We start from the raw sequence: 54,927 nt of genomic DNA, 5'->3' as shown, positions 1-54,927 counted from the left end.
GCGGGTGCCCAGCGCCCACCCCTGCACCCAGACGAGGGTGACGTCGTTCGGCTCGTCTCCGAAGACGGTGTCGAGCAGGATGCCGAGGCGCGTCGTCGCGGCATCCGTCACCCGCATCGCGGCCAGCACCGCGGCGAGCTCCTCGGCGACGACAGCGCCGAAAGCCTCAGCCACCAGCACGTCCATCCCGTCGGCGTGGTGCGCGACGAGCCCGGGCGCGACGCCGACCCGGGCGGCGACCGCGCGCAGGGTGACGGCATCGAGACCGTCGGCGAGCGCGATCTCTCGAGCGGCGAGGGCGATCTCTTCGCGACGCTCGGCGGGGCTCTTGCGGGCCCGGCGGGCAGTTGACGCCTGAGACATCGAGTCGGTAGCCTCCCCTTGTTGATCAATTGATCAATAAGGTACCCGAGGATCGAGGAGCCCGCCATGGCCTGGCGCATGCCGAGCGAGACCGCCGCGCACGAGCGAACCTGGATGGCCTTCCCACGCGAGGGCTTCACCCTCGGCGACACCGATTCCGAGCGCGAAGAGGGCTACGCAACCTGGACGGCCGTCGCCGCCGCGGTGGCGCGCTTCGAGCCGGTGACCATGGTCGTCGATCCGACCGAGACGGCCCGCGCGCGCCGCATGCTGCCGGGCGACGTGACCATCGTCGAAGCCCCCGTCGACGAGTTCTGGATGCGGGACCATGGCCCCACCTTCGTCGTCGACGACGAGCGGCCCGGCGCCCTCGGCGCCGTCGACTGGATCTTCAACGGCTGGGGCGCCCCCGACTGGGCCGAATGGCAGAAGTCAGCGGCCCACGCCCGGCTGATCGCCGGCGAGGTCGGTGCCGAGCTGATCCCCTCCGACATCGTCAACGAAGGTGGCGGCGTCCACGTCGACGGCGAGGGCACCGTCCTGCTCACGCAGACCGTGCAGCTCGACCCGCGACGCAACCCCACCGCCGACCGCGCGCGCATCGAAGCCGAGATGGCCCGCACCCTCGGCGCGACCCACGCCGTCTGGCTGAGCCAGGGGCTCACCCGCGACTACGACGACCTTGGCACGAACGGGCACGTCGACATCGTCGCGACGATCCCCTCGCCCGGCCGCATCCTGCTCCACGATCAGCGCGACGCCGCGCACCCCGACCACGCGGTCACCGCGACGCTCCGCGCCGAGCTCGACGGGCAGACGGATGCCGCCGGTCGCCGCTTCGAGATCGTGTCGCTCCCCGCACCCGAGACCCTCACCGACGCGCACGGCCCCGTCGACTGGAGCTACGTCAACCACCTCGTCGTGAACGGCGGCGTCATCGCGTGCGGGTTCGGCGAGGAGCGGGCGGATGCCATCGCGAGGGAGATCCTCGCGATGGCGTACCCGGGCCGCAGGGTCGTCACGGTCGATGCCCGTGGCCTGTTCGCCCGCGGCGGCGGCATCCACTGCATCACGCAGCAGCAGCCGAAGGTGACCCGATGATCGACGTCGTCGAAGCGACGATCGCCGAGCTCCGCGCGGCGCTGGAATCCGGCGAGACCACAGCGGTCGGGCTCGTCGACGCCTACCTCGCACGGATCGACGCGTACGACGGACCCGACACCGAGACGGCGCTGAACGCCGTCGTCGTCCGCAATCCCGACGCACGCTCCGAGGCCGAGGCGTCCGACGCACGCAGGGCCCGCGGCGAGACGCGCGGCCCGCTCGACGGCATCCCGTACACGGCGAAGGACAGCTACCTCGTCCGCGGGCTCACCGCGGCGGCAGGCTCCCCCGCGTTCGCCGAGCTCGTCGCCCAGCGCGACGCGTTCACGATCGGACGGCTCCGCGCCGGCGGGGCGATCTGCCTCGGCCTCACGAACATGCCCCCGATGGCGAACGGCGGTATGCAGCGCGGGGTCTACGGCCGCGCTGAGAGCCCCTACAACGCGGACTGGCTCACCGCTCCCTTCGCGAGCGGCTCGTCGAACGGCTCGGGCACCGCGACGGCCGCGAGCTTCGCCGCGTTCGGCCTGGGTGAAGAGACCTGGTCGTCGGGCCGCGGTCCCGCCTCGAACAACGCGCTCTGCGCCTACACCCCGTCCCGCGGGGTCATCTCGGTGCGCGGCAACTGGCCGCTCGTCCCGACGATGGACGTCGTCGTGCCGCACACGCGCACGATGGCCGACCTGCTCGAGGTGCTCGACGTCGTCGTCGCCGACGATCCCGAGACGCGCGGCGACTTCTGGCGCGTCCAGCCCTGGGTCCAGCTTCCCGCCGCGTCCGCCCTGCGACCCGCGTCGTACCCGGCGCTCGCAGCGGGCGCATCGCTCGAGGGGGTGCGCCTCGGCATCCCGCGCATGTACATCGGTGAGGACCCGGATGCCGGGACCGGCACGGGCATCGGCGGCCCGACCGGTCAGCGGATCGAGCCGCGGGAGTCGGTGCTCGAGCTGTGGCGCGCGGCCCGTGCCGACCTCGAGGCTGCGGGAGCGACCGTCGTCGAGGTCGACTTCCCCGTCGTGAGCGACTACGAGGGAGACCGCGTGGGCGCCAGGACGATCGAGGACCGCCTCCCGGCGGGATACCTGGGCCGCGAGATCGTCGACCTGTCGGCGTGGGCGTGGGAGGACTTCCTCGACGCCAATGGCGACCCAGCGCTCTCGACGCTCGCCGGCGTCGACGGTGCGACGATCTTCCCGCCTCCGCCCGGCGCCCTCCCCGACCGCTACACCGGCTTCGACGACGACATCGCCGAGTACCCCGACTGGGTGCGATCGCACCCCGGCGCGACGCTCGATGACATGCCCGAGCTGGCTGACGGCCTCCGCGCACTCGAAGATGTCCGCCGCACCGACCTGGAGGAATGGATGGATGCCGCCGGCCTCGACGCCGTCATCTTCCCCGCCGTCGCCGACGTCGGCCCCGCCGACATGGACGTGAATGCCGCCTCGGCCGACCTCGGGTGGCGCAACGGCGTCTGGATCGCGAACGGCAACCTCGCGATCCGACACCTCGGCATCCCCACCGTCACCGTCCCGATGGGCACGATGACCGATATCCGGATGCCGGTGGGCCTCACCTTCGTCGGGCGCGCCTACGACGATTCCGCCCTGCTCCGCCTCGGCGTAGCCTTCGAACGTCTGGGTACCCGCCGGACGCCGCCGCCGCGCACACCCGCGCTCCCCCGCACCACCTCGGAGACCCGATGACCCAGCCCGCACGCATGCACGATGTGACCGACGAGACCCGTCAGATCGTCGACCTCGTCCTCGACTATTCGCGGCAGCGGCTGCTCACCGACGACAACCCGCTCGACAAGCCGCTGCCCCCGGCCGAGCTCGCCCGCCTCGCCGGTGTGACGATCAGCGAGCAGGGCATCGGCGCGCGCAAGGCGCTGGGCGTCTTCGAGCATGTCCTAGCACCGGCCTGCATCACGACCGACGACCCGCGGTATCTGTCGTTCATCCCCAGTGCGCCGTCGAAGGCAGCCGCGGCGTTCGACCTCGTCGTCTCGGCGAGCGCGCTCTACGGCGGGTCCTGGCTCGAAGGCGCGGGCGCCGTCCACGCCGAGAACGAGGTGCTCCGCTGGCTCGCGAACGAGTTCGGCCTGCCCGCGACCGCCGGCGGTGTGTTCGTGCAGGGCGGGACGCTCGGCAACCTGTCGGCGCTCGTGGCCGCACGGGAGACCGCCCGGGAACGCGGCATCCGTCCCGACCGCTGGCGCGTGGTCTGCTCGGCCGAGGCGCACTCCTCGATCGCGTCGGCGGCCCGCGTCATGGATGTCGAGGTCGTCCCCGTCGCTCCGGATGCCGGGGGTGTACTGCGCGGAGACGCGGTGCGCGCCGCGCTCGAGGAGCACGGCGACAGCGTGTTCGCCGTGGTCGCGACCGCCGGGTCGACGAACTTCGGCATCGTCGACGACATCGCGTCGGTCGCCGAGGCGACCCGGGAGTTCGGCGTGTGGCTGCACGTCGACGGCGCCTACGGACTCGCGGCAGCGCTGTCGCCCGAGGCCCGGCATTACTTCGCCGGTTTGGAGCACGCCGACTCGCTCATCGTCGACCCGCACAAGTGGCTGTTCGCACCGTTCGACGCGTGCGCCCTGCTCTACCGCGACCCCGAACTCGGCCGTCGCGCGCACACGCAGCACGCCGAGTACCTCGACACCCTCACCGAGACGAGCGACTGGAGCCCGTCGGACTTCGCCGCGCACCTCACGCGCCGAGCACGCGGCCTGCCGCTGTGGTTCTCGCTCGCGACCTATGGCGCCGAGGTCTACCGCGAGGCGATCACGTCATCGATCACGCTGGCCGAACGGATCGCCGCCGAGATCGAGTCGCGCGACGAGTTCGAGCTCGTGCGGCATCCGCAGCTGAGCGTCGTCGTCTTCGAGCGGCGCGGGTGGACCAAGGACGACTACACCGCCTGGTCGAACCGTCTGCTCGACGACCAGCACGCCTTCGTCACGCCGTCGAGCCACGCCGGCCGCACCAACGCCCGTTTCGCGATCCTGAACCCCCGCACGACGTTCGAGGACCTCGTCGGCATCCTGAACACGATGCGCTGAGCGGGTCGCCCCGGCTCAGGCGATGACGTTGCGCCGCGTGAGCTCGGGCTCCCGCGGCGGGACGAGCCAGTTCACGGCGGCGATGCCGACCGGCAGAGCCACAGCGAGCACGGCGAGCAGCCACCACGGAATGTCGGCGAGGCTCATCGGCTCATGAGACGTCTGCGACTGCAGCCAGAAGCCGGTGGGCGGCAGGATGCCGGCCGTGGCGCCCGCGAAGGTCCCGAACCCCGCGATCACGAGACCCTGCCAGAGTCCGATGCGGCGCCGGAGGCCGGGCGTGCCGCCGACCGCGGCGAGCGTCGCGTCGTCGGGCCGCCTCTCGAAACGGGCGAGACCGAGGGCGACGGCGCTCGCGCCGAGGACGAGGACGGCGACGGCGGCTAGGAGGGGGACGAGCCAGATGGACGGGTCGGCGGGACCGGTCTCGCGATAGATCCAGACGCTGTACGTCTCAGTGCTCATCGACTCCGAGAGCGCGTTGAGTCGGTCGCTGGTCGCGACGTCGACGTCACCGGGGAACGCGGCGTAGACGCCGGAGACGGCGACGCGCAGCCCCAACTCCCCGGCGGTGGCCGGCGCGATCGCGACGGCGACCCCCTGCTCACGTGCGTCGACGCCGATCGCGGGGACCTGCCGTCGCCACGACGGCTCGTCCAGGCCCTCCCCCGAGGCCGGTACATAAGCATTGTCCGGGGCGCGACCGGACTGCCAGGCCCGCTCCGGCCAGGATGCGACCTCAATCGCACCGTCGACGATGAGCCGTTCGTCGGCGACGAGAGCGGCGCCGTCGAGGTACGCCGCCCGATCGGATGCGGACAGACTGATCCCCATCACGATCGGGAGGTCATCCGGGGCGATGATCTGAAGGTTGTTGCTCGGGTCGCCGAAGTGAGTCCAGCCGCCCTGCAGGTCGTTCTGCCCGATGAGGAAAGAGTTCGGCGTGACGGCAACGGCTCGCTCGGCGTCCGCGGGGATGTCGTTCTCGTTCTCCGCCCACACCGCCGTCTGTCGTTGGACCAGGGCGGTCTCGGTCGCACCCGATGTGCGGAGCGCGCTCTCGATCTCGTCGGTTGCGGACGCCACCTCATCCGGGGTGAGCGGCGTTTCGGTCGAGGAGGAGATGTCGGCGTAGGCCGTCCCGAGCGGGGCGGTGTAGGAGTAGGTCCGCTCCGATTGACCCGCCGCCATCATTCCAAGGCCGACGGCGAAGACCCCGACGAAGACCGTCGCACCGATCGCCGCGAAGGCCGGCACGGTCCGCGCGCCGTTGGCCACCGCGTCCCTCGCGGCGAGGCGCGCCGCGATCCCGAGACGCGACAGCAGACGCGAGGCGAGCCAGAGCAGCCACCGGCCCGAGATGAGGATGCCGACCTGCGCGAGCACGGGGCCTGCGATGATCCCGATCGTGGGCAGCCAGCGCAACGGCGAGTCCCAGGCCAGACTGATGTCGGTAGCGACCGCTGCGGCAGCCAGGCCGCAGAGCACTGTGACGGCCGCGCCGATGAGGATGAGGAGCGAACCCCAGAGGGGACGAGACGCGCCCACCCGCTGCGGGCGCCGCGCTCCGCGGAGCGCGCTGATCGTGTCGGACCGGCCCACCGAGCGCGCCGGGACGAAGGCGGACGCGGTGCCGACCAGCATCGCGAAGACGAGGATGCCGACCAGCAGGACCCAGGGAACATGGAACCCCCAGAACTGCGTGGCGGAACCGTTGTCGGCGATCCGCATGACCACGGCGGCGAGTCCGATGCCGGCGAACAAGCCGACGAGCCCGCCGACCAGCCCGAGGACCGTGCCTTGGAGCAGGACGACGCTGCGCAGATCACGCGGCTCCGCCCCGACGCTCGCGGCGATCGCAAGCGCACGCTGCTGACGCCGCGCGCTCACCGCGAATGCCGCGCCCGCCAGCATCACGACCATGTATCCCGCCGCGAGGCCGCCCGCAGCGAGCGCACTGGCGAGCGCGAGGAGCCCTTGCGTCTCGCTGGTCTCAGCGGTCCACGGCTCGCTGCCGTCGGGATAGGTGAAGCTCGGCGGATCGAGCACGACCTCGCGCGAGTAGACGCCCAGACCGTCCATGTTGAGCGCCTGGATCTGCGACCACGAGATCGGGGTCTCGGGGAGATACCACTTCGCTTCGTCGTAACGGTCGGCGTCGGCGAACGCCACCGCACTGTCGGCGTCGGGGCGCGTCGCGTCGTCGAACGTTCCGACGATGGTGAACGACGTCGCCGAGTCGACGAGTTCGAGTCGACCGCCCAGCGACACCCCGACCCGCTCGAGTGTCGCGGGGGTGACCATGACCTCGTCCGCCGTCGTCGGCGCCCTGCCGGAGGTCACCTCGAAGCGCCCGGCGAACCGAGGGTCGCCGATGTCGCCCGCCCATGCGGGCACGGCGGCGAGCCCCGTGACCGTCGTGACGCGTTCGCGCCCTTCCGAGACTTTGACGATCTCCGTGCCGGCGGGCAGCGACGAGGGCGGCTCGACGTCGGTGATCTGTTCCTCCCCGGTCGGCCACCCGCTGCCGTATCCGGACGAGTACGGGTCGGTCGGGACCTGCCAGAACCCGGCATCCGCAGCGCCGAGGGGCGCGACCCACGCCTCCATCCGACCGAGGTCGACCGACACACGCTCGGCGGCCGTCGACATCGAACTGTTCACGAACACCGCCACCCCCGCCATCCCGGCGATCGGCAGGGCGATGAGCGACATGATCAGCAGCGACGACACCCACGCGCGGCGCACCTGGCGCCGCGCGATACGCACGGCGACCCGCATCCGCGCCGTGCGCGAGGGCTTCGGTCGCTCGGCGCGACGCCGCGCCCCGGCATCTGCTCGGGGCCGGTCCCGCACGGTCGTCATCGCGCGTCCGACAACAGCGCGTCCGCGCCGCGGCGCTGGGACTCGTCGATGATGCGGCCGTCGCGGAGGAACACGATGCGGTCCGCCCACGCCGCGTGCCGCGCCTCGTGGGTGACGAGGATGCCGGCGGCCCCCTGGTCGACGCGGTGGCGAATCATCTTCATGACCGCTTCACCGGTCACCGAGTCGAGCGCGCCCGTCGGTTCGTCGGCGAGGATCAGCCGGCGCCCGCCGACGACGGCACGGGCGATCGCGACGCGCTGCTGCTGACCTCCTGAGAGGTCGTCGGGGTAGGAGTCGAGCTTGTCCTCGAGTCCGACCGAGGCGAGTGCATCCCGACCCGCACGGCGCGCCACCCGGGCCCGGAAGCCGTCGAGCTCGAGCGGCAGCGTCACGTTCTCGACGGCCGTGAGGGTCGGGATGAGATTGAAGTCCTGGAAGACGAACCCCAGGGAGCGCCGCCGGAGCTGCGCGAGATCGCGACGTGTCGCCGTCGAGAGGTAGGTCCCCTCGACGACGACTTCGCCGCTGGTGGGCTTCTGCAACCCGCCCGCGATCGACAGGAGAGTGGATTTGCCCGAACCGGACGCTCCCATGATCGCGACGAGCTCACCCTTGTCGACCGTCAGATCGACGCCCGACAGTGCTGAGACGCTCGTCTCGCCCTCGCCGTACTGCTGCGTGACCCCCACCAGCTGCAGGACGGCGGCGCTCATCCGACGACCGCCTCGGTGTCGCTCGCCTCGGATTTGGCGGGCCTCCCCCGTTTGGGAGTCTCTGTGGATAGCTCGAGCCCCATCGTGCGGTGCGGATGCCGCGCGAGGCGCTGCTCGGTGTGATCGAGCCATCGGGTCTCGGCCTCTGCCGCGAAGATCATCGAATCCACGACGAGAGACCACGCGAGTTCTTCGGGACCGTCCGGGTTCGAACCGGCGTACTTCGCTCGGTTGAGCTCCTGGAGCTGGCGCAGCGACGCGGAACGCTGTCGCTGGATGACGGCGCCGAGGTCGACGCCCGGCAGGGTCGCGGCGACGGCGAGCTTGATGGCCAGCTCGTCGCGCGTCCCCTGCGTGCGCTCGACGGGAGCGTCGAGCCAGGCCTGCACCTCGGCGGATCCGGCATCCGTGATCTGCCAGTAGACGTGACCCTGCTCGTCGACGTCGCCCTTCTCGACGAGCCCGTCGCGCTCGAGCCTGTCGAGCGTGTTGTAGATCTGACCCACGTTGAGGGGCCAGGTCGACCCGGTGCGGCGGTCGAACTCCGCGCGCAGCTGGTAGCCGTAGCAGGGACCCTGATCCAGGATCGCCAGCAGACTCTGTCGTACCGACATCGGGACTCCTCGCTGCATACCGGGTATGTGTTTTCTGAGTATATGCATACCGGGCAACATCCACACAACGCCCGCCCGTCTTACGCTGGAGGAATGGCCGACGACCGAGCCGCGAACGACGACCCCCGCCTCATTGCGGCGCGCTATCGCGTCGAAAAGGCGGCGCAGGAGAACGGCGAGGAGCCGCCGGCCGAACCGGAGCGTCAAGCCGGGACGCCCACCGGCACGGAGCGCGCGCTGTACGTCGAGACCGCGATCCAGCAGGCCATCCGGCGCGGCGACTTCGACGACCTCCCCGGCGCCGGCAAGCCCCTCGAAGGCCTGGGTGGCTCGCACGATCCGGACTGGTGGATCAAGCGGAAGATCCGCACCGAGCAGCTCTCCGGCCTCGGCCCGCCCGCTCTGCGACTACGGATCGAGCACGCCGAGTTCGAAGACCGCGTCGACGCCTTACACCGCGAAGAGGACGTCCGCGAATACACCGCCGACTTCTCGCGCCGCGTCGTCGAGGCGCGCCGGCAGCTGCAGGGCGGACCACCCGTCGTCACCCCGACCCGCGACCCCGACGCCGAGGTCGCGGCCTGGCGGGAACGGCGCGCGGCGCGGGCCGCGGCATCCGCCCCTCCCGAAGCTCCCGCGAAGCCGCGCCGTCGCTGGTGGCGGCGGTAAGGCTCAGCCGATCGCGGCGCGCCACTCGGCGAGGAGCCGCGCGATGGTGCGGGTCTCGTCCCACGGCACCTCGGGCGCCTCGGTGCGCCCGTCGCGGAGCGCACGGATCGTGGCATCCGCCTCGGCCGCCATCGGCTGCACCGTCGGCACCTCGATCTCCTCACGCGTGCCGCCGGTGCGGATGAGAGTCGCCGCCTCGGTGCTGTCGGTGCGACTCCCCCACACGTTCGGGATCTCGAGCGTCGCCTCCCGCCCGACGATGCGCGTCAGACGCGGCAGGTCGTGCACGATCGCGGTGCGGATGTTCGCCGACGCACCGCCCAGATCGATGGATGCCGCCGCGCTCACATCGACGCCGGTCTCGCCGATCGTGCCCGCCGCCGCCTGGACGGCCAGCCCCGACAGGTCGCGGCCGGCCCAGGCCGCGACACCGACGACGAGCGACAGCGGGTAGCAGCCGACGTCGAGGATCGCGCCGCCGGCCGTGGCGGGATCGAACAGCCTGCCCGTGTGGGAGCCGGCGGCGAAGCCGAGCGACGACTCGATCTCGACGAGGTCGCCCAGGGTGCCGCCGCCGACGATCTCCCGCAGGCGGTCGGCGAAGGGACCGAAGCGGTACTTGAAGGCCTCGACGAGCGGGAGTCCCGCCTCGCGCGCGGCGCGGACCGCGGCATCCGTCTCGTCCGGCGAGACGCCGAGCGGCTTCTCGCAGAGGACGGCCTTGCCCGCGGCGAGGGCGCGGTGGACGAGCTCGGTGTGCGTCGTGTGGACCGTGCCGATGTAGACCGCGTCGATGTCGTCGCGGTCGAGGATCTCGTCGTACGTGCCGACGACGGCTGCGCCGTGGGCCGCGGCGAACTCCTCCGCACGCGACACGTCGCGCGCGCCGACCGCATGGAGGCGTCCGAGCTCCGAGTCGGGGAGCGCCTGGGCGAAGTCGCCGCTGATCGCTCCGGCACCGAGGATGGCCCAACGTGCGTGTGTCATCCGGCCACGCTATCGCCCGCGCCGCGGCCCGGATGCAGGTTCAGCAGCGCATCGGATGCCGGATGGGGCCCGATAGCACGGTTCTCCCTGCACTCGGCACGCGCAGCGCCGCCGCCGCCGTCAGGCCTCGAGCGCCTGCTGGATGTCGGCGAGCAGGTCGTCGATGTCCTCGATGCCGACCGACAGTCGGACGACCTCGACCGGCACGGCCGCCTCGGTGCCGCGCACCGAGGCGTGCGTCATCGCGTCGGGGTAGTTCACGAGCGACTCGACGCCGCCGAGCGACTCGGCCAGCGTGAACAACCGCAGCGACTCGGCGAAGCGCCGCGCCGCCTCGCCCGATTCGAGGGCGAGCGACACGATGCCGCCGAAGCCGGACATCTGCCGCGCCGCGAGCTCGTGCCCCGGGTGCGACGCGAGTCCCGGGTAGTAGACCCGGGCGACGCGGTCGTGTCCGTCGAGGAAGGATGCCACGGCCATGCCGTTCTCACTGTGCCGCTGCATGCGCACCGCGAGCGTCTTGATCCCGCGCGTCGTGAGCCACGCGTCGAGCGGGCCAGACACGGCGCCGACGGCGAACTGGATGAAGCCGACCTTCTCGGCCAGCGCGTCGTCGTTCATGACGAGCGCACCGCCGACGACGTCGGAGTGCCCGCCGAGGTACTTGGTGGTCGAGTGCACGACGACATCGGCGCCGTGCGAGAGGGGGCGCTGCAGCGCGGGCGTCGCGAAGGTGTTGTCGACGACGACCAGCGCATCGACGGAGTGTCCGACCTCGGCGAGGCCGGCGATGTCGGTGATGCGCAGCAGCGGGTTGGACGGCGTCTCGACCCAGAGGATGCGGGGCGCCTTCTCGGCGACGGCGGCGCGGACGGCGTCGAGGTCGCTCATGTCGACGACGCGAAGGGTCACGCCCCAGTCGCCGAGCACACGGGAGATGAGGCGGAAGGTCCCGCCGTACACGTCGTTGCCGAGGAGTACCTCGTCGCCCGGACGCAGCACCGCGCGGAGCAGCGCGTCCTCGGCCGCGAGGCCCGATGCGAACGACAGCGCGTGCGCGCCGCCCTCGATCGCGGCGAGCTGCGTCTGCAGCGCGGTGCGGGTCGGATTGCCGCTGCGGCCGTACTCGTACCCGCCGCGGAGCCCGCCTATGCCGTCCTGGGCGTAGGTGGTCGAGAAGTGGACGGGAGGGATGACGGCGCCGGTCGCCTCGTCGGGCTCCTGACCGGCGTGGACGGCGAGGCTCGCGAAGCCGCGAGCGGAGGACTGTGCACTCATGCGAGGCTCCCGGTGGTCTCGGAATCGGTGGTGACGGAGAAGCCGTGGGCGGTCATCCAGTCGTCGTCGTAGATCTTGCTGAGGTAGCCGCGGCCGTGGTCGGGCAGGAGCACGACCAGGACGGCGTCGGCGGGCAGGTCGCGGGCGACGCGGAGGGCCGCCACCACCGCCATGCCCGACGAACCGCCGACCATGAGCCCTTCTTCGCGGGCCAGCCGACGCGTCATCGCGAACGCCTCGGCATCGCTCACCCGCTCGTAGCCGTCGACGACGGTCGGGTCGAAGGTCGCGGGCATGAAGTCCTCGCCGACGCCTTCGACGAGATAGCCGTGGATGTCGCCGCCGGAGTAGATCGATCCCTCCGGATCGGCGCCCACGACGGTGACACGTCCCGACGACGCCTCTTTGAGGAACCGTCCGGTGCCGCTGATCGTCCCGCCCGTGCCGACACCCGCGACGAAGTGGGTGACGGTTCCGTCGGTGTCGCGCCAGATCTCGGGCCCGGTCGTCTCGTAGTGTCCGCGCGGTCCGTTGAGGTTGGCGAACTGGTTCGGCTTGAACGCGCCGGGGATGGATGCCGCGAGCCGATCCGACACGCTGTAGTACGAGTCGGGGTGCTCGGGCGGCACGCTCGTCGCGGTCATGACGACCTCGGCGCCATAGGCCTTGAGGACCGCGACCTTCTCGCCCGCGAACTTGTCGGGGACGACGAAGATCATCCGGTACCCGCGCTGCTGGGCGATGAGGGCCAGGCCGACCCCGGTGTTGCCACTGGTCGGCTCGACGATCGTGGCGCCGGGCTTGAGGTGGCCGTCGCGCTCCGCCGCGTCGATGATGTTCCGCGCGATGCGGTCCTTGGCGGAGCTGCCCGGATTGAAGTACTCGACCTTGGCGAGGACCGTGGCTTCGATGCCTTCGGTGACCTTGTTCAAGCGGACGAGCGGGGTGTTGCCGACCAGATCGGCGATGGAGGTGGCGTAACGCACGTGTTCTTCCTGACGGGATGCCGCACTCGCAGAGGTGCGGTCGCTGTGTGGGGTCGCGGATGTCGCCGGGGAACCGGCGGTCAGAGACGACAACAGCGAAGGGTCAGCACCCGATCAGAATAGCGGACGCCCGGCATCCGCGGCGGGCGTCATCTGACGCAACAGAACGAAAGCTTCGGACACACGACCCTCGTCCCGCCCGCGCGAACGTAGGTTCGTTGTATGACGTCTCCCGCACACGCCGCATCGGACGACCGGGCCGCCTCCGGATTCACGGAGTCGCTCTCGCCCGAGGAGTTCAAGGCCGTCTTTCGCGGGCATCCCGGCGGCGTCGCCGTCATCACGGCTGATGCGGGGGACGGACCGGTCGCTCTCACGGCGACCTCGGTGTCGTCCGTCAGCGCAGACCCGCCGCTGCTGATCTTCTCGGTGTCGGCGCAGTCGTCGGCCGCTCCCGTCCTGGCCGCCGCGGAGACCGTCGTCGTCCATCTGCTGGACGCCGACGACCTGCGGGTCGCCGAGGTGGGTGCGACGAGTGGGATCGACCGCTTCGCGGAGCTGCCCTGGTCACGTCTGGTCACCGGTGAGCCCGTGTATCACGGGGTTCGCGCGTGGGTCCGGTGCGCCGTCATCGACCGGATGGATGCCGGGGGCTCGACCGTCATCGCCGCGCACGCCGTGCAGGCGAACATCGCCCGCGACTCCGAGGCACCGCTCGTCTATCACAACCGGACTTGGCACCGGTTGGGTCCCGACACCGCCCTCTGAGGGAGCGGCTCGCGCGGGATCAGGAACGTCGCGCGAGGTCGTCCAGTGCGGCAGCGATCCGGCGGATCGTCTCGGCGGTGGTCTTCGCTTCGCCTTCATCCAGGCTGTCGATGACCGACACCACGGCCGCATGGTGCGCACCGTAGACCTCGTCGACGAGATCGTTGGCCGACTCCGTCGGCATCAGATAGTGGGCGCGCCGGTCGGTCGGGTGCTGCTCGCGCGTCACATACCCCTTGCCCACCAGGCGCTCGATCACGTTCGTAACCGTCGCACTCGAGGTGCCGAGCATGACGATCAGGTCCTTAGGGCTGATCTCCCGCTCTTCCCGTCGAGCCTGGACGAGGTACCGGAGAGCGGCGAGGTCGATCCCGCCGAGTCCGGAGATCCGCTGCGAGCGGTCCGCCTGGACCTGCTCGGCATGGCGGAGCTCGAGGATGGCGCTACTGAGTAGGCGTCCGGCCTCGGTGTGGGGCTGCGAGGCATACAGATGCGTGTGCTCATGTCGAACGATGGACTGAGGCATGTCAACTCCTCGGCTCGTGAAGGGTGTCGAACATCATCCGATCGCCGCCCGAGCCTCAGCCGCATCCGGATACTTCCCGACGAACCCTCCGGCGTGATCTCGGGTGATCCAGCCTGCGGGGCTCTGCTCGACGGTTCCGAGGAACCGTCCGTCGGTGTTGCCGACCCAGAAGCCCGCCTCGACCTCGTGCCACGCCGCGATCTTCTCGCTGACGTCCACGGAGCCGTACGAGTCGAGCACCTCCATCGACTTCACCACCTTACATGTCCGAATCTGTGACAGTTCTTGTCCTTCTCGAAATCAATGATAGACATGAGTTGTGAAATCCACTAGATCTATTGTTTAGCTAGTAATCCAGGAACGGACAGATGACACCCTCACCCGCACACCCCATCCCGGCGCCCTTCGCCTCGATCGGTGTCGCTCTCATCCCCGAGCAGCGCACGGGCTGGTGGGCGTCCCTCGTCACATCCCTTTCACGGCCGCGAGCGCACCGCACGACGGCGCAGCCCGCACACCACTGACCACAGCACCCCGAACCCACCAGGAGAACGTCATGGGAAGCCTCTACTACGGGAACGTCGAATCCCCCATCGTCATGCCCGACCGCATCCTCGCCCACCTCGCCGCGATCGCGACGACCAAGTTGCGCCGGAGTGAGAGCTTCGTCGTGTCCTGGAAGGGAACCGGCGACAACGGCGAGGGCCGCACAACGCTCTGGTTCCAGCCGGCCATCCCGCTGCGTTTCGTTTACGAGCAGTCGGCTGCGGTCGCGCTGAACCCTGCGACGCTGCGGGAGATGGCCGACCAGGCCACGTCGAACGGCGGCCTCGTCCTCGACGCGGATCTGGACATCCCCGAGATCGGCGCCGCACGCACCGAGGCGCGTCGGCCGGTGGTCGCCGCGTGAGCCACCCCGATCTCAGCGACGAGGCCGACGCCTACGAGGACGCCCTCGCCGCCGATTTCACCGAGCGCTTCGGGACCCCTCCGCTGTTGGTCTGACCGTTCTCCGAGCACACGAACTCGTGCCGCCCCTCCGCCGTTCCCCCCACGGCGTCGACGGGGCGGCATGTTTCGTTACGGGAGGTGACGCGGGGACCCTCGCGTCAGGCGCTGGGGTCGCCCTCGCCCGCATCTGCAGGCTCCGGAACCAGGTGCAGACCCGCCGGCGAGTTCGCCGCGTACATGAGGGCCTCCGACCACGCGCGGTTGATGCGCGACTGCCGGCTTCCGTAGTACTTGAAGACCAGGGATGCGTGCGGGTGCAGCCACACGGAAGTGCGGCCCTCGCCGATGCTCTTGTCGTCGCGCCACGTGAAATGGAAGGACTCGCCACGACGCAGCTTGTTGCCGATCACCTGCTGCAGGTGTGCCAGCGTGCGGTCCTCGAAGTCCACCTTGATGGAGTCCTCATAGATGAACTTGCCCACGTCAGCCCCTTCGTCGTGTCATCTCGGTATCGAAACGACGTCTCCCATTATGGTGTCCCCATGGGCCTGATCTACTACGGCGGCTCGGCGATGCCCATCCGCATCGAGGACCGCGCACTCGCGCATCTTAAAGTGGTGGTCGCGACCAAGCTCCGCCGTTCGGAGAGCTTCACTGTGTCGTGGCAGCACCCCGACGACTCTCCCCGAGGACGGACGACGATCTGGCTGCATCCCGCGATCCCGCTCAGGTTCGTGTTCGACCACGCGGAACCGCCGACGCTGAACCGCGAATGGATAGAGGAGCTGGCGGCATCCGCCAATTCCTCGGGTGGGATTCAGCTGCCGGCGCGGATGTTCGATGAGGACAGCGGGCCCGACGTCACGGAGTGAAGTGCCCCTCGGCGGCGGCCTCGGGCTCGGACTCGTCCGGGATCGGGATGAGAGCGATGGGGACGCCGGGCGAGATGAGCAGGTGAGCCGGACGAGGAGCGCCCTCGCCGTCGTTCACCACGATCCATCCGTGGCCCGCGTCGAGCGCCGCAGCCACCTGCGCCGAGAAGGTCTCGAAGGACTCCTCGCCGATGCTGTACAGCGTCCCCCCGTAGTGCACGTCGATGCGCTTCACCATGCCACGCTCTCCTGTTCCGCCTCTGCGGGTTCCGGGACGATGTACAGACCGGACGGGGAGTTCGCGACGGCGGCGAGCGCGTCCACCCAAGCGAGGTTCAGCGGCGCGCGCTGACCTCTGTAGAACTTGAAGACGAGCGTGCACCGCGGGTGCAGCCAGATGCTGGTGCGGCCGTCCCCGATCGCGGCGTCGTCCTTCCACGTGAAGTGGAAGGACTCGCCGCGACGGAGCTTCGACATGATGACCACCTGGAGGTGGGCCAGCGCACGGTCGTCGAAGTCGACCTTCAGCGTGCCGTCGTAGATGAACTTCCCCACCGGGCGGTCACCGGGGCGAACGGTTCTCGGCGCTGATCATCCACGCGAACTGCTCGAGGCTCTCGAGGATACTGTGGAGGATGTCGGCGCTCGTCGGGTCCTCGTCGTCGACGTCGTCGTGGACGTCGCGGCAGGTGCCGATGACGGCCTCGAGGCGCTCGGTGACGAGGTCGATGACGTCGGAGGTCAGGACCTCGCCGTGCGGGAACTCTGGAAGCGTCGTGGTCTCGGCCACCGTGTCGCTTCGGCCGTCGGGAACGGCGTGCAGGGCGCGCATGCGCTCCGCAATCGTGTCGCTGAACTCCCGCGCGGCGTCGATGATCTCGTCGAGCTGGAGGTGCGTGTCGCGGAAGTTCTTCCCGACGACGTTCCAGTGCGCCTGCTTGCCCTGGATCGACAGCTCGAGGAGGTCGACGAGAACGGCCTGCAGGTTGTCGCTGAGCTTCTGGGAGGCGGTGAATCCGCGCTCGGCGTTCTGCTCTTCGGTCAGCTGCGCGCCCGACTTGCCGGGGCGGCGCTTGTTGCGGGTGGCGGGCTTCGTCTGAGTGGTCGTCATGGGACGGCTCCCCTTCTGTCGCGGAACGTGGATGCCTCCCACGCTAGGACGAAGGCGACCACGAGGTCATCGGGTTGCGCCGCCCGGGAGGCGGTGATATCCCCGGAGCTCGCGCTCCCGGCTCACTCCTCGATGCGAGCGAGCGCGGCGGCCATCTCGTCGTCGGACAGCGACAGGCCGGCGTCCGTGAGCCGCTGGTCGAGGACGTTCCGCGGATCGACGCCGTCGTGTCCCTGCAGGTCGGCTCGGGTCTGGGCGATGATGCCGTCGAGCTTCTGCCCGGCATCCGCGGGGTTCACCGACATGGCGGGCTCTGCCTGTGCGGCGTCGCCGGCGTGGCCGGCATCCTGTGCATCACTCATGGCGCCAGTGTGCTCGCCTTCGCGGGCGCGATCACCCCCTTGACCGGGCACGTCGACCCGGATAGGTCTCAGGAGTGCGGTGAACGCTCTGGATGGATCGTGGGCCCGCGCCACTTCGGGGAGAAGCCCTCGACCTCGAAATCGTCGTACGCCGCCGCGACGGCTTCGGTGGGAGGGTCCCGTGGTTCGGGCACCGGGATCAGCGCGATGGGGACACCCGGCGTGATGAAGAGGTAGGCGGGGCTCGCGCTTCCGACGCCGTCATTGACGGCCAGCCAATGCTGGCCGTCGCGGGCGCCCTCTTGAATCTCGCGATGGACGTCGTCGAGCGTCCGGTTCGCGACGCTGTACCACTGCCCGCCGTACGAGATGTCGATGCGTCCCATCGGTTCTCCTCGGCTGCGATCGGTCTCGACATCCACCATCTGTCGTGGCGTCGCGCGTGTCACGTCCTTGACATGTTCGGGTGCCGCCGTTTAGAGCGCCGCCAGGGGCGGGCGGTGCGCGATCGGCTTCGGTTTGGCGCGGCGCGGAGCGCAGGCCGCGACGTGTCGGGCTGCACCGATCAGAAGCTGGTCCATGTCCGCGAACCACGCGCTCCCCGAGCCGCCGTGGACCCAGGTCACGTCGAACCCGGCGGGGTCCGCCGCCTCGACGTAGGCGATGACGCTGGCGGCGTCGGAGCTGTCGACGCGGGAGTCGCAGAGGCGCCATGCCGTCGGCGACAGCGGCTGCAGGATCAGCTGATGGACGGGATCGGCACTCATGGCGCACCTCCGAGGTGTGGTGTCCGCGATCGTCGCTGATCGCCGGGGGTGAGGTCTTCACTCGCCCCTCACCCTCACTCGCGCTCGTCGGACGGGTGAGGGGCTTGACACCGAGAGGACCCCAAGTTAGCCGGAGCGGGTAGCAGAACGACGCCTCGCGCGTCAATGCCCCCCTTCCGGAACCGGCACCCCGATTACCGTGATCACCGCAAGGTAAGTAGGCGGATGGTCGAGACGAGAGGTGTTCGGGTCACCGATCCTTTCCCACGCTTATGAGGGGCCCCGGCGATCGGGCTTATCGCCGGGGCCCGACCTTTGCAAGGCCCCCGGCTCGATGGCATCCGCGCCCTACGTTGACACGAACGAGAGGAGCACCCATGACCGAGCACGAGGCCGCCCCCGAATCCGATTCCTCGCTCCCCGGCGGGAATCTGCCGGACGAGGACCCCATCGAGGCCGTATCCAAGGCGGCCCGCAACGACGAGCCGGTTCCCATCGAACAGATCGAGCCCGGGGTGGACCCCGACTCGGCCGATTCCAGTCGATCGCTCAACCGCACGGGCGACTGAGTTCGCCAGCCGGACGCGTCAGCCCAGCTCGACGCGTTGCGCGTACTCGTTGGCGCGGGTGGCGACGTCGTTGATGTATCGCGTCAGCGGGTTGTAGGTGAAGACGGCATCCCGCCAGGCCCTCTCGGTGCCGAGCGGCCCGGACCGGCACAGATACCGGGCAGCGGCGAGGGCCGCGTCGTCGATGTTGTTGGGGTCGCGGACGCCGTCCGCGTCACCGTCCGCGCCCCAGCGATGCCACGTCTCGGGGATGAACTGCAGCGGGCCGACGGCACGGTCCCACTGGTCGTCGCCGTCGAGAGCGCCGCCGTCGGTGTCCTCGATCGCGGCGACGCCGTCACCGGTGAGCCGCGGCCCGAGGATGCGAGGCGCGACGAGGCCGCGCTTGGTCAGCGTCGCCCCGCCGTAGGAACCGTGCCGGGACTCCACCCAGCCGATCCCCGCGAGGGTGTTCCAGGCGATGTCGCACGACGGCTGCTCGTGCGCGACGGTCAGGTCGGCCGCCGCGTAGGCGATGACCGCACGACGCGGGATGCCGGTGGCCGCCGCCACCTCGTCGGCCCACGCTCCGTCCACGAGATCGACGGCGGCAGCCCGTGAGGGGTTCGCGCCGGCCACAGCGACAGCAGGCGGGGGTGCCACTGCCCAGCGGGACGAAACGGGCGGCAGGGGCGGCCCAGCGGGCTCGGCGGCCTGCGGGGGCGTGGAGGGCAGGCAAGCGGCGAGGAGCACCACGACCGCCGCAGGGGCGACGCCCAGCCCGACGGCGAGCGCTGCGGAACGTCGTCGCGCGCGCGCAGCCGGAGCCTTGCGACGTGCCGCCATCTGCGTCCTCCCCCCGTCGACTGCCCGCACCACGCTAACCCGCGCCGGTGGAGATCCGCTGGGGCCGAAGCCGCACCGGACCCGGTGAGGGATGCCGAGGAGCGAGGCGTCGCGTCAGCGACGGGATGCCGGGACGGCCGCCGCGCGCGCGATCCGGAACACGACCACGGCCGCCGCGACCCACGGCCCCACGACCAGGACGGGGTCGAGCCAGGCGTGCTTCACGTCGACGCGGCCTCGTCCGAACCTCGACGCGATCGGATGCCGTCCGCGTTCGCCGAACACCCCCGACTGTGTCACCGGGTCGTCGGGACGCCGCGAGAACAGCGACCTCATGTGCGCGCCGGCCGACTCGACGCGGTCGCCCAGGATCAGCAGCATCCAGTGCGGAGTCTGCCCCTCGCTGTAGCGCGTATAGGCGACCCGCCGGATGAGGCCCGAGAGCCCGTGGAGGGGCTGCGCGGTACCGAACACGGGCGTGAGGCGTTCGTGCTCGATCGATCGCTCGCGACCGGCGCCGTGCGGCTGTTGCTCGGGGACGCGCCAGTGCGCACCGGTGTCGATCCCGGGTTGCTCGCGGGGGAACGCGGGACGATCCGCCGGGTCGAGATCTGCACCCCACCCCGGGATGCGGCGACGCAGGTCGTCGGGATCGGGGGTCTGGCCGGGCTTGTCTGCGGTGTACGGCATGATTCCTCCTCGGATGCGGGTCAGGCGCCGAACGTGATGACGGGCTTGACGATGCCGTCGAGCTTGGATGAGAACACGTGGTAGCCCTCGGCGATGTCGTCGAGGTCGAAGCGGTGGGTGATCAACTCGCGAGGAGCGATGTGTCCCGCTCGGATGTGTTCGAGCAACCGCGGCCACTGACGCTTGACCGGCGCCTGGTTGGCACGGATGGTGAGCCCCTTGTTCATGGCGTTGCCGACCTTGACGGCGCTGAACAGCGGGCCGTACGCACCCATCACCGAGATGGTGCCGCCCTTGCGGACGGCGTCGATCGCCCAGTTGAGGGCGACGGGAGAACCGCCCTGCAGTTTCAGCTTGGCGGCGGTCACGTGCTGCACGACGTGCCCGTCGGCCTCGGCGCCCACGGCATCGATGACCGAGTCGGCGCCGAGTCCGTCGGTCATCTTCTTGAGGGTCAGGACGATGTCATCGACCTGACCGAAGTGCACGGTCTCGGCGAACGCGAAGGCGCGCGCCTTCTCGAGGCGGTAGTCGAGGTGGTCGACGACGATGACGCGTCCGGCACCCATCAGCCAGCACGAGCGAGCGGCGGCGAGGCCGACGGGTCCCGCACCCAGCACCACGACGGTGTCCCCCTCGACGATGTCGGCGAGCTGCGAACCGAAGTAGCCGGTCGAGAAGGCGTCGGTCAGCAGGAGCGCATCCTCGGAGGCGATGTCATCGGGGATCACCTGGGGGCCGACGTCGGCGAAGGGCACCCGGACGAGCTCGGCTTGACCGCCGTCGAATCCGCCGGTCGAGTGGGAGTAGCCGTAGATGCCACCGATCGCCGTGGCGTTCGCGTTGACGTTGTGGCAGTTCGAATACAGCCCGCGCGCACAGAAGAAGCACGAGCCGCAGTAGATGTTGAAAGGGACCATGACCCGGTCGCCCGGCTTCAGGTTCTGTACCGACGACCCGACCTCCTCCACCCGACCGATGAACTCGTGCCCGAAGGTGTGCCCGATCCGCGTGTCGGGCATCATGCCGTGGTACAGGTGCAGGTCGGAACCACAGATCGACGCCAGTTCGACGCGCACGATGGCGTCGTTCGGGTGCGCGATCACGGGATCGGGCTTGCGGTCGACGCGGATCTTGTACGGTCCGCGATAGGTCATCGCCTTCATCGGTCCTCCTCAGGTTCGGGGCGAGCCTGGTCGCCGGGAACGCGAGGAGGGAGGGGGTTGCGCCGCCCGCGCCGACGTGTCAGCCCGCGGCGGGCCCGCCGAGCTCGAAGCGGTACCCCATGCCCGCCTCGGTGAGGATGTGACGCGGATGCGCCGGATCCTCCTCGAGCTTGCGGCGCAGCTGCGACACGTACAGGCGCAGGTACCCTGTGTCGCTCACGTGCTCGCTCCCCCAGATCGAGGTCAGGATCGTCTGGCGGGTGACGAGCTTGCCGGGGTTGCGCAGCAGGATCTCGAGCAGCTGCCATTCGGTCGGGGTGAGCCGCACGCGCTCGGTCTGACCACCGGTGGTCTTCATGACGCTGCGCGCCGCCAGGTCGACGGAGATCGATCCGAACTCCGTCACCGGATCGGGCTCCTGCTGCGGGGCGCGACGGGTCAGGGCCCGGATGCGCGCCAGGAGCTCGTCGATCGAGAACGGCTTCGTGACGTAGTCGTCCGCACCGGCATCGAGCGCGTCGACCTTGTCGGCCGCGCCCGTGCGTCCCGACACGACGAGGATGGGCGCATCGGACCAGCCGCGGATCGCGTGGATCACCTCGATGCCGTCGAGCTCCGGCATCCCGAGGTCGAGCAGGAAGATGTCGGGGTGGTGATCGACGGCCGCCGAGATTGCCTGCGCGCCGTCGGCGGCGGTGAACACCTCGTAGCCGCGCGCCGACAGGGTGATGCGGAGCGCTCGGACGATCTGCGGATCGTCATCGGCGATGAGGATCTTCATGCGGATCCCTCCTCGTCGGCGACCGGCAGCGACACGACCATCGTCAGCCCGCCGCCGGGGGTGTCCTCGGGGGTGAGAGTACCGCCCATGCCCTCGACGAATCCCTTCGACAGCGCGAGGCCGAGACCGAGACCGGTGCTGTTGTCGGTGTCGCCGAGCCGCTGGAACGGCACGAACACGTCGTCGCGGCGCTCGGCGGGGATCCCCGGTCCGTGGTCGATGATCCGGATCTCGGCAACCGCACCGAAACTGCTCGTCGCGACGCGCACCTTGCGCCCCTCGGGCGAATGGCGCAGCGCGTTCGCGAGCAGGTTGACCACCACGCGCTGCAGCAGGACGGGGTCGGCTCGGAGCTCGACATCCGGCTCGAGGTGGATGTCGACGGATGCCGGTCCGGCACCGAGCTCTTCGAGGGCGGGGAGGATGACGTCCGCCGGGTCGATCGTGAGGAGCGAGACCGCGAGGGCCCCGGCCTGCAGCCGGCTGACGTCGAGGAGGTCGGTGACGAGCGCGGCCAGCATACCGAGCGACTCGTCGGCCGTCTGCAGCAGCTCGTTCCGATCGCCCTCGCTGTAGGTGCCGTTGCGGAGCCCGCCCACGGCCGCCGTCGCCGCGGCGAGCGGGCGGCGGAGGTCGTGGCTGAGGGCCGACAGGAGGGCGCTGCGGACCCGATCGGATGCCTTGAGGGGAGCGAGCCCGCTCGCGACCTCGGCGAGGTCCTGCTGCTGCAGGGCGGCATCCATCTGGGCGACGATGGCCGACAGGAGGCGGCGTTCCGAGGCCCGCAGGTCGTGACCGTGGAGCTCGAGGACGGCGCGCTCCCCCACCGGTACGGCGGTGAACCGGCCGCCGCGGAGGGGCTCGCCGCTGGCCGCCAGGATCGTCTCGTCACCGGACGTCCCCCCGCTCGAGGTCGTGCCCGCGACGAGACGCACGCCCGCGAGACGGAACGCCTCGCGGGTCCGTTCGACGAGGGCCTCGACGGCGCCCGCACCGCGGAGCACGCTTCCTGCCACGGTCTGGAGGAGCTCGGACTCCGCCGCCGCCCGTCGGGCCGCACGCGTCTGGCGGGCGGCGCGGTCGACGACGACGCTGACGAGGATCGCGATGACGACGTAGAGGGAGAGGGCCAACAGATGCTGCGGCTCGTGCACATGGACGGTGAACAGCGGCTCGACGAAGAAGAAGTCCAGCGTGATCCCGCTGAGCAGCGCCGCCCAGAGGGCCGGCCAGATGCCGCCGACGAGCGCGACGACGACGACCAGCAGCTGGTAGCTCAGCACGTCGCTCGTGATCGACTCGTCCGTGCGGGTGACGAACAGCAGCCACGTGAGGAGCGGCCCCCCGAGGAAGGCGACCGCGAACCCCGCGAGCCGGCGCTTCATCGAGAGCGCACCGCCCAGCCGCGGCAACGCGAACCTGCCGCCCGCGGCGGAGTGGGTGACGATGTGGACGTCGATGTCGCCGGATTCGCGGATGACGGTGGCGCCGATGCCGGGACCGGCGAAGACCGCGGCGAGCCTGCTGCGACGGCTCACGCCGAGGACGAGCTGCGTCGCGTTCACCGACCGGGCGAACTCGACGAGCGCCGTCGGCACGTCGTCGCCGACGACCTGGTGGAACGTGCCGCCGAGCTTCTCGACGAGCGTCCGCTGCTCCGAGAGCGCTCCGGGATCTCCGCCGCGCAATCCGTCGTTGCTCGTGACGTGGACGGCGAGGAGCTGACCACCGGCCGAGCGGGCGGCGATACGGGCCCCGCGCCGCAGCAGGGTCTCACCCTCGGGCCCACCCGTCAGGGTGACGACGACCCGCTCGCGCGCCTCCCACCGGCTGTCGATGCCGTGCTCGGCGCGGTAGGACGTGAGGGCCTGATCGACCTCGTCCGCCAGCCACAGGAGGGCGAGTTCGCGCAGCGCCGTGAGGTTGCCGAGCCGGAAATAGTTCGACAGGGCGGCATCCACCCGTTCGGCCGGGTACACGAGCCCGCCGGCGAGACGGTCCCGGAGGGCCTGCGGTGCCAGGTCGATGACCTCGACCTGGTCCGCCGTGCGCAGGACCTCATCGGGGACCGTCTCGCGCTGGGGCGCCCCGGTGATCTGGTGGACGACGTCGTTGAGGGACTCGATGTGCTGGATGTTGACGGTCGAGATGACGGAGATCCCGGCATCCAGCAGCTGCCGCACATCCTGCCAGCGCTTCTCGTTCGCCGAACCCGGCGCGTTGGTATGGGCGAGTTCGTCGACGAGGGCGACACCCGGATGCCGTGCGATCACGGCGTCGAGGTCCATCTCGGTGAGCGTGACACCCCGATGGGTGATCTCTCGGCGCGGCACTTCCTCGAGTCCGTCGGTCATACGCAGGGTCGCGGCCCGGCCGTGGGTCTCTACGACCGCGATGACGACGTCCGAGCCCTCGCCTGCCAGGCGCCGACCCTCCTCGAGCATCGCGTACGTCTTGCCCACGCCGGGAGCCGCGCCCAGCAGGACGCGCAACCGTCCGCGTCCCGCCACTGTCAGCCTCCTAGCCGGTCGAGCGCCAGATTGAGTTCCACCACGTTGACGGTCGACCCGCCGAGGTACCCGAGGTCGGGACCCTGGGTGTGCTCGGCGACGAGCGTGCGCACCTCGTCGACCGGGAGGTTCCGGGCCCGGGCGACGCGGTCGACCTGGATCGAAGCGTACGCGGGGCTGATGTGCGGGTCGAGTCCGGAGCCGGAGGCGGTCACCGCATCGGCGGGCACCTCCGACTCGGCGACGCCTTCCCGCTCGGCGATCGTGGTCTTCCGCTCGGTGATCGACGAGATGAGGTCGGTGTTCTCGGGGCCGAGGTTCGAGCCCGACGAGGCGCCGCCGTCGTAGCCGTCGCCCGCAGCGGACGGGCGGGACTGGAAGTACTCGGGGAGTGCGGCACCGTCGGCATCCGTGAAGGACTGGCCGATGAGGGACGAACCGACGACCTCACCCGACGCGTCCCGGACGAGGGAGCCGTTCGCCTGGGCGGGCAGGGCGACCTGTCCGACCAGGGTGATGAGGGCGGTGTACCCGAGGCCGAGGATGAGGGTGAGGAACACCATCGCGCGGATCGAGACGAGGACGATGCGCCCGGTGGCGCGGGACGAGCTGTTCATGACGGGGATGTCCTTCGGATCAGAAGCCGGGGATGAGGCGGACGAGCAGGTCGATCAGCCAGATCCCGATGAAGGGGGCGACGACACCGCCCAGGCCGTAGACGGCGAGGTTGCGGCCGAGGATCGATGAGGCACCGCCCGGCCGGTACCGCACACCGCGGAGGGCCAGCGGGATGAGGGCGATGATGACGAGCGCATTGAACACGATGGCCGACAGGACAGCGGATGCCGGCGAGTGCAGCCCCATGATGTTCAGGGCCCCCAGCTGCGGGAACACGCCCATGAACATCGCCGGGATGATGGCGAAGTACTTGGCGATGTCGTTCGCGATCGAGAACGTCGTGAGCGCGCCGCGCGTGATGAGCAGCTGCTTGCCGATGCGGACGATGTCGATGAGCTTCGTCGGGTCGGAATCGAGGTCGACCATGTTGCCGGCCTCCTTCGCGGCCGACGTTCCCGAGTTCATCGCGACACCCACGTCGGCCTGCGCGAGGGCGGGCGCGTCGTTGGTGCCGTCACCGGTCATCGCGACGAGGTTGCCGCCCTCCTGCTCCTTGCGGATGTAGGCGAGCTTGTCCTCGGGCGTCGCCTCGGCGAGGAAGTCGTCGACGCCCGCTTCCTTGGCGATGGCGGCCGCCGTCAGCGGGTTGTCGCCCGTGATCATGACCGTCCGGATGCCCATCGAGCGGAGCTCGGCGAAGCGTTCGCTGAGGCCGTCCTTCACGACGTCCTTCAGGTGGACGACGCCGAGCACGCGACCGGTGCCGGCGGCATCCTTCGTCGCGACCACCAGCGGAGTCCCGCCGGACTGCGAGATCTCCTCGGTGCGCGCCGTGAGGTCGGTCCGTACATCAGCAGGCAGCGGCGAGCCGTCCTGCTCGAGCCACCCGATGATCGCCGAACCGGCGCCCTTGCGGATGGACGAGCCGTCGGGCAGGTCGAGACCGCTCATGCGGGTCTGCGCCGTGAAGGGCACGATGACGCCCTGGGATTCACCCGTCACGTCGACGCCGCGGCGGACCGCGAGGTCGACGATCGAGCTGCCCTCGGGGGTGGGGTCGGCCAGCGACGACAGCGCGGCGGCGCGGGTGAGCTCGGCCTGCGCCATCCCATCGAGCGGGACGAACTCGGATGCCTGGCGGTTGCCGTACGTGATCGTGCCGGTCTTGTCGAGCAGCAGCGTCGTCACGTCGCCGGCTGCCTCGACGGCACGACCCGACATCGCGAGGACGTTCCGCTGCACGAGGCGGTCCATGCCGGCGATGCCGATGGCCGACAGGAGCGCGCCGATCGTCGTCGGGATGAGGCAGACGAGGAGGGCGACGAGGACGGGGATGCTGACCGGTGCCGCCGCGTACGAGGCGACGGGGTTCAGGATGAGGGCCACCACCACGAAGATGATCGACAGGCTCGCGAGCAGGATGTTGAGCGCGATCTCGTTCGGGGTCCTCTGCCGGGCGGCGCCCTCGACGAGGGCGATCATCCGGTCGACGAAGGTCTCGCCGGGCTTGGACGTGATCCGTACGACGATCCGGTCCGACAGCACGCGGGTACCGCCCGTGACCGCGCTGCGATCACCACCGGACTCGCGGATGACGGGGGCCGATTCGCCCGTGATGGCCGACTCGTCGACCGAGGCGATGCCGTGGACCACGTCGCCGTCGCCGGGGATCAGGTCGCCGGCCGCGACGACGACGACATCGCCGAGTGTGAGGTCGGCCGACGAGACGTCATCGATCGTGACGCGCTCAGCGGCGACATCCGACTGCGCGTCGTAGCCGGCCACGCGGTGCGCCACCGTGCTCGTGCGGGTCTTTCGGAGCGTCTCGGCCTGCGCCTTGCCACGGCCTTCGGCGACCGATTCGGCGACGTTCGCGAAGAGCACCGTCAGCCACAGCCACACCGCGATGACCGCCGTGAACGGGACGGGGACGGGGGTGCCGCCGGAATCCGACGGCCCGCCCGTGAACGGCTCGGCGATGGCGAGGGCGGTGGTCAGCGCGGCGCCGAGCCACACGATGAACATGACGGGGTTGCGCCACTGGGCACGCGGGTCGAGCTTGCGGAACGCGCCGGGCAGGGCGGCCGCGATCGCGGCGCCGTCGATGCCGCGCCGGGTCGCCGACGCGGACGCGGCGGAAGGAGCGGAGGAAGCCGGGGCTTCGGAGCGGAGAGGTGTGGACATGGGTCAGATCAGTCCTTCTGCCAGGGGACCCAGCGCGAGTACGGGGAAGTAGGTGAGAGCGGTCACGATGAGGATCACGCCGACGAGGAGACCGACGAACAGCGGTCGGTGCGTCGGGAGCGTGCCCGCCGTCGCGGGGATCCTGTCCTGCGCGGCGAACGAGCCCGCGAGGGCGAGGACCAGCACGATCGGGACGAAGCGCCCGAGCAGCATCGCGACGGCGAGCGCCGTGTTGAGCCACGGGGTGTTGGCCGTGATACCCGCGAACGCGGAACCGTTGTTGTTGGCGGCCGAGGTGAACGCGTAGAGCACTTCGCTGAAGCCGTGGATGCCGGGGTTCCAGATCGACGTCGTCGTGACGTCGTCGCGGACCGCCGGGATGGCGAAGCTGAGCGCCGTGCCGACGAGTACGAGGATCGGGGTCACCAGGATGTAGATGCTCGCGAGCTTGATCTCGCGGGGACCGATCTTCTTGCCCAGGTACTCGGGCGTCCGCCCGACGAGCAGGCCCGCGATGAACACCGCGATGACCGCCATCACGAGGATGCCGTAGAGGCCCGATCCGACGCCGCCGGGGGCGAGCTCGCCGAGCATCATGTTGAGCATCGGCATCATCCCGCCGAGCGCGGTGAACGAGTCGTGCATCGAGTCGACCGCACCGGTCGAGGTGAGCGTGCTCGTCGACCCGAAGATCGTCGAGCCGACGATGCCGAAGCGCATCTCCTTGCCCTCCATCGCCGCGCCGGCGAGAGCGGGGGCGGTGCCGCGACCGGCGAGCTCGAACGCCGTCAGGGCGAGCGTCGAGGCGAGGAACAGGAAGCCCATCGCGCCGAGGATCGCATAGCCCTGTCGCTTGTCGCCGAGCATCGTGCCGAAGGTGCGCGGCAGCGAGAACGGGATGATCAGCATGAGGACGACCTCGAATAGGTTCGTCCAGCCGGTCGGGTTCTCGAAGGGGTGCGCGGAGTTGGCGTTGAAGAATCCGCCGCCGTTGGTGCCCAGGAGCTTGATCGCCTCCTGGGAGGCGACGGGGCCTCCGGGGATGTTCTGCGCCCCACCGACGACGGTCGCGACGTCGCTGAATCCGGTGACGTTCTGGATGACGCCGCCGGCCAGCAGCACGATCGCCGCGATGACCGCGAGCGGCAGCAGGAGGCGGAACGTCCCGCGGGTCAGGTCGACCCAGAAGTTGCCGATCGTGCCGCTGCGGCGGAAGGCGAGGCCGCGGACGAGGGCGACGGCGACGGCGAGGCCGACGGCCCCCGAGACGAAGTTCTGCACGGCGAGGCCGGCGAACTGCACCGTGTAGCCGAGGGTCAGCTCGGGAGAGTACGACTGCCAGTTGGTGTTCGTCACGAACGAGACGGCCGTGTTGAACGACAGGTGCTCACTGGGCGCGGGGAGACCGAGGGACCAGGGCAGCCACTGCTGGGTGCGCTGCAGCGTGTAGACGATGAGGACGCCGACCGCCGAGAAGGCGAGGACGCTGCGGGCGTACGCCTGCCAGGTCTGGGCGGATGCCGGGTCGACGCCGATCAGCCGGTACAGACCGCGTTCGGCCCGGGCATCCTTCGGCGACGAGTAGACCCAGGCCATGTAGTCGCCGAGGGGCCGGTAGGCGACCCCGAGGATGAGGGCGAGCGTGGCGAGGGTGAGGACAGCGGGAAGCCACGCCATCAGAACTTCTCCGGCTTCACGAGTGCGACGAACAGGTAGACGACGACGGCGACGCCGAGGACGGCGGCGATCAGATCGAAGACGATCACAGTCGGTCCACCGCCTTCGCGAACAGGCCGATGATCACGAACAGAGCGAGGACGCCCAGGACGTAGACGATGTCGAGCACGAGTGAGGCTCCGATTTCGAGGGATGCGGGCCCTGATCGGGCCGGCACGCCGGTGGGGCGCATCCCTGATGGAACACCTCCGCGCGGGCGCCGCCGGGCCTCCTCACGGAATCCATACGCCCGGTGGCGGCGTCCTCACGGGATCCTCACGGGGGCCCTCGTTCCCCCTGCCGACGGGCTCAGTGCAGGTCGGCGTCGGCGGCGCCGCGGCGCCAGGCCGTGAACGGCACGGTGAGCCCGGCGCGACTCGGCGCGCAGACGAACGGCCCCGCCGAGGCATCCAGGTCCGCCGCGAACGGGATGACCCGCACGAGCCGCAGCGGCTCGCCGTCGGCCGCCGCCCGGACGGTCAGCGCGGTGCCCTGCCGACTGATGCGCACGGTGATCCGCCTTGACCGCCAGTGCGGGACGGGGGCGAGGGACCAGTCCGACATGCCGTCCGTGACGACGGCGCCGAGGTTCAGCTCCCCGTCTGCGAACTCGATGCCGGCTTTGACCCACCGCGTCTCGTCGACGCGGACGAAGAGCCCCGCCTGGTCGAACTGCGCCTCGAACGGGATGTCGAACTCGACCTCCATCGCGGCGTCGTCGGGCAGCGGAGCGAGGAGCGCGTGCTCGGTGTCGTGCACGAACCCGTACGAGGTGAGCCGCCAGGCGTCGCTGCCCTCCTCGGCGGTGACCAGCAGCATCCCCTCACGTTCTTCCGTGGCTCGCGGAGGCGTGGTCCAGGTGCCCTCGGACCAGTCGACGGATACCGCGGCTCGGACGGGTTCGCTCACGCCGCCAGGCTAGCGGCAGCATCAGCCCAGGCGGATGCCGGCGGACTCGAGCGCACGCACCGCGGTGTCGAGCACGGCGGCGCTGTGGTCGAGGCGGCGATCGCGCTCGGCGAGGTCCGCCTCGGCGATCATGCGGACGAACGCCCGGAACTCGGCCGTCATGCGGTGCGGGTCGTGGTCGAGGGCGATCCGCTCGTGGGTTCCGTCGCGCAGGCGCAGCTCGACGACGGGGATCTCGTTCGGCGGGCCGTCGAACACCATCGCGCCCTCCGTTCCCTGGATCTTCGTCCGGGAGGGCCCGGGCGAGTCCTTGGCGCACACGCAGACCGCCGTGGCGTCGCCGTAGCCGAGGACGGCGACACCCGACGTGTCGACACCCCGCTCCATCCGCGGCGTGTACGACACCGTCTCGGGGGCGCCCAGCAGACCGACGACGAGATGCAGGGCGTACACGCCGAGGTCCATCAGGGCCCCGCCGCCCGCGGCCGGGTCGAACGCGGGCGGGACCTCGCCGGAGCGGAAGGCGTCGTAGCGGGACGAGTACTGCGAGTACTCGCACTGCACGAGCCGCAGCTCGCCGAGGCGGTGGAGGTTGTCCCGCATCCACGCGACGTTCGCGAGGTACTGGTTGCTGATGGCCTCGACGAGGATCAGGCCTCGATCTTCCGCGAGGACGCGCAGCTCGGCGAGTTCGGCCGTGCGCAGCACGAACGGCTTCTCGCAGACGACGTGCTTTCCGGCGAGAAGGGCGCGGCGGGCGACATCCGCGTGCAGCACGTTCGGCACGGCGACCCACACGGTGTCGACGCGTGGGTCCGCGAGACAGGCGTCGAGATCGGTGTAGACGAACGGGATGCCGTGGGCCGCCGCCAGGGCGTCGGCCTTGTCGCGGCTGGCCGCCCGTCCGACGATGGCCGCGATGGTGAGCCCGGGGACCTCGTGGGCGTGCGGGAGGAACTCGGCGACGATCTTGCCCGCGCCGACGACGGCGAGCTTCACCTCAGAGGGCCAGCCCGATCGCGAGCAGGATCACGCCGACGAGCGGAGCGGTGAGCTGGATGAGCGCCGCTCGCGCCTTCGAGCGGTCCGAGAGCAGCAGCACGAGCCCTGCCGCGACCATCGACCCGGCTCCGACGAACACGAGCGTCGCACCGATCGCCGTGGAGCCCGTGGCGACGAAGACGATGCCGAGGAAGACCGCGATCGCGAGGAAGAGGTTGTAGAAGCCCTGGTTGTAGGCGAAGGGCTTGGTGATCTCGACGGTCGCGTCGGTCGTCCCGAACGTGCGCCGTGCGGCGGCCCCGGTCCACGCGATGGACTCGAGATAGAAGATGTAGACGTGGATGAGGGCGCCGAGCGCCGCGAACACCAAACCGGCGATGATCATGCCGCCATCATCCCAGACTGCGCGACGCGCGCCAGAGGGGATCGGCGGCGACCGGGTCGGTGATGCCGACGGGCGCTCCGGTCTCGTCGCGCGTGAAGGCGAGGAGGACGGGGATGCCCGCCCGGTCGGTGACGATCCTCCCCGCGTAGGCGGGCGCCGGCAGGATCAGCCGTGCGTCATCGATCCGGATGCCGGTAGGCACGGCCGCGGCGGGCACCGCCCACACGCCGTCGGCCCCGTCGGAGCGCGTGGCGCAGAAGAGGAGGACGGGGGCGCCGTCGAGCTCAGCGAGCTGCAGCACCTCGAGGTGCGGGAACGCCGGCGCCGGATCGGTGAGCGGCGGCTGCACCGTCCAGGTGTCGAGGTCGGGCGACCACGCGTGTCCGACGACGCCGCCGGTCGCGGTGTCGGCATCCTTCCCCCGTGCGGTGATCAGCATGTGCCAGCCGTCGCCCGCGGGATCGCGGAACACCCACGGATCGCGCCACGCCTCGTCGGGCCACGAGGTGTCGCCGAGCTTCTCGTAGTACTCCCCCGCGGCGCGGAGGACGAACCCGTCGCGCTTGTCCCACGTGTGCAGGTCGACCGAGGTCGCCATGCCGATCGCCTCGACGTTGCGGGGCGACGATCCGTCGACGAAGGATGCCCCCGTGTAGAACATGCGCCACAGCCCGTCGTCGCCGTGGACGACGCATCCGGTCCAGGTCGCCGTCTCGTCGAACGCGCCGGCGATCCCCGGGCCGAGCACCTCGCCGTGATCGGCCCAGTCGGTCAGATCCGGTGAGGTCGCATGCCCGATCCGCGCATTCCGGTGGCGGAGGTCCGGGTCGCCGAGCGAGGTCGGCGCGCGCAGGTAGTAGAGGTGGAACGTCTCGCCGTCGTCAGCGACCCAGAAGTCCCACACCCAGTGCGCCTCGAGAGAGAACGCCACATCAGCCCTTCAGCGACCCCTGCATCAGAGCAGAGACGAAGTGCCGCTGGAAGATCAGGAAGATGATCAGCGTCGGGGTGAGGATGAGCAGCGACCCGGCGCACAGCAGCGGGATGTCCGTGCCGTATTGCCCCTGGAAGGCGCCGAGAGCGCCGGCCATCGTGCGCTTCTCGGGATCGTTCACGAGCACGATCGCGAGCAGGAACTGGTTCCAGGTCCACAGGAACAGCAGGATCGCCAGAGACGACAGCGCGGGAACCGACAGCGGGATGTGGATGCGCCAGAAGAGCTGCCACGTCGTCGCGCCGTCCATGCGAGCCGCCTCCGAGAGGTCGGCCGGCATCGTGATGAAATGCGCCCGCATCCACATCACGGCGAACGGCATGAACAGCCCGATGAGCGGCAGGATGATCGCCCATCGGGTGTTCAGCAGGCCCATCTCGCGGATCTGGAAGTACAGCGGCGTGATGATCCCCTCGAACGGCAGCGTCAGACCGAGGATGAACGCGACGAACACGATGCGACCGCCGGCGGGCCGCAGGTGGCCGAGCGCGAAGCCGGCGAGGGTCGCGAACAGCACGGCCGCCGGGACGACGGCGATCTCGATGAGGAAGCTCGATCCGAGCAGCGCTGCCATGTTGGCGGATTGGAACGCCGTGACGAAGTTGTCCCACCGCGGCTCGGGCGGCCATTCCAGACCACTGGGGTAGGTGCCCGGAGCGTGGAGCGCGGTCACGAACAGGCTGATGAACGGCATGATCGTGACGAGCATCAGGACGATCAGGAGGACGCGGCCGAGCCACTTCTCGCGTGCGCGGACGATCACGATTCTTTCCCTCGGAGGATGCGCTGGAGCGGCAGGACGATGAGGAGGACGAGGGCCATGAGGACGATGGCGAAAGCTGAGGCCGTTCCGACCTCGCGCTGGTAGAACGCGAGGTAGAAGATCTGGAGGCCGGGGACGAGCGTGCTGTCGCCGGGGCCGCCCTGCGTGGCGATGTAGATGATGTCGAAGCTCGCGAGCGCGGCGATCACGGTGACCGTGACGCACACCGCGACTTCCTGGCGAACGCCCGGGAGCGTGATGCTGAAGAACTCGCGGACGGGGCCGGCGCCGTCGATGCGGGCGGCCTCGTACAGCGCGGGGTCGATCTTGGTCATGCCCGCGAGGATGAGCACGAGGCAGAGCCCGACCTGCACCCACGCGCCGATCACGCCGACGGCGGGAAGAGCGGTCGAGAAATCACCGAGCCACGCGCGGGTCACCCCGCCGAGGCCGAACAGACCGAGGAGCTGGTTGACCAGCCCGTTGGTCGACAGCTGCCAGCTCCACATGATGCCGGCGGCTACGAGCGGGATCACCTGCGGCAGGAAGAGGACGGTCCGCGAGATGGCGGCCAGTCGGCTCGCGGCGATCGCGCGGATCATGTTCGCGGCGACGAGGGCGATGCCGACGGGGATGATGCTGAAGTAGATGATCAGCTCGAACGCGTTGCCGATCGCGCCCGTCAACTTCGGGTTGCTGAAGACCTCGACGTAGTTGGCGAAGCCGACCCACGTCGCCGGACCGATGCCGTTCCACTCGTAGAACGAGTACTGCGCCGACAGGGCGATGGGACGCAGCACGAAGAAGACGTAGAAGCCCGCGGCGGGGAGTACCAGCAGGTACGCCGCGAGGCTGGCGCGGAACTTCCGCCGGCGACGGCGTCGTGCCGCCGCCGAGTCGAGCGCTGCTGCGCCGGTGGAGACCACCGGCGCAGCAGCGGGAGGAGCAGAGACCATCACTCAGTTCCCGATTTGGCTTTCGTAGTCGGACTGCACGGACGACAGCAGGCCCTCGGGGGTCTGCTCGCCGGCGACGAGCTTCTGCAGGTTGGGCGTCCAGCTCTGGGCGTAGATCGCGCCGGTCGCGTTGGCGATGAAGTCCATCGCACCGTTCGCCTCGGACAGCTGAGCACCGGCGGCGAGCGTCGCAGCCGTCGTCGACCCCTCCTTGACGGGAGGCATGAACGCGTCCGCAGGGCCCATCGGGTGCGAGCCGCCGACCTCGACGCCGATCGTGCGGGCCTTCTCGTTCGTCGCGGTCCAGTTCAGGAAGAACGCGGCGCAGTCGGGGTGCTTCGCCGTGGCTGCGACACCGTAGGTCAGCGGAGCGGACATCGCACCGATCTGGCCGCCCTCTTCACGCGGGGGCATGAGGAAGAAGCCGGCCTCGCCGGGCATCTGGGTGTCCAGGTTGCCCGACTCCCAGTCGCCGTCGAACATGAAGAGCGAGTCGCCACCGATGAAGCGGCTCATCATCTGCGCGTAGTCGAGCGAGTTGATGTCGTCGGCGAAGAAGCCCTCGTCGATCCACTTCTTGAGGTGCTTTGCCGCCTCGAGGTTCTCGGGGGTGTCGATGGAGGCGCCGGGCTGCTGGAAGATCCAGTCGTTGATCTTGGCCGGGTCGCCATAGGACGCCATGAGCGCCTGCAGCGGGAAGGCCAGACCACCGGTCGCGCCGCCGTTGAACTGTGTGATCGGCGTGATGCCGGCATCCTTCGCCGCCTTCAAAGCGGCGTCGAACTCGTCGAGGGTCTTCGGAGCCTCGGTCATGCCGATCTTCTCGGCGAGGCTCTTGTTGTAGAAGACGCCGGTCATCGAGTAGTTGAGGCCGAGCGCGTAGAGCGGGCCGCTGCCGCGACGACCGTTCTCGTCGACCCGCAACTGCTGGAGCTGCGACTCGGGCCACGTCGTCCAGCCGAATGCTTCGGCGTAGGGGTCGAGGTCGAGGAGGAGCCCGTCGGTGGCGAGCTCGGACATCTGCGGCAGGCGCATGAGGTCCGGCGGCGAGTCCTGCAGGACGCGCGGTGCGTTCTGCGTGATGACGGCGAACTGGTCCTCACGGATGTCGAAGGTCACGTTCGGGTACTGCTTCGTGAACTCGTCGGTGAGGTCCTTCGGCAGCGGGAAGCCGGTCTCGAAGTAGCCGCTGAGGACGACGTCCTCGTCACCGCACGTGGGGCCGTTCGCCCCGAAGTCGGCGGTCGAGGATGCCTGCGGTGCCGCGGTCCCTCCGGGAGGGGCGCACGCGGTGACGGCCACGGCGAGCGAGGTGAGGACACCGGCGAGGATGAGCGGGCGGAGGGGGCGCTGTGTGAGTCGAGACATCACTGTCTCCTTTCAGAGAACCACGGTGTTCGGGAGGAAAAGCGTCGACGTGAGTCGGTGCTAAATCGCGTTAGCAAGGTCATGATGCGCCACCGATCCCCGACGTGTCAATGGGCAGGAGCCGTGTCGTGACCGAGACGTGTCCGCGCAATCCGCCGGCGGGAGCCGCTTGCGGCCCCGCGCCGCGGCGCCTCCCCCACCGCCGTTAGGATCGCGGGAGACAGGAGGACTCCGTGACGAGGAATCGGGTGACACTCGCCGACGTCGCCCGCGCAGCGGGCGTGTCGCGCACGACCGCGTCACTCGTCCTGTCGGGCCGAGGCGATGAGATGCGGATCGCCGAGGCGTCGCAGGAACGCGTGCGCCTCGTGGCCGCCGAACTCGGCTACCGGCCGAACATGATCTCTGCGGGACTGCGCAGCGGCACGAGCCGGACGCTCGGGTTCATCTCGGACTCCGTCGCGACGTCGCAGCTGGCCGGCGACATGATCAAGGGCGCTCTCGAGGGTGCCCGTCGCCACGGGCACATGCTGTTCATCGGCGAGTACGAGGGCGACGACACCGAACGCGAACGCCTGATCGACGCGATGCTCGACCGTCAGGTCGACGGCGTCATCCTCGCCTCGATGTTCACCCGGGAGCGTCCGGTCCCCGCCGCCCTCGCCGGACGGAACGTCGTCCTGCTCAACACGTTGCCCGAGGGGCCGGCGAAGAACGCGCACGCGATACTCCCGGATGAGCTGGATGCCGGGCGTCGCGCCGCGCGGCTGCTGCTCGAGCGCGGACACCGGGACATCCACCTCATCGGAGCGGGGCCGACGCCGGCGGATGTGCCCCGCAGCACCATCGCCGGGCGGGAACGCCTCGAGGGGATCCTCGACGAACTGACGGGCGCGGGACTCTCCCCCGCCTCCGGCCGCAAGCTGAGCATCTGGCTGCCCGCCGACGGCTGGAAGGCGACCGCGGACCTCATCGCGTCCGGCGTGCGCTCCGGCGCCATCATCGCCTTCAACGACCGCATCGCATTCGGCGCGTACCAGGCCGTGTCCGAGGCGGGGTTGACCGTGCCCGGCGACTTCTCGATCGTCTCGTTCGACGACCACCAGCTCGCGAGCTGGGTGCACCCCGGCCTGACGACCTTCGCCATCCCGCACTTCGACCTCGGGCTGCGCGCTGTCGAGATGCTGCTCACCACGCCCGCGGAGTCCCCGGCGTCGGTCGAGCGTCTCCCGATGCCGCTCCGCAGCCGCGGCTCGGTGCGCGCGGTCACCGACGCGCACTGAACGAGAACCGGTGCGAGGCATCCGCTACTCTCTGAGCTAACGCGATTTAGCACGTGGCTCACCCGCCGCGTGGAGAGGATCAGCATGGAGCAACGGAGCCCCAGCGCACATGGCATCCCGCACCCCCCGTTCGATCCCGACGTCCGCCGGGCGCTCGAGGAGGGCGAGGACGTCGTCGTCGGTCTCGCCGCGAGCGAGATCACCGCGCTCCGCGCCGGAGCCGTCCCGCCGACGCGCGAGGCCTACACGCTCGGCGGACGCTTCGCGGACCGCGCGGCCCGGACGGTCGCCGCCGACGGCACCGAGGTGCGTCTGACCGTCCTCACCCCTCGCGACCAGCCGGGGCCCTTCCCCGTGGTGTTCCACATCCACGGCGGCGGGATGGTCGTCGGCGGTGCGCACGACGTCCTCCCCGACCTGGGACCGACGGCGCTCGACCTCGGCTGTGCGATCGTCTCGGTCGAGTACCGGCTCGCGCCCGAGAACCCTTACCCCGCCCCGCTCGACGACGTCTACGCCGGCTGGGAGTGGGTCGCGCGGGAGGGGTCCGCGTGGGGACTCGACCCCGCCCGCGTCATCGTCCACGGGGTGAGCGCAGGCGGCGGACTGGCTGCCGGTGCGGTGCTGCGCGCGCGCGACCACGGCGGCCCGGCCGCCCTCGGCCAGATGCTCGTGTATCCGATGCTCGACCACCGCAACGACTCGGCATCCGCTCGTCAGATGGAGGGTCTCGGCGCATGGGACCGCCGCGCCAACGCGACCGGCTGGGCGGCCTACCTCGGCGCCCTCGACGCCGACGCGGTGCCCGCCTACGCCTCCCCCGCCCTCGCCGCCGACCTGGGCGGCCTGCCCGCGACCTTCATCGAGGTCGGGTCGGCCGAGACCTTCCGCGACGAGGACGTCGACTACGCGCGCCGCATCTGGGCCGCCGGCGGTGACGCCGAACTCCACGTCTGGCCGGGCGGCGCCCACGCCTTCGACGCGCTCGCCCCCGACGCCGCGCTCTCCCGCGACGCGCGCGACGCGCGGGTGCGGTGGCTGCGGCGCGTGCTCGGGCGCTGACCCCCGGCATCCGGCGCATGCGAACGGCCCGCCACCGGTGGGTTCCACCGAGGACGGGCCGTTCGAGGAAAGCGGTCAGGCGCCGGGGACGAGGACCCGGTCGATCGTGTGGATGACGCCGTTCGACGCCTGGATGTTGATGGCGCGGAGGACGAGCTTGGGGTTCTTCAGCTCGGGCGTCTCGTCGCGCAGGATGATGCCGCGCGGCTCGATCGTGCCGCCGTTCGCCATCTCGATCGAGCGCGAGAAGAGGACCTTGAGGGGCGAGAGCTTCTTGCCCGCGACCACGTGGTACAGCAGGATGTCGCTGATCTCGTCGGTCGTGAACGTCGAGGTGATCGCCGTGAGCGCCGCCTTCTCGGAGGTGGGCGCCGTTCCCGTCAGGTCGGTCACGAGACGCTCGAACGCACGGTCGTTCGGAGCGAACACGGTGAAGGTGGCGTTCGGGTCGTCGAGGGTCTTGTCGAGACCGGTCGCGACGAGCGCCTGGACGAGGATGTCGTAGTCCGATCCGTTCGCGTCCGGGGTGCCGCCGCCGGAGGCGGCGACCGCGACGTCGACGATGGTCTCCTTCGGCGCGGTCGCCTGATGGGCCGAGGCAGGGGATGCGGTCAGGGCGAGCGCGCCCGCGACCACCGTGGCGAGGGCGATTCCGAGCTTCTTGTTCATCATGTTGCTCCTTCGATGAGAAGAGTCACGCCCGGCGGACATGTCGGGCGCTACTAGGTGTTCCGCCGGACAGGCCGCCTCGGATGCAGCACGAGAGAAGTTTTTTCAGCCGGCGCTCACCCGAACAGCGGCGCCACCGGGACGTCGAGGTTCGCGCCGCCCCGGTAGCGCGCCGCGATGTGGTTCTCGGGCAGGCGCGGTCCGCGCCCGAACAGACGCTCGCGCAGGGTCGGACCGCCCTCGAGGAGGCGACCGCGCTTGCGCAGCTCGGGCACGACGAGCTCGGCGAAATCGCGGGCGGTGTCGAAGGAGTGGTACTGCCGCAGATTGATGCCGTCGATGCCGTCCTCGTCGAGCCACCGTTCGATCTCATCGGCGACGACGGTGGGAGTCCCCGCAACGAAGAAGCGGCCCTCACGGCCCGTGGCGATCCCGTCGAGGAGTTCCCCGATCGTCGCGTCGGGGCCGGTCGGCGGCGCCGCATCCGCTGCGACTCCCGCCTGCGCGAGGGCGTCGCGGACGAGGGTCTCGCGGGGGAAGGCCGTCGGGTCGAAGGGGAACCCGGCGTGGGCGAGGATGCCGTCGACGCTCGTGTTCTCGCGGTACGTCCGCCACTTGTCGGCCGCTTCGTCCTCGGTGCGACCGACGACGACGCCCGCCTGCACGATGAAGCGGAGGTCGTCTGCGCCGCGCCCCTGGCGGGCGGCCGCCGCCCGCATCTGCTCGACGTTGCGGATGAAGTCCGCCGTCGAGCGCCCTCCCGTGAAGACGAGCTCCGCGTGGCGTCCGGCGAACTCGATGCCGGCGGGCGATCCGGTCGCCTGGTAGAGGACGGGCGTGCGCTGCGGCGAGGGCTGGCTCAGGTGGGGACCCGCGACGCGGAAGTTCTCCCCCACGTGATCGACGTAGCGGACCTTGGACGGGTCCGTGTAGGTCCGGGTCGCGGCATCCGCGATGACCGCATCGTCGTCCCACGAGCCCTCCCACAGCTTGTAGACGACGTCGAGGAACTCGTCCGCGATCGCGTAGCGGCGATCATGCGGGATCTCATCGGCCAGCCCGAAGTTCCGGGCCGCGTTCGGCAGGTACGAGGTGACGATGTTCCACCCCACCCGTCCCCGGGTGAGGTGATCGAGAGTCGACATGCGGCGGGCGAACGAGAACGGCGGCTCGTAGCTGGTCGAGAACGTGACGCCGAAGCCCAGGCGCTCGGTCACGGCCGCCATGGCGGGGATGACGAGCAGCGGATCGTTCGAGGGGATCTGCAGCCCCTCGCGGATCGCGGTCTCGGGGCCGCCCCGGAACACGTCGTACGCACCGACGACGTCAGCGAGGAAGACCCCGTCGAATCCGCCGTGCTCGAGGATCTGCGCGAGCTCGATCCAGTACGAGATGTCGTTGATCCGGTGCCGGTTGTTCCCCGGCAACGACCACAGCCCGTGGGTGATGTGACTGACCGTGTTCATCTCGAACAGGTTCAGGATGAGCTTCTTGCGCTCCGCCATGCGGGTCCTTTCTGGAGGTTTCGGGCGTCGCTGCGGATCAGGCTTCGCCGGTGCTCCACCACCCGGGCACGGGGGTGTCGTTGAGCAGCAGGTCGCCGAGTGCGCGCGCCTTGAAGGCGAGGGGATTGTGGGATGCCAGGGTTCGGGCGTTACGCCAGTGTCGGTCCAGGGCGAGGTCGGTGTCGACCGCACTGGCCCCACCGACCTCGAAGAGCAGAGTGGCCGCCTCGAGCACGGCGGGGAGGACGACGAGCTGCGCGCGGGCCGTCGCCGCCTCGACGGGGGCGATCACGTCGCGCAGCGCATCACCCGAGACACCGGCGGACTGGGCGGCGACCGACGCGTCGAGTCCCGCGACCGCGGCCGTGAGCGCGGCATCCGCCGTGAACGACAGCGCCGACAGCCGACCGACGGTCTCCTGCACGAGTGGGTCCTCACGGGCCGTCGCGGCCGAGGCATGACTGTAGGTCCGCGTGCGCTTCTGCACGAACGCGACCGCGTCGTCGACGATCGCGCGCCCGATCCCCGCGGCGGCGGCCAGGAGGACCAGCTGGACGAACGCCCCGCCGTGCGACGGACCGCCGATGACGCGGCGGGCGACGGCATCCTCGTCGACGACGACCGAGCGGAAGACGGTCGTCCCGCTCCCGGTGAGGCGCTGACCGAAGCCGCGCCAGTCGTCGACGACGTCGACCCCGGCCGCCGCGGTCGGCACGAGTGCCGCGACGAGAGCCCCGTCGTCGTCCTGCGCGGCGACGGAGACGAGATCGGCGAACAGCGTCCCGGTGCTGTAGTACTTCGTGCCGTCGAGGCGGAGCCCGTCGGGCGACCCCGTCAACGTCGTCGACAGCGCGCCGACCTTCGCCGACGATCGCTCGTGGGTCGCGTTGCCGATGATGGCGCCGCCGGCCACCAGGGCGAGCCTGCGGGAGCGCTCCTCGGAATCGGGCGACAGGATCGTCCGATCGACGAAGGAGAAATGCGAACGGAGCAGCTGTGCGAGATTCGGATCACGACGGCCGAGCTCGGCGAGGAGGGCGAACAGCACCGATGGCGGCTCACCGCCGCCGCCGAACTCCTCAGGCACCGTCACCCGGGTGAACCCGGCGCGCCGGAGAAGAGCGACCTCGTCGTGCGGCAGTCTCCGCGCGAGTTCGCGGGCGACGGCATCCCGCCCCACCTCGTCGAAGACGGGGGCGAAGCGTTCCACCGCATCGGCGATCCGAGTCATGCGCGCGCGACCTCCGCAGGACGGGGCGCCTGCGCTCCCGGCGCCTGCCACGCCGGCAGCGTGCCGGTGAGAGCGACCTGACCGAGCGCACGCGTGCGCTGGATGACCGGATTGTGCGAGGCGATCGTGCGGACATTGCGCCAATGACGGTCGAGCGCTCGACCCGTGGCGACCGCCGACGCGCCGCCCACCTCGAACAACCGCGTCGTCGCGTCGAGGACCAGACGAGGCACGAGCTCCTGGAGTCGGAAGACCTCGAACTGGATGTCGCGCATCTCCGCCGCGCTCGCTCCCCGATCGGATGCCGCGCCCAGATCGGCCGCGACCGACAGCACCAGCCGACGCGTCGTCGCCGCGACGACGTCGAGCTCCCCCACCACGAGCTGCACGAGTGGGTCCTCGCGCGGAAGTGTCTCCCCCGCGAACCCGAAGGTCCGCCGCCGCGGGGTCACGAACTCGATGGTGTCGTCGAGGGCGCGCTGGGCGATGCCGGCGATGACGGCGAGGAGGGTGAGCTGGAGGATCGCCCCCAGGTGGTGTCCGTGCGCCTCAGCGCCTTCGGCGGGCGCCACGAGGATGCCGTCGTCCGCCACCGGCGCGCGATCGAACACCGTCGTCCCGCTTCCCGTGAGCAGCTGCCCGAACCCGTCCCAGTCGTCGGTCGACCGGACCCCCGGGTGGTGGGCCGACACCGTGACCGCGACCCGCTCGTCCCCGTCGAGGGCCGCGAGGTGGATCCAGTCCGCGTAGATGCTGCCGGTCGTGTAGTACTTCGTCCCCGACAGCAGCGGCTCGCCGCTCGTGCGGTCGATCCGCGTCTCGAGGTGCGCCGTGTCGTGCCGTTCGGACTGCGCGTTGCCCACGAAATCCCCCGCGAGGATCCGCTCGAACCACGGCTGCGCCAGCTCGATCGGCTGCAGCCGGAGCGACTCGACGAACGCGAGGTGACCGCGCCAGACGTGGCCGAGGCTGGCATCCGCGGCGGACAGCCGGATGAGGCGGGCGAACTGCTCCTCCAGCGAGATCGGGGAACCCCCGGATGCCGCAGGCACCCGCCACGTGCCGAAGCCGATCTCGCGCAGCTCGGCGAGCTCCGCGGTCAGCAGGCGCCGCTCGCGCTCGCGCTGCGGCGCGTCGACCGCGACGCGGGCGAGGAGGTCCTCGAACGGCCCGGTCACCGGTGCATCACCTTCCGCGCCACGGCGTTGCCGAGGAACTGGGCGAGCTGGACGAGCACGATGAGGGCGAGGACGACGATGCCGACCGAGATCCAGTCGAAGCGCTGGTATCCGTAGTTCATGGCGAGCGACCCGAGTCCGCCGCCGCCGAGCACTCCCGCGACCGCCGTCGCGTCGACGAGCGCGACCAGGATGTAGGTCAGCCCCAGGGTGAGCGGGCCGAGGGCCTCGGGGACGACGATGGTGAAGAGCACCCGGGCGGGACTCGCGCCCATCGCAGCCCCCGCCTCGATCGACCCGGGGCTCACCGCGACGAGGTTCGATTCCGAGACGCGGGCGATGGCGACGCACGCGACGATGATGAGTGGGATCGTCTGCGGCAGGGGGCCGAGCCCGGTACCGAAGAGGAACCGCGTGAGCGGGATGAGGGCGATCGCCACGATCAGGAACGGGATCGGTCGGACCACGTTGATGATGAGGTTCAGCACGCCGAAGATCGCGCGGTTCTGGAGGAGGTTGCCGGGTCGGCTCGCGTAGAGCAGCAGCCCGAGCAGTACGCCGATGACGGCGGCGCCCGCGAAGGCGACGACCACCATGAGCCCGGTCTCGCCGACGGCGACCCAGAAGCGGGGGAAGAACGCGTTCGGATCGAAGTCACGCATGGACGGTCTCCTTGTCGATCGGCCGGTGGTCGGCGGCCGGCAGCTCCGACACCGTGGTCGTCTCGCGGAGACCCCCGATGGCGGCATCCACTGCGGCATCCGTCCCGAGGAGCTCCACCGTCAGACTGCCGAACAACCGGCCCTGCAGCTCGTCGACGCCGCCGAAGACGACATTGACGTCGACGTCGTGCGCGCGGGCGACCTGCGAGAGGAACGGGTGATTGGTGTCGCGATCCTCGACGTGCAGCTGGACGAGACGGCCGCGGTGGACGGCGCGGATCTTCGCCAGCGCATCGGCGGACGGGATGTGGTGCAGCACCGACGACACGAATCGTCGCGTGGTGGGATGCCGCGGCGAAGAGAAGACGTCGTAGATGCTGCCGTGCTCGACGACCTCTCCGTCCTCCATGACCGCGACCTTGTGGGCGAGCTCGCGCACGACGTCGATCTCGTGGGTTACGAGCAGGATGGTGACGCCGTACTCCTCGTTCACCCGCCGGAGAAGGGCGAGGACCTCGCCCGTCGTCTGCGGGTCGAGGGCGCTCGTCGCCTCGTCCGAGATGAGGACGTCGGGCCGGGTGGCCAGCGCGCGGGCGATGCCCACGCGTTGCTTCTGGCCACCCGACAGCTGCGACGGATAGGCGAGCGCCTTGTCGGTGAGACCGACGAACCGCAGCAGCTCCTCGACGCGATCGAGGGTCTCGGCCTCGGACAGGCCCGCGAGCCGCAACGGGTACGCGATGTTCTTGTAGACGTTGCGCGACTCGAGCAGGTTGAACTGCTGGAACACCATGCCGATGCGCTGCCGCGCCGCGTACAGCGCCCGCCCCTGCAGAGCCGAGATCTCGCGACCGTCGACCACGACCCGACCGCTCGTCGGCCGCTCGAGCGCATTGACCGTGCGCAGCAGCGTCGACTTGCCGGCGCCCGAGAAACCGACGATCCCGAAGATCTCCCCCTTCTCGACCGTCAGGCTGACGTCGCGGAGGGCGGTGACGGTGCGTCCCTTCGACGTGAAGGACTTGGACACGTTCTCGAAGGCGATGGCGGTGCTCATGGGTTCCTCATCTCGGCCGGGTGCGGTCGCGGGGCGCGGCCGTCAGTTCTTCGCGGCCTGCTTCTCGAGGTCGGCGAGCTTCGTCCGGAGCTGCTCGACGGGGACGTCGACGAGGACCACGGAGCCCTCGTTCTCCTTCTCGTTGGCCGCCGCGACGCGCTTGTCGGCGTAGACCTCCTTGAGGATCTTCCACGCGGGGTTGTCCTTGTTGTCCTCGCGGGTGGCGATGACGTTCACGTAGGGCAGGTTCTGCTCGGAGAGCGCCTTGTCGAGGAAGAGCGCGTCGTCGGAGCTGATGTTCTGGCTCGGGTCGAAGTACGACGTGCCGACGACGACCGCGGCCAGGCTCGGGTCGGTGAACTGCTGCGCGATGGTCGTCGCGGGGATCTCGGTGAACTGGAGCTTCTTCGGGTTCGCCGTGATGTCCTCGACGGCGGGGAAGTCGCCCTTGTCGGCCGACAGGGTGATGAGGCCGGCGGCCTCGAGGATGTTCAGGGCGCGGCCCCCGTTGGAGGGGTCGTCGGGGATGGCGATCTTCGCGCCGTCCGCGATGTCGTCGAGGGACTTCGCGGTCGCGGAGAAGATCCCCCACTGCGTGATGAGCGTCGAGAAGACGGGAGTGAGATCTGCGTCGTTCTCGGCGTTGAAGGCGCTCAGGTACAAGATGTGCTGGAACGCGTTGGCGTCGACCGTGCCGGCGGCGAGCTCGGTGTTCGGCAGGACCCAGTCCTGGACGTTGACCCACTCGATGTTCAGGCCCTTCTCGGCGGCGACCTCCTTGACCGCATCCTGGAACGGGCTGTCCTCCGACACGGCGATCTTGACGCTGATCGGCTCAGCTGGGCTTGCACCGCCGGCCGCGGCGGCATCGGCGGGCCGGAGCGCCGGGAGCGCAAGGGCGACTCCGCCGACGATCGCGCCGACCGCGACGACGGCGATCGCGATCGCGATGCCGATCCGGGTGCGCTTCTTGTCTCCCGCGACGGCGGCGCGGAGGTCGCTCTGCGGGGTCTGGTTCTGGTCTGACATGGGATGGTCTCCTCGTGGTGCGCCGGGCGTGGATGTTCGCTGTGACTGCGACATTCCTAGCCCGGTGCGACCTCGAGGACGACTTGCGAGACGCTCCGTGACCGGTCGTTACCGTCCTTGACGTTCGCGCGCATCGCGGATCGACATCTGCCCGCAGATCGTGCTAATCGCGCGTGCGCGCACCATCGCTGCTACAGCGAGAGGTCGACCTCGAGCCGGTCGAGGAGGATCTCGAGGGCGGTGTCGAACTCCTCTTTGCTGTGGTCCTCGCTCAGCAGCGGCCGCAGGCGCAGCACCTCGGGGGCATCATCCAGGGAGGCGACCTGCGCCTCGCCGGTGGAAACCGGCCCGGTCTCCCCCTGGCCGGCGAGCGTCCCCCCGACGTCGGCACCGCGCACGGCTGCCTCCAGCAGCAACTGACCGATGAGGAAGCTGCTGAACCCCCGGTACGCCCCGACGGCCTGCTCGTCCGTGAAGCCGTGCTGAAGCAGCACCCGGAGGAAGATGTCCACCGCCTCGATGCTCCGCAGCGGTGGCCGGAGCCAGGGCGCGGCGGGATGCCGGGTCGCGATCAGCGGGAATGCGCGGGGGTGCGCGACGGCGATGTCCCGCACCGCGTGAGCGACGTTCTGAAGGAAGGTCTGCCAGTGCCCCTCGGCCTCGCGCTCCATGACCACGACGAGTTCGGCCGTCAGTTCGTCGACGACGCCTTCGAGAAGATCCTCTTTGCCGTGCACATGACGGTAGAGCGACATCGCCTCGACGCCCAGCTCCGCCCCCAGAGCGCGCATCGACAGGCCCGCCGGACCCTTGAGGTCGACGAGGCTCAGCGCTGCATCGATGATGGCGGCGCGACTCAACCTCGCACCGGATGACCGCTCGGACTGATTGCTCATGGGAGCCTCCTTCCCGATCCTCTCTCTTCTCGCACTCGTTTGTCTGCTTACGCCGTAAGCTTGGTGAAATGGGACGCTTGGCCTTCGGCAGCGAGACGGTCACATTCGATGACCGTCTCCTCGGTCATCTCGAGGTCGTGATGGTGGCGAAGCTCCGACGCCGCGAGCCGTTCATCCTCACGTGGACCGTCGACCCCAGCCTGGGCAGCGGGCGAGTCTCGCGCTGGGTCGGGGTGTCGACGAGCTGGGACATCCGCTACCACTCGCGCGCCATCGGGCCGATCAACCCGGCCTGGATCGACGCGCTGATGTCGACGGCGAACTCGCCCGGCGGGCTGCGGGTCGTCCCCGAGCCCGATCAGGACGAAGCGGTCGCCGGCTGACACCGACGCCGCCTCCGATCAGCGACCTGCGCTGAGGTGGAGTCCGTCGAGGAGAAGATCGAGCCCTGCCCGGAACTGGTCACGATCATCGTGACCGGCGAATTCGTCCACGATGTGGTGGATGAACGGGTACTCCTCGGGATCGAGGGCCCGCCACTGGTGGACGGCTCCGGCGAGGTACTCGTCGCGGCCCACGTCGCCGGACGCGACCTCCGGAGGGAGCTGCTGCCCCATGTCGGCGGCGGTGCCGATGACGAACCCCACGATCGCCGATGTCGCATGGAAGCAGTCCCGCGGCGAGAGCCCCAGGCGCATGATCTGCTCGCCCAGCTTCTCGTACAGCTGTAGCGAATGGACCTGTCGCGCCGTGTTGCGCATGGCATACGCCCCGAGCCAGGGGCGATCGACGATGACATCGAACATCGCGACGGCGATCGTCCTCACGTTCTCGATCGGATCGCCGCTCCCCTCGCGACCCACGTCTGATACGGCGGCCAGGACGCCCCCGAGCACGGAATCGGCGGCCAGGTCGAGGAGCTCTTCCCGTCCCGAGACGTACCAGTAGATGCTCGCGGGCCCGCCGCCGAGCCGGGTCGCCAGCGCCCGCGTCGTCAGCCCCTGCGATCCCGACTCGTCGAGGATCTCGATCGCGCCGGCGATGACGGCGTCGATGGAATGCGACGTTCGAGAGCGCTCGCGCGGAGCGCGGGCGCGTCGGCGGGGTGGTTGCGCCTGCTCAGTCATGACAGCCATCACATCACACGGGAAACCGAGTGTTGTGATCTATCGAACATCGTTCTATCGTATCGAACGGCGCTCGATAGTCGAACGCCGTTCGATAGGAAGAGCTCTCATGACGGTGACCACCACCTCCCCCCGCGTCTACACCTCTCTCAGAGCCGCGTGGATTCCGCTCGCTGCGCTCTGTCTCGCCTTCTTCGTAGAGATGGTCGACAACACCCTGCTGTCCATCGCCCTCCCGACCATCGGCCGAGACCTCGGCGGGGACACGACGGGATTGCAGTGGATCACCGGGGCGTACTCGCTGACGTTCGGCGGGCTGCTGCTCACCGCCGGCTCCATCGCCGATCGCTTCGGCCGGCGGCGGGTCCTGCAGATCGGCCTCGCGACGTTCGGCGTGGTCAGCCTGGCCGTCCTCCTCGTGAACAGCATCGGCGGGCTCATCGCGGTCCGCGCCGCGCTCGGCGTCGCCGCCGCCGCGATGGCCCCGATCACGAACTCGCTCGTGTTCCGCCTCTTCGACGACGCCGCCCTGCGGATGCGGGCGATCACCCTCATGATGGTCGTCGGCATGTCGGGCTTCGTCGTGGGCCCCCTGCTCGGCGGCACCATCCTCACGCACCTGCCCTGGCAGTGGCTGTTGTTGATCAATGCTCCGATCGCCCTCCTCGCCGGAGTCGGAGTGCGCCTGGGCGTCCCCGCCGACGACCCGCGCGGACTGACGCGAGACCGCCTCGATCTGACCGGGGCGGCGTTGAGCGTGATGGCCGTCGGGCTCTCCTGCTACGCACTGACGAGCGGAGTCCAGTTCGGATGGTTCGCTCCGGTCACACTGCTCGTCGGGATCGGCGCCGCGGCATCCATCGTTCTCTTCATCGTGAACGAACGCCGATCCTCGGCCCCGATGATCGACCTCTCCCTCTTCTCCGTGGGCACGATCCGCGGTGCGGCGCTCGCGCAGATCGGCACCTCCGTGGCCATGGCGAGCGTGATGTTCGCGCTCATTCTGCACTTCCAGTACGCCTGGGGATGGAGCCCGATGGCCGCGGGGCTCGCCAATCTGCCCCTCATCCTGACCATGATCCTCGCCACCCCGCTTACCGAGGCGCTGATCCGCCGATTCGGACACCGCATCGCCTGCGTCATCGGTGCCGTGCTGTTGACAGCCGGCCTGGGAGCCATGGCCTGGGCCGTCGAGCAGGATTACCTCGCCATCGCGGTCGCCATGGTCGTCATGACGGCGGGCCTGCGTACCGTCATGACCATCTGCGCGGTCGCACTCATCGGGGCCGTGCCCGAGAATCGCACATCGATGGGTGCGGCCCTCAACGACACCGCCCAGGAGGTCGGCTCGAGCATCGGCACCGCGTTCGTCGGGACGATGATCGCGGTGCTCGTCGCCACGACACTCCCCGACGGCCCGTGGAACGCGGCGCTGACATCGACGTTCTTCCGGGGCGAACAGATCGCCTTCATCGCGGTTGCCATCGCCGTCGGTGCGATCTCCCTCATCGGGGCGCTCACCCTGAGCAGTGCGAGGACGACAGACGAGCGCGAGCGCGTCGACGCCCCGTGAGACGGACGTGCAGAAACAGAAAAGCCCCGGCATACCGGGGCTTTTCACTGCGGAGACGGAGGGATTTGAACCCTCGGTCCCCGTAAGGGGACTCCACCTTAGCAGGGTGGTGCACTAGGCCTGACTATGCGACGTCTCCAGGCATCCGACCGCGAACGGCGCGAATGCACCCCGCAAGCATAACGGTTCCGCGGACCGGTACCGAACCGGCCGTCAGCGCTGCGCGACCGTGCAGGTCACTTCGTTCGCCGACTGCCCCGTGATCTCACCGGGCAGCTCGACGGTGCCGTCGTCGGCGCCCGGGGTGGCCTCACCGGTCGCACCCGGAGTCGGCGTGCCGGTCGCGCCGGGCGTGCCGGTTGCGCCCGGCGTGCCGCCGTCGCCCTCAGCTTCGCCGACGACCTCGACGCCGTTGCCGCCGCTGGCCGAACCGGTCACCCGGATGGGCTTGTTCTCGGACAGCGCCGTGAACAGCACGTCCGCGGCCGACGAGACCGGCAGGACGCGCGCGCCGCCGGGCGCGTAGACCGTGGGGTACTGGACGAAGACGATGTCCTTGTACGGGACGTCGGCGACGGCCATGGCGATCTGCACCATGCGCTGCGGGTTGGTGAGCGATTCGCTCAGGACGAGCTGCTTCTCGTTCACCTGACGGATCGCGGTGTTGGCGAGGTTCAGGAGTGCCGGGTAGTTCGAGAGGACCGCACCCGACTGCAGCTTGCGGACCAGCGAGCTCATGAACTGCTGCTGGTTGGAGATGCGGCCGAGGTCCGATCCGTCGCCGATGCCGTGACGGATGCGGAGGAACTGCAGCGCCTGCGCGCCGACGAGCGTCTGCTCGCCCTTCTTGAGGTTCAGTCCCGTGTGCTTGTCCTTGATGTCGTCGCTGAGGCACACGTCGACGCCGCCGATGGCGTCGGACATGTTGATGACACCCGTCCAGCGGATCGCCGCCGCGAACTGGATGTCGACGCCCGTCAGCTCCTCGACGGTGGCGACCGAGCATCCCAGCCCGCCGTAGCTGTAGGAGACGTTGATCATCTGCGCGCTCATCGCCGGGTACGAGCCGCCCTCGGGGTTCTGGCACGAGGGGATGGGCACGATCATGTCGCGGGGGAACGAGACGACGGTCACGCGGCGGGGCGCATCGCTGATGTGCACGAGCATCGTGACGTCGTTGCGCTCACCGCCGTCGTCGTGCTTGCAGCGCGGGAACAGTTTCAGATCCTGGCCCTCGCACGAGTCGGTGCCGACGACGAGCATGTTGACGCCGCCCTCGATCTCACCGATGTGCGGCGGCAGCTCCGAACCCTCGTCGCCGATCGAGACGCCGTTGTCGCTGAGGCTGCGTGCGGCGTCCCACACGTAGAACCCGCCGATCGCCGTCGTACTCACGAGGACGACGGCGACGACGGCAGCCAGGATCGTGAAGACCTGACGGAGCGGATGCGGGGAGGTCAGCTCACCGTGACGAGCCACGGGTTGGCGGCGGAACTTCGTCGCCTTCGCATCGTGCCTAGCGCTCACGGATCACCTTTCGGACAGTGCGGAGGGTGTGGGATTCGAACCCACGGGACATTGCTGCCCACCGGTTTTCAAGACCGGATCCTTCGGCCGCTCGGACAACCCTCCCGACCCCGCCGAACGGCAGCGGTCGAACAGGCCGAGTCTAGCCGACCCCAGAACCCGTCCATTCTCGCGGGAACGCCTGGGGGACGCCTGAACGGCCAGGTCAGAGGGCCTTCAGCACCGCCGTGACGCCGCCCTCGGTGACGGATGCCGTGAGCTCCGACGCCTCGGACAGCACCTCTTCGGGGCCTTGGCCCATCGCGATCGCGCGTCCGCCATGGGCCCGCGCCCACCGGAACATGCCGATGTCGTTGCGTCCGTCGCCGATGACGACGACGTTCTGCGGCTCGATGCCCAGCCAGCCGCGGACGAGCTCGAGCCCGGTCGCCTTGTCGACGCCCTGCGGGGCGATGTCGAGCCAGGCCGACCAGCCGACGGCATATGAGACCTTGTTGAGGCCGATGCGCGCGACCAACTCGACGAAGTCCTCATCGGTGTCCTGCTCCGAAACGACGACGACACGCGAGACGGGGTCGGCCGAGAGCTCCTCGAAGCTCACCCGGTCGGCGTTCGCGAGGTTCCAGTCATCCATGTGGTGCGTGAACAGGCGGCGACCGCTGGGAAGCTCGACCATGTAGCGCGCCGTCGGCAGGTGATCGCGCAGAAGCGTGAGCACCTCGGTGGCATCGAACTGCTCTGTGTGGAACCGGTCGTACACGGGTGAGTCGATGGGCCCCGTGCGCTTCAGGATCACCGCACCGTTGGAGCAGACGACGTACTCGGGCGTGATCGCCAGGCGCTTGATGATCCTGCCCGTGCTCTCCCACGATCTCCCCGTCGCGAGCATGACCTCGTGCCCGGCGCTCTGCGCATCGGCGATCGCGTCGACGACGCCGGGGCTGTAGGTCTCGTCCTCGAGCAGGATCGTGCCGTCGACGTCGAGGGCGATGAGCAACCGCTCGCGCGGGGGCTCGGCGGCATCCGTCGCGATCTCCTCGACGACCTCGGCCGCCTCGTCTGCAGACAGCGTCACGCGATCGGCTCCGCCACCTCGAGGCCGCCCAGGTACGGGCGGAGGACCTCGGGGATGACGACCGAGCCGTCTTCGCGCTGGTGCGTCTCGAGCAGCGCGACGATCCAGCGGGTCGTGGCGAGCGTGCCGTTCAGCGTCGCGACGGGAGCGGTGCGACCGCCCTCCGGACGGTGACGGATGTCGAGGCGACGGGCCTGATACGTCGTGCAGTTCGACGTCGACGTGAGCTCGCGGTACGCGCCCTGGGTCGGGACCCACGCCTCCACGTCGTACTTGCGGGCGGCGGACGAGCCCAGATCGCCGGCGGCGACGTCGATGACCCGGTACGAGAGGCCGAGGTCCTGCAGCATCCGCTCCTGCATCTCGACGAGGCGCAGGTGCTCCGCCTCGGCATCCTCGGGCGTCGTGTAGACGAACATCTCGAGCTTGTTGAACTGGTGCAGCCGGATGATGCCGCGGGTGTCCTTGCCGTACGACCCGGCCTCGCGCCGGTAGCAGGTCGACCAGCCCGCGTAGCGCTTCGCGCCGCGCTCGAGGTCGAGGATCTCGTCCATGTGGTACCCGGCGAGGGGCACCTCGCTCGTGCCGACGAGGTAGAGGTCGTCGTCGTCGAGTCGATAGACCTCGTCGGCGTGCTGACCGAGGAACCCGGTGCCGCGCATGACCTCGGCGCGGACCAGGGTCGGCGGGATGACCGGGATGAAGCCGGCGTCGAGGGCCCGCTGCATCCCGAGGTTCATGATCGCGAGCTCGAGGCGCGCGCCGACGCCGGTGAGGAAGGCGAAGCGCGCACCCGACACCTTCGCACCGCGCTCGGTGTCGATCGCGCCGAGCATCTCGCCGAGGGCGAGGTGGTCGCGCGGCTCGAAGTCGAAGGAGACCGGCTCGCCGTGCGTGCGGAGGGTGACGAAGTCGTCCTCACCACCGGCCGGGACGCCGTCGATGACGATGTTCTCGATGCGCGCGAGCGCGGCGGATGCGGCATCCTCTGCCACGGTCACGGCCTGCTGCGCGGCCTTCACCCGCTCGCTGAGGTCCTTAGCCTCGGCGACCAGTGCGGCCTTCTCGTCCTTCGGCGCCTTCGCGACACGCTTGCCGTGCGCGTTCTGCTCGGCGCGGAGTTCCTCGAAGGTGGTGATCGCCGTGCGGCGCTCCTTGTCGGCGGCGAGGGCGTCGTCGACGGTGTCAGGCGACTCGCCGCGGGCTTCCTGCGAGCGCTTCACGAGGTCAGGGGCGTCACGGAGGAGGGCGAGATCGATCACCCGACGAGTCTAGTCGCGGCCTCTGCGGGCCCAGCCCTGGTGCGGGGAACGCGCGAGCGCAAGGGGGCCCTGCCAGACGGATGCGGGGCCCTATCCTGTACGCATGGCGACCGACCCCGGCACGACGCACCGCTCCGACGACGCGCACGATCCGGCGACCGCGGCCGAACCCGACGGCGTGATCCGCGAGCCCGACGACGTCGCACCCGACACACAGGACGGCGACACCGGAGAGGCGCGTCGCGTCGACCGGAGCGGGTCGACCGAGCCGATGCCCGATGTCGACGGCCGCCCGAGCCCCAAGGCGGCGCTGGTCTACAACCCGATCAAGGTCGACGGTGATCAGCTCCGTGAGCAGGTGGCGCAGGCGGCGAAGGATGCCGGCTGGTCCGAGCCCCTCTTCTACGAGACCACGGTCGACGACCTCGGCGACGACGTCGCACGTCAGGCTCTCTCGGAAGGAGTCGACGCGGTCCTGGTCGCCGGAGGCGACGGCACCGTCCGCGCCGTCAGCGAGGCCATGACCGGCTCGAGCGTGCCCCTCACGATCGTCCCGAGCGGCACCGGCAACCTCCTCGCCCGCAACCTGCGACTCCCCCTCACCGACCCGTCGGCCATGATCGCCGCGACCTTCGACGGCGACACCCTCGCGATCGACGTGGGTCTCGCTCAGCTGCGGCGGCCCGAGGGCGAGACCACCGAGCACGCGTTCGTCGTGATGGGCGGCATGGGGCTCGACGCCGCCATGATCGCGAACACGAACAGCGACCTCAAGAAGAAGGTCGGCTGGGTGGCCTACGTCGACGGCGCGGCCCGCTCCATCGCGCAGGCCAAGCCGTTCCCCGTCGTCTACCAGGTGCCGGGTCACCGCATCCACCGCGCGGACGTGCAGAGCGTCCTGTTCGCCAACTGCGGCTCGCTTCAGGCGGGGCTCGAGCTCATCCCCGAGGCATCCATCACCGACGGCGAGCTCGACGTCGCCATCCTGCAGCCGCGAACGGCCCTGGGGTGGCTGCTGGTCTGGCGACGCCTCGCGTGGGACAACAGCGTGCTGCGGAAGTTCCGCGCCGGACGCAAGATCCTCGCCGTCCGGACGGCCGACAATTCCGTCCGGTATTCGCGTGGCAAGGGCATCGACCTCGCCGCCGAAGAAGCGCACCCCGTGCAGCTCGACGGCGACGAATTCGGCGAGGCGACGCGGATCGCGGTGCGCGTCGTGGCCGGCGGGCTGACCCTCGCCATCCCCCGCGGGCACTCGGTCGACGCCGTCTGAGCCGGCCCCCTGAGCGATCCGGCGCCGGATTGCAAGGGGCGGCATCGCCCGGCGCCGACCGCCAGGATGAGGGGATGCCGTCCCCTTCGATCGTCTGGTTCCGCGACGACCTCCGCCTCGCCGATCACCCGGCCCTCCGTGCCGCCCTCGACAGGGGCGAGCCGGTGATCGGGCTCTACGTGCTCGATGAGGAGAGCGACGGCATCCGTCCGCTCGGCGGCGCGGCACGCTGGTGGCTGCACCATTCCCTCGCCTCCCTCGCCGAGCGTCTCGCCGAGCGCGGCTCCCGCCTCATCCTCCGCCGCGGCCCGGCTCACCGGGTCGTCCGCGAGGCGGTGGAGGATGCCGGCGCGGGGGCGGTCTTCTGGAACCGCCGCTACGGCGGACCCGAGCGCGAGATCGACGCGGCTCTCAAGTCGGACCTGCGGGAGGGTGACGTGGAGGTCGCGTCGTTCGCGGCATCCCTCCTCTTCGAGCCGTGGACCATCACCACCGGAGCGGGGAAGCACTTCTCGGTCTACAGCCCGTTCTGGCGCGCGTGCCTCGCGCAGCCGGCGCCTCGCGCTCCGCTGCCGGAGCCGCGCGAGGTGCCGGGACCGTCGCGGTATCCCGCCTCGGACGACCTGGACGACTGGGACCTGTTGCCGACCGAGCCCGACTGGGCGCAGGGCCTTCGCGACACGTGGGAGCCGGGCGAACCCGCGGCGCAGGCGCGGCTGAGGGAGTTCCTCGACGAGGACCTGGGCCACTATGACGACGCGAGGGACCGTCCCTCGGCGGGAGCGACCTCGCTGCTGTCGCCGCGGCTGCGCTGGGGCGAGCTGAGCCCGCACACGGTGTGGCACGCCGCCGTCGAGACCCCGGGCGCCTCGGGCTTCCTCTCCGAGATCGGGTGGCGCGAGTTCGCCTGGCACACGCTGTACCACTTCCCCGATCTCGCGACGAAGAACCTGCGGCCGGAGTTCGACGCCTTCCCCTGGCCGCGTCTCAAGCCGACCGCCCTCCGTGCCTGGCAGAAGGGGCAGACGGGGTACGCGATGGTGGATGCCGGCATGCGGGAGCTCTGGGAGACCGGCTAC

General features: G+C 70.0%; 59 protein-coding genes and 2 tRNA genes (2 of these 61 running past the window's edge). 14 read left to right on the top strand and 47 right to left on the bottom strand.

Features of this window, described 5'->3' with window-relative positions; genetic code table 11:
• A protein-coding gene (locus Q9S78_RS04345) for a TetR/AcrR family transcriptional regulator (protein WP_311869026.1) crosses the window boundary here: on the bottom strand, positions 1-363 show its 5' portion. The gene continues 261 nt to the left of window position 1, outside the view; only the first 363 of its 624 coding nucleotides appear in the window; its start codon is at positions 361-363; the stop codon falls past the left edge of the window.
• 66 nt (positions 364-429) lie between these two features.
• Between Q9S78_RS04345 and Q9S78_RS04340 the strand changes: the two genes are divergently transcribed.
• The 3 genes from Q9S78_RS04340 to Q9S78_RS04330 are packed head-to-tail and all read left to right on the top strand — an operon-like array spanning position 430 to position 4,531.
• Entirely contained in the window at positions 430-1,464 is a 1,035-nt protein-coding gene (locus tag Q9S78_RS04340; RefSeq protein WP_311869024.1) for an agmatine deiminase family protein, read from the top strand.
• A complete protein-coding gene (locus tag Q9S78_RS04335; RefSeq protein ID WP_311869023.1) occupies positions 1,461-3,173 on the top strand; it encodes an amidase in 1,713 nt (570 codons plus the stop codon). The genes Q9S78_RS04340 and Q9S78_RS04335 overlap by 4 nt, the downstream gene beginning before the upstream one ends.
• A complete protein-coding gene (locus tag Q9S78_RS04330) occupies positions 3,170-4,531 on the top strand; it encodes an aminotransferase class V-fold PLP-dependent enzyme (protein ID WP_116228109.1) in 1,362 nt (453 codons plus the stop codon). The genes Q9S78_RS04335 and Q9S78_RS04330 overlap by 4 nt, the downstream gene beginning before the upstream one ends.
• Before the next feature lie 15 nt (positions 4,532-4,546).
• Here the strand turns inward: Q9S78_RS04330 and Q9S78_RS04325 are convergent, their stop codons facing one another.
• From Q9S78_RS04325 to Q9S78_RS04315, 3 genes are read right to left on the bottom strand one after another with little or no spacing between them, the layout of a single operon-like run.
• Complete coding sequence (locus Q9S78_RS04325; RefSeq protein WP_311869021.1) at positions 4,547-7,396, bottom strand: FtsX-like permease family protein; 2,850 nt, start codon at positions 7,394-7,396, stop codon at positions 4,547-4,549.
• Positions 7,393-8,112, bottom strand: a complete 720-nt coding sequence (locus tag Q9S78_RS04320) for an ABC transporter ATP-binding protein (RefSeq protein WP_020097957.1) — start codon at positions 8,110-8,112, stop codon at positions 7,393-7,395. Before Q9S78_RS04320 ends, Q9S78_RS04325 begins: the two co-directional genes overlap by 4 nt.
• Positions 8,109-8,726 (bottom strand): PadR family transcriptional regulator, encoded by a 618-nt coding sequence (locus Q9S78_RS04315; protein WP_018185531.1) that lies wholly within the window; start codon positions 8,724-8,726, stop codon positions 8,109-8,111. The genes Q9S78_RS04320 and Q9S78_RS04315 overlap by 4 nt, the downstream gene beginning before the upstream one ends.
• Before the next feature lie 93 nt (positions 8,727-8,819).
• Here Q9S78_RS04315 and Q9S78_RS04310 point away from each other — a divergent pair, with 93 nt between their 5' ends.
• On the top strand, positions 8,820-9,395 hold the full coding sequence (locus tag Q9S78_RS04310; RefSeq protein WP_116228108.1) for a DnaJ family domain-containing protein: 576 nt from the start codon (positions 8,820-8,822) through the stop codon (positions 9,393-9,395).
• Positions 9,396-9,398: 3 nt separating this feature from the next.
• On the opposite strand, the gene Q9S78_RS04305 is transcribed toward Q9S78_RS04310, so the two are convergent.
• The 3 genes from Q9S78_RS04305 to Q9S78_RS04295 all read right to left on the bottom strand — a co-directional run bounded on the left by Q9S78_RS04305 (position 9,399) and on the right by Q9S78_RS04295 (position 12,646).
• Positions 9,399-10,382 (bottom strand): Gfo/Idh/MocA family protein, encoded by a 984-nt coding sequence (locus tag Q9S78_RS04305; protein ID WP_311869017.1) that lies wholly within the window; start codon positions 10,380-10,382, stop codon positions 9,399-9,401.
• A gap of 120 nt (positions 10,383-10,502) precedes the next feature.
• On the bottom strand, positions 10,503-11,660 hold the full coding sequence (locus tag Q9S78_RS04300) for a cystathionine gamma-synthase (protein ID WP_116228106.1): 1,158 nt from the start codon (positions 11,658-11,660) through the stop codon (positions 10,503-10,505).
• The gene (locus Q9S78_RS04295) at positions 11,657-12,646 is read right to left on the bottom strand and encodes a pyridoxal-phosphate dependent enzyme (protein ID WP_116228105.1); all 990 of its coding nucleotides are present in this window, start codon (positions 12,644-12,646) and stop codon (positions 11,657-11,659) included. Before Q9S78_RS04295 ends, Q9S78_RS04300 begins: the two co-directional genes overlap by 4 nt.
• 222 nt (positions 12,647-12,868) lie before the next feature.
• Here Q9S78_RS04295 and Q9S78_RS04290 point away from each other — a divergent pair, with 222 nt between their 5' ends.
• Positions 12,869-13,414, top strand: a complete 546-nt coding sequence (locus Q9S78_RS04290; protein ID WP_116228104.1) for a flavin reductase family protein — start codon at positions 12,869-12,871, stop codon at positions 13,412-13,414.
• A gap of 19 nt (positions 13,415-13,433) precedes the next feature.
• Here the strand turns inward: Q9S78_RS04290 and Q9S78_RS04285 are convergent, their stop codons facing one another.
• Positions 13,434-13,940, bottom strand: a complete 507-nt coding sequence (locus Q9S78_RS04285; protein ID WP_020097951.1) for a MarR family winged helix-turn-helix transcriptional regulator — start codon at positions 13,938-13,940, stop codon at positions 13,434-13,436.
• Positions 13,941-13,973: 33 nt separating this feature from the next.
• Positions 13,974-14,198 (bottom strand): ribonuclease H family protein, encoded by a 225-nt coding sequence (locus Q9S78_RS04280; RefSeq protein ID WP_028497463.1) that lies wholly within the window; start codon positions 14,196-14,198, stop codon positions 13,974-13,976.
• 298 nt (positions 14,199-14,496) lie between these two features.
• Between Q9S78_RS04280 and Q9S78_RS04275 the strand changes: the two genes are divergently transcribed.
• The gene (locus Q9S78_RS04275) at positions 14,497-14,850 is read left to right on the top strand and encodes a DUF7882 family protein (protein WP_020097949.1); all 354 of its coding nucleotides are present in this window, start codon (positions 14,497-14,499) and stop codon (positions 14,848-14,850) included.
• A gap of 199 nt (positions 14,851-15,049) precedes the next feature.
• Here Q9S78_RS04275 and Q9S78_RS04270 read toward each other — a convergent pair whose 3' ends face one another.
• On the bottom strand, positions 15,050-15,373 hold the full coding sequence (locus Q9S78_RS04270; protein WP_018185541.1) for a DUF7882 family protein: 324 nt from the start codon (positions 15,371-15,373) through the stop codon (positions 15,050-15,052).
• Between the two features lie 60 nt (positions 15,374-15,433).
• Between Q9S78_RS04270 and Q9S78_RS04265 the strand changes: the two genes are divergently transcribed.
• Complete coding sequence (locus Q9S78_RS04265; protein WP_018185542.1) at positions 15,434-15,763, top strand: DUF7882 family protein; 330 nt, start codon at positions 15,434-15,436, stop codon at positions 15,761-15,763.
• Here Q9S78_RS04265 and Q9S78_RS04260 read toward each other — a convergent pair.
• The 6 genes from Q9S78_RS04260 to Q9S78_RS04235 form a co-directional block, all read right to left on the bottom strand.
• A complete protein-coding gene (locus tag Q9S78_RS04260; protein ID WP_018185543.1) occupies positions 15,753-16,001 on the bottom strand; it encodes a hypothetical protein in 249 nt (82 codons plus the stop codon). The genes Q9S78_RS04265 and Q9S78_RS04260 overlap by 11 nt on opposite strands.
• Positions 15,995-16,318, bottom strand: coding sequence for a DUF7882 family protein (locus Q9S78_RS04255; RefSeq protein WP_018185544.1), 324 nt, complete (start codon positions 16,316-16,318; stop codon positions 15,995-15,997). Before Q9S78_RS04255 ends, Q9S78_RS04260 begins: the two co-directional genes overlap by 7 nt.
• Before the next feature lie 7 nt (positions 16,319-16,325).
• The gene (locus Q9S78_RS04250; RefSeq protein WP_018185545.1) at positions 16,326-16,874 is read right to left on the bottom strand and encodes a Dps family protein; all 549 of its coding nucleotides are present in this window, start codon (positions 16,872-16,874) and stop codon (positions 16,326-16,328) included.
• A gap of 122 nt (positions 16,875-16,996) precedes the next feature.
• Positions 16,997-17,236 (bottom strand): hypothetical protein, encoded by a 240-nt coding sequence (locus Q9S78_RS04245; protein WP_116228102.1) that lies wholly within the window; start codon positions 17,234-17,236, stop codon positions 16,997-16,999.
• Between the two features lie 68 nt (positions 17,237-17,304).
• Entirely contained in the window at positions 17,305-17,622 is a 318-nt protein-coding gene (locus Q9S78_RS04240; RefSeq protein ID WP_018185547.1) for a hypothetical protein, read from the bottom strand.
• 90 nt (positions 17,623-17,712) lie between these two features.
• Positions 17,713-18,003 (bottom strand): hypothetical protein, encoded by a 291-nt coding sequence (locus Q9S78_RS04235; RefSeq protein ID WP_018185548.1) that lies wholly within the window; start codon positions 18,001-18,003, stop codon positions 17,713-17,715.
• A 377-nt stretch (positions 18,004-18,380) separates the two neighbouring features.
• On the opposite strand from Q9S78_RS04235, the gene Q9S78_RS04230 reads away from it, so the two are divergent.
• A complete protein-coding gene (locus Q9S78_RS04230; RefSeq protein ID WP_311869013.1) occupies positions 18,381-18,572 on the top strand; it encodes a hypothetical protein in 192 nt (63 codons plus the stop codon).
• Positions 18,573-18,590: 18 nt separating this feature from the next.
• Here Q9S78_RS04230 and Q9S78_RS04225 read toward each other — a convergent pair whose 3' ends face one another.
• From Q9S78_RS04225 to Q9S78_RS04145, 17 genes are all read right to left on the bottom strand, one after another.
• Positions 18,591-19,397, bottom strand: coding sequence for a lytic transglycosylase domain-containing protein (locus Q9S78_RS04225; protein ID WP_311869011.1), 807 nt, complete (start codon positions 19,395-19,397; stop codon positions 18,591-18,593).
• A gap of 114 nt (positions 19,398-19,511) precedes the next feature.
• Complete coding sequence (locus Q9S78_RS04220; protein WP_311869009.1) at positions 19,512-20,087, bottom strand: hypothetical protein; 576 nt, start codon at positions 20,085-20,087, stop codon at positions 19,512-19,514.
• Between the two features lie 20 nt (positions 20,088-20,107).
• Positions 20,108-21,253, bottom strand: coding sequence for a zinc-dependent alcohol dehydrogenase (locus tag Q9S78_RS04215; protein WP_311869007.1), 1,146 nt, complete (start codon positions 21,251-21,253; stop codon positions 20,108-20,110).
• A gap of 79 nt (positions 21,254-21,332) precedes the next feature.
• A complete protein-coding gene (locus tag Q9S78_RS04210; protein WP_020097940.1) occupies positions 21,333-22,034 on the bottom strand; it encodes a response regulator in 702 nt (233 codons plus the stop codon).
• Positions 22,031-24,544: a sensor histidine kinase gene (locus tag Q9S78_RS04205; protein WP_311869005.1), complete on the bottom strand. Its 2,514-nt coding sequence runs from the start codon at positions 24,542-24,544 to the stop codon at positions 22,031-22,033. Before Q9S78_RS04205 ends, Q9S78_RS04210 begins: the two co-directional genes overlap by 4 nt.
• A 2-nt stretch (positions 24,545-24,546) precedes the next feature.
• Entirely contained in the window at positions 24,547-25,161 is a 615-nt protein-coding gene (gene kdpC, locus Q9S78_RS04200) for a K(+)-transporting ATPase subunit C (RefSeq protein WP_311869003.1), read from the bottom strand.
• A gap of 19 nt (positions 25,162-25,180) precedes the next feature.
• On the bottom strand, positions 25,181-27,346 hold the full coding sequence (gene kdpB / locus Q9S78_RS04195) for a potassium-transporting ATPase subunit KdpB (protein ID WP_311869001.1): 2,166 nt from the start codon (positions 27,344-27,346) through the stop codon (positions 25,181-25,183).
• 3 nt (positions 27,347-27,349) lie between these two features.
• Positions 27,350-29,023 (bottom strand): potassium-transporting ATPase subunit KdpA, encoded by a 1,674-nt coding sequence (gene kdpA / locus Q9S78_RS04190; protein WP_311868999.1) that lies wholly within the window; start codon positions 29,021-29,023, stop codon positions 27,350-27,352.
• Positions 29,023-29,112: a K(+)-transporting ATPase subunit F gene (kdpF, locus tag Q9S78_RS04185; protein ID WP_018185558.1), complete on the bottom strand. Its 90-nt coding sequence runs from the start codon at positions 29,110-29,112 to the stop codon at positions 29,023-29,025. Before kdpF ends, kdpA begins: the two co-directional genes overlap by 1 nt.
• Complete coding sequence (locus Q9S78_RS04180) at positions 29,109-29,255, bottom strand: hypothetical protein (RefSeq protein WP_018185559.1); 147 nt, start codon at positions 29,253-29,255, stop codon at positions 29,109-29,111. The genes kdpF and Q9S78_RS04180 overlap by 4 nt, the downstream gene beginning before the upstream one ends.
• Before the next feature lie 116 nt (positions 29,256-29,371).
• Positions 29,372-29,971: a DUF1349 domain-containing protein gene (locus Q9S78_RS04175; protein ID WP_311868997.1), complete on the bottom strand. Its 600-nt coding sequence runs from the start codon at positions 29,969-29,971 to the stop codon at positions 29,372-29,374.
• A 21-nt stretch (positions 29,972-29,992) separates the two neighbouring features.
• Positions 29,993-30,970: a Gfo/Idh/MocA family protein gene (locus Q9S78_RS04170; protein WP_311868996.1), complete on the bottom strand. Its 978-nt coding sequence runs from the start codon at positions 30,968-30,970 to the stop codon at positions 29,993-29,995.
• A gap of 1 nt (position 30,971) precedes the next feature.
• A complete protein-coding gene (locus tag Q9S78_RS04165; protein WP_311868995.1) occupies positions 30,972-31,358 on the bottom strand; it encodes a DUF1304 domain-containing protein in 387 nt (128 codons plus the stop codon).
• Positions 31,359-31,365: 7 nt separating this feature from the next.
• Entirely contained in the window at positions 31,366-32,289 is a 924-nt protein-coding gene (locus Q9S78_RS04160; protein WP_311868994.1) for a glycoside hydrolase family 68 protein, read from the bottom strand.
• A gap of 1 nt (position 32,290) precedes the next feature.
• Complete coding sequence (locus tag Q9S78_RS04155) at positions 32,291-33,115, bottom strand: carbohydrate ABC transporter permease (protein ID WP_020097932.1); 825 nt, start codon at positions 33,113-33,115, stop codon at positions 32,291-32,293.
• A complete protein-coding gene (locus tag Q9S78_RS04150; RefSeq protein ID WP_311868993.1) occupies positions 33,112-34,071 on the bottom strand; it encodes a carbohydrate ABC transporter permease in 960 nt (319 codons plus the stop codon). Before Q9S78_RS04150 ends, Q9S78_RS04155 begins: the two co-directional genes overlap by 4 nt.
• A gap of 3 nt (positions 34,072-34,074) precedes the next feature.
• Positions 34,075-35,439 (bottom strand): ABC transporter substrate-binding protein, encoded by a 1,365-nt coding sequence (locus tag Q9S78_RS04145; protein ID WP_018185567.1) that lies wholly within the window; start codon positions 35,437-35,439, stop codon positions 34,075-34,077.
• Positions 35,440-35,687: 248 nt separating this feature from the next.
• Here Q9S78_RS04145 and Q9S78_RS04140 point away from each other — a divergent pair, with 248 nt between their 5' ends.
• Both Q9S78_RS04140 and Q9S78_RS04135 read left to right on the top strand, forming a co-directional pair.
• Entirely contained in the window at positions 35,688-36,722 is a 1,035-nt protein-coding gene (locus Q9S78_RS04140; RefSeq protein ID WP_020097930.1) for a LacI family DNA-binding transcriptional regulator, read from the top strand.
• Positions 36,723-36,806: 84 nt separating this feature from the next.
• A complete protein-coding gene (locus tag Q9S78_RS04135; protein ID WP_020097929.1) occupies positions 36,807-37,784 on the top strand; it encodes an alpha/beta hydrolase in 978 nt (325 codons plus the stop codon).
• A gap of 75 nt (positions 37,785-37,859) precedes the next feature.
• Here the strand turns inward: Q9S78_RS04135 and Q9S78_RS04130 are convergent, their stop codons facing one another.
• From Q9S78_RS04130 to Q9S78_RS04090, 8 genes are all read right to left on the bottom strand, one after another.
• The gene (locus Q9S78_RS04130) at positions 37,860-38,453 is read right to left on the bottom strand and encodes a fasciclin domain-containing protein (protein WP_311868992.1); all 594 of its coding nucleotides are present in this window, start codon (positions 38,451-38,453) and stop codon (positions 37,860-37,862) included.
• A 116-nt stretch (positions 38,454-38,569) separates the two neighbouring features.
• Positions 38,570-39,958: an NtaA/DmoA family FMN-dependent monooxygenase gene (locus Q9S78_RS04125; RefSeq protein ID WP_020097927.1), complete on the bottom strand. Its 1,389-nt coding sequence runs from the start codon at positions 39,956-39,958 to the stop codon at positions 38,570-38,572.
• A 37-nt stretch (positions 39,959-39,995) separates the two neighbouring features.
• Entirely contained in the window at positions 39,996-41,189 is a 1,194-nt protein-coding gene (locus tag Q9S78_RS04120; protein WP_311858865.1) for an acyl-CoA dehydrogenase family protein, read from the bottom strand.
• Complete coding sequence (locus tag Q9S78_RS04115) at positions 41,186-42,367, bottom strand: acyl-CoA dehydrogenase family protein (protein ID WP_311868991.1); 1,182 nt, start codon at positions 42,365-42,367, stop codon at positions 41,186-41,188. The genes Q9S78_RS04120 and Q9S78_RS04115 overlap by 4 nt, the downstream gene beginning before the upstream one ends.
• Positions 42,364-43,029, bottom strand: coding sequence for an ABC transporter permease subunit (locus Q9S78_RS04110; protein WP_116228083.1), 666 nt, complete (start codon positions 43,027-43,029; stop codon positions 42,364-42,366). The genes Q9S78_RS04115 and Q9S78_RS04110 overlap by 4 nt, the downstream gene beginning before the upstream one ends.
• Entirely contained in the window at positions 43,022-44,086 is a 1,065-nt protein-coding gene (locus tag Q9S78_RS14305) for a methionine ABC transporter ATP-binding protein (protein WP_116228082.1), read from the bottom strand. The genes Q9S78_RS04110 and Q9S78_RS14305 overlap by 8 nt, the downstream gene beginning before the upstream one ends.
• A 42-nt stretch (positions 44,087-44,128) precedes the next feature.
• On the bottom strand, positions 44,129-45,115 hold the full coding sequence (locus Q9S78_RS04095) for a MetQ/NlpA family ABC transporter substrate-binding protein (protein ID WP_311868989.1): 987 nt from the start codon (positions 45,113-45,115) through the stop codon (positions 44,129-44,131).
• Between the two features lie 191 nt (positions 45,116-45,306).
• Entirely contained in the window at positions 45,307-46,011 is a 705-nt protein-coding gene (locus Q9S78_RS04090; protein WP_311868988.1) for a TetR/AcrR family transcriptional regulator C-terminal domain-containing protein, read from the bottom strand.
• A gap of 68 nt (positions 46,012-46,079) precedes the next feature.
• Here Q9S78_RS04090 and Q9S78_RS04085 point away from each other — a divergent pair, with 68 nt between their 5' ends.
• Positions 46,080-46,394: a DUF7882 family protein gene (locus tag Q9S78_RS04085; protein ID WP_018185578.1), complete on the top strand. Its 315-nt coding sequence runs from the start codon at positions 46,080-46,082 to the stop codon at positions 46,392-46,394.
• Between the two features lie 18 nt (positions 46,395-46,412).
• Here the strand turns inward: Q9S78_RS04085 and Q9S78_RS04080 are convergent, their stop codons facing one another.
• Positions 46,413-47,147 (bottom strand): TetR/AcrR family transcriptional regulator, encoded by a 735-nt coding sequence (locus Q9S78_RS04080; RefSeq protein WP_018185579.1) that lies wholly within the window; start codon positions 47,145-47,147, stop codon positions 46,413-46,415.
• Between the two features lie 100 nt (positions 47,148-47,247).
• On the opposite strand from Q9S78_RS04080, the gene Q9S78_RS04075 reads away from it, so the two are divergent.
• A complete protein-coding gene (locus Q9S78_RS04075; protein WP_116228078.1) occupies positions 47,248-48,711 on the top strand; it encodes an MFS transporter in 1,464 nt (487 codons plus the stop codon).
• A 50-nt stretch (positions 48,712-48,761) separates the two neighbouring features.
• On the opposite strand, the gene Q9S78_RS04070 is transcribed toward Q9S78_RS04075, so the two are convergent.
• From Q9S78_RS04070 to serS, 5 genes are all read right to left on the bottom strand, one after another.
• Positions 48,762-48,850, bottom strand: a tRNA-Ser gene (locus Q9S78_RS04070).
• 74 nt (positions 48,851-48,924) lie between these two features.
• Complete coding sequence (locus Q9S78_RS04065; protein ID WP_116228077.1) at positions 48,925-50,190, bottom strand: LCP family protein; 1,266 nt, start codon at positions 50,188-50,190, stop codon at positions 48,925-48,927.
• A gap of 68 nt (positions 50,191-50,258) precedes the next feature.
• Positions 50,259-50,343 (bottom strand) — tRNA-Ser (locus tag Q9S78_RS04060).
• Between the two features lie 100 nt (positions 50,344-50,443).
• On the bottom strand, positions 50,444-51,313 hold the full coding sequence (locus tag Q9S78_RS04055; RefSeq protein ID WP_311868987.1) for an HAD-IIB family hydrolase: 870 nt from the start codon (positions 51,311-51,313) through the stop codon (positions 50,444-50,446).
• Positions 51,310-52,575, bottom strand: a complete 1,266-nt coding sequence (gene serS, locus Q9S78_RS04050; RefSeq protein WP_020097918.1) for a serine--tRNA ligase — start codon at positions 52,573-52,575, stop codon at positions 51,310-51,312. The genes Q9S78_RS04055 and serS overlap by 4 nt, the downstream gene beginning before the upstream one ends.
• A 103-nt stretch (positions 52,576-52,678) precedes the next feature.
• On the opposite strand from serS, the gene Q9S78_RS04045 reads away from it, so the two are divergent.
• Together Q9S78_RS04045 and Q9S78_RS04040 are read left to right on the top strand one after the other, a co-directional pair.
• Positions 52,679-53,848, top strand: coding sequence for a diacylglycerol/lipid kinase family protein (locus Q9S78_RS04045; protein ID WP_018185584.1), 1,170 nt, complete (start codon positions 52,679-52,681; stop codon positions 53,846-53,848).
• A 74-nt stretch (positions 53,849-53,922) separates the two neighbouring features.
• Positions 53,923-54,927, top strand: partial view of a cryptochrome/photolyase family protein gene (locus Q9S78_RS04040; RefSeq protein ID WP_311868986.1) — the 5' portion only. It continues 360 nt past the right edge of the window; only the first 1,005 of its 1,365 coding nucleotides appear in the window; it begins with the start codon at positions 53,923-53,925; the stop codon falls past the right edge of the window.

The sequence above is a fragment of the Microbacterium aquilitoris genome (assembly GCF_031932285.1).
Classification (GTDB): Bacteria; Actinomycetota; Actinomycetes; order Actinomycetales; family Microbacteriaceae; genus Microbacterium; species Microbacterium aquilitoris.
Note: the sequence above shows the minus strand (reverse complement) of the source record. Positions and strands in the feature narration are given on the sequence as shown.

Coding starts and splice junctions, on each gene's coding strand:
- Q9S78_RS14305 (WP_116228082.1), bottom strand. CDS start 44,086: ATGAGCACCGCCATCGCCTTCGAGAACGTGTCCAAGTCCTTCACGTCG.
- Q9S78_RS04095 (WP_311868989.1), bottom strand. CDS start 45,115: ATGTCAGACCAGAACCAGACCCCGCAGAGCGACCTCCGCGCCGCCGTC.
- Q9S78_RS04075 (WP_116228078.1), top strand. CDS start 47,248: ATGACGGTGACCACCACCTCCCCCCGCGTCTACACCTCTCTCAGAGCC.
- Q9S78_RS04305 (WP_311869017.1), bottom strand. CDS start 10,382: ATGACACACGCACGTTGGGCCATCCTCGGTGCCGGAGCGATCAGCGGC.
- Q9S78_RS04260 (WP_018185543.1), bottom strand. CDS start 16,001: ATGGTGAAGCGCATCGACGTGCACTACGGGGGGACGCTGTACAGCATC.
- Q9S78_RS04220 (WP_311869009.1), bottom strand. CDS start 20,087: ATGCCGTACACCGCAGACAAGCCCGGCCAGACCCCCGATCCCGACGAC.
- Q9S78_RS04090 (WP_311868988.1), bottom strand. CDS start 46,011: ATGAGCAATCAGTCCGAGCGGTCATCCGGTGCGAGGTTGAGTCGCGCC.
- Q9S78_RS04130 (WP_311868992.1), bottom strand. CDS start 38,453: ATGAACAAGAAGCTCGGAATCGCCCTCGCCACGGTGGTCGCGGGCGCG.
- Q9S78_RS04080 (WP_018185579.1), bottom strand. CDS start 47,147: ATGGCTGTCATGACTGAGCAGGCGCAACCACCCCGCCGACGCGCCCGC.
- Q9S78_RS04225 (WP_311869011.1), bottom strand. CDS start 19,397: ATGGCGGCACGTCGCAAGGCTCCGGCTGCGCGCGCGCGACGACGTTCC.
- Q9S78_RS04210 (WP_020097940.1), bottom strand. CDS start 22,034: ATGAAGATCCTCATCGCCGATGACGATCCGCAGATCGTCCGAGCGCTC.
- Q9S78_RS04325 (WP_311869021.1), bottom strand. CDS start 7,396: ATGACGACCGTGCGGGACCGGCCCCGAGCAGATGCCGGGGCGCGGCGT.
- Q9S78_RS04320 (WP_020097957.1), bottom strand. CDS start 8,112: ATGAGCGCCGCCGTCCTGCAGCTGGTGGGGGTCACGCAGCAGTACGGC.
- Q9S78_RS04315 (WP_018185531.1), bottom strand. CDS start 8,726: ATGTCGGTACGACAGAGTCTGCTGGCGATCCTGGATCAGGGTCCCTGC.
- Q9S78_RS04150 (WP_311868993.1), bottom strand. CDS start 34,071: ATGGTCTCTGCTCCTCCCGCTGCTGCGCCGGTGGTCTCCACCGGCGCA.
- kdpA (WP_311868999.1), bottom strand. CDS start 29,023: ATGGCGTGGCTTCCCGCTGTCCTCACCCTCGCCACGCTCGCCCTCATC.
- kdpB (WP_311869001.1), bottom strand. CDS start 27,346: ATGTCCACACCTCTCCGCTCCGAAGCCCCGGCTTCCTCCGCTCCTTCC.
- Q9S78_RS04265 (WP_018185542.1), top strand. CDS start 15,434: ATGGGCCTGATCTACTACGGCGGCTCGGCGATGCCCATCCGCATCGAG.
- Q9S78_RS04165 (WP_311868995.1), bottom strand. CDS start 31,358: ATGATCATCGCCGGTTTGGTGTTCGCGGCGCTCGGCGCCCTCATCCAC.
- Q9S78_RS04135 (WP_020097929.1), top strand. CDS start 36,807: ATGGAGCAACGGAGCCCCAGCGCACATGGCATCCCGCACCCCCCGTTC.
- Q9S78_RS04215 (WP_311869007.1), bottom strand. CDS start 21,253: ATGAAGGCGATGACCTATCGCGGACCGTACAAGATCCGCGTCGACCGC.
- Q9S78_RS04120 (WP_311858865.1), bottom strand. CDS start 41,189: ATGACTCGGATCGCCGATGCGGTGGAACGCTTCGCCCCCGTCTTCGAC.
- Q9S78_RS04250 (WP_018185545.1), bottom strand. CDS start 16,874: ATGACGACCACTCAGACGAAGCCCGCCACCCGCAACAAGCGCCGCCCC.
- Q9S78_RS04145 (WP_018185567.1), bottom strand. CDS start 35,439: ATGTCTCGACTCACACAGCGCCCCCTCCGCCCGCTCATCCTCGCCGGT.
- Q9S78_RS04085 (WP_018185578.1), top strand. CDS start 46,080: ATGGGACGCTTGGCCTTCGGCAGCGAGACGGTCACATTCGATGACCGT.
- Q9S78_RS04110 (WP_116228083.1), bottom strand. CDS start 43,029: ATGCGTGACTTCGATCCGAACGCGTTCTTCCCCCGCTTCTGGGTCGCC.
- Q9S78_RS04180 (WP_018185559.1), bottom strand. CDS start 29,255: ATGCGCCCCACCGGCGTGCCGGCCCGATCAGGGCCCGCATCCCTCGAA.
- kdpC (WP_311869003.1), bottom strand. CDS start 25,161: ATGAACAGCTCGTCCCGCGCCACCGGGCGCATCGTCCTCGTCTCGATC.
- Q9S78_RS04245 (WP_116228102.1), bottom strand. CDS start 17,236: ATGAGTGATGCACAGGATGCCGGCCACGCCGGCGACGCCGCACAGGCA.
- Q9S78_RS04045 (WP_018185584.1), top strand. CDS start 52,679: ATGGCGACCGACCCCGGCACGACGCACCGCTCCGACGACGCGCACGAT.
- Q9S78_RS04335 (WP_311869023.1), top strand. CDS start 1,461: ATGATCGACGTCGTCGAAGCGACGATCGCCGAGCTCCGCGCGGCGCTG.
- Q9S78_RS04230 (WP_311869013.1), top strand. CDS start 18,381: ATGACCGAGCACGAGGCCGCCCCCGAATCCGATTCCTCGCTCCCCGGC.
- Q9S78_RS04300 (WP_116228106.1), bottom strand. CDS start 11,660: ATGAGTGCACAGTCCTCCGCTCGCGGCTTCGCGAGCCTCGCCGTCCAC.
- Q9S78_RS04340 (WP_311869024.1), top strand. CDS start 430: ATGGCCTGGCGCATGCCGAGCGAGACCGCCGCGCACGAGCGAACCTGG.
- Q9S78_RS04235 (WP_018185548.1), bottom strand. CDS start 18,003: ATGAGTGCCGATCCCGTCCATCAGCTGATCCTGCAGCCGCTGTCGCCG.
- Q9S78_RS04285 (WP_020097951.1), bottom strand. CDS start 13,940: ATGCCTCAGTCCATCGTTCGACATGAGCACACGCATCTGTATGCCTCG.
- Q9S78_RS04310 (WP_116228108.1), top strand. CDS start 8,820: ATGGCCGACGACCGAGCCGCGAACGACGACCCCCGCCTCATTGCGGCG.
- Q9S78_RS04125 (WP_020097927.1), bottom strand. CDS start 39,958: ATGGCGGAGCGCAAGAAGCTCATCCTGAACCTGTTCGAGATGAACACG.
- Q9S78_RS04290 (WP_116228104.1), top strand. CDS start 12,869: ATGACGTCTCCCGCACACGCCGCATCGGACGACCGGGCCGCCTCCGGA.
- Q9S78_RS04330 (WP_116228109.1), top strand. CDS start 3,170: ATGACCCAGCCCGCACGCATGCACGATGTGACCGACGAGACCCGTCAG.
- Q9S78_RS04240 (WP_018185547.1), bottom strand. CDS start 17,622: ATGGGACGCATCGACATCTCGTACGGCGGGCAGTGGTACAGCGTCGCG.
- Q9S78_RS04275 (WP_020097949.1), top strand. CDS start 14,497: ATGGGAAGCCTCTACTACGGGAACGTCGAATCCCCCATCGTCATGCCC.